Source organism: Streptomyces sp. NPDC017940 (assembly GCF_044328435.1).
GTDB lineage: Bacteria > Actinomycetota > Actinomycetes > Streptomycetales > Streptomycetaceae > Streptomyces.
The window spans coordinates 1-56,453 of sequence record NZ_JBIRHJ010000005.1; the positions used below are offsets into that span (position 1 = coordinate 1).

Below are 56,453 nucleotides of genomic sequence, written 5' to 3' on the forward strand. Positions count from 1 at the left end.
CGCTCCGGACCAGCACCCCGCTCCACCAACAAACGCGCCAGACGATTCGCCCGCGCATTCACCTCGGCATACGACAGCTCCACACCCTCGAACACAAGCGCCATCGCCTCAGGAGTCCGCGCCACCCGCTGCTCGAACGCCTCCGGCAGCGACACCCACGCAACCTCGACCTTCGTGGCGTTCCGAACCTCCAGCAGCTCACGCCGCTCGACATCCGACAGCACCTCCAGCCCACTCACGCGAACATTCGCATCAGCCACAACACCGGCCAGCACACGGCCGAACCGCTCCACCAACCCCTCGACCGTCCCCCGGTCGAACAGATCGACGGAGAACTCCAGGAACCCCGTCAGACCGGCGGGCACGCCGTCGCCGTGCTGCTCGGTGATGTTGAGGAGCAGGTCGAACTTCGCCGTCCGGGTGTCAAGTTGGTCGATCTTTGTGGTGAGGCCGGGGAGTTCGAAATGGGGCGCAGCGTTGTTCTGGAAGGCGAGCATCACCTGGAACAGCGGATGGGAGGCCATGGAGCGGACCGGGTTGAGGACCTCCACGAGGTGCTCGAACGGCACATCCTGGTGCGCGTACGCCGCCAGGTCCGTCTCACGCACCCGCTCCACCAGCTCACGGAACGTCGGGTCACCCGACAGGTCGGTCCGCAGCACCAGCGTGTTCACGAAGAACCCGACCAGGTCATCCAGCGCCTCATCCGTACGCCCCGCGATCGGCGTACCGATCGGGATGTCCGTCCCCACGCCCATCCGCGACAGCAGAGCAGCGAATGCGGCCTGCACCACCATGAAGAGGCTGGCGTCGCTCTCCTGGGCCAGGGCAGCCAGAGCCCGATGCGTCTCGGGGCCGATCCCGACCGGCACGCTCTCGCCCCGGTGGGAGGACAGGGCCGGGCGGGGCCGGTCCGCGGGCAGGTCGAGATGCTCCGGAATAGCCTCCAAAGCCTGTGCCCAATAGGCGAGTTGATGTGAGAGCCGACTCTTGGGGTCGTTCTCGTCGCCGAGAATGCGGTGCTGCCACAGGGTGTAGTCCGCGTACTGGACCGGCAGCGGCTTCCAGTCCGGGGACTTTCCCGCCACCCGCAGCTCGTACGCCGTCACCAGGTCCCGTGCGAGCGGGACCATCGACCAGCCGTCGCCCGCGATGTGGTGCATCACCAGGAGCAGCACGTGCTCGGTCGCGCTGAGGGTGAAGGCTGTTGCACGCAGTGGCAGTTCGAGGGTCAGGTCGAAGGTGTCGGCGGCGGCGCGGGTGAGCAGGTCCGGCAGGTCGTCGGCGGTCGCGGAGGCTGTGGCCAGGAGGTTGGCGGGGATCTCGTCGGGGTCCAGGACCTTCTGGTAGGGCGCTTCGTCCGGCCCTTCCGGGAAGACGGTGCGCAGCGACTCGTGCCGGACGACGACGTCGCGCAGCGCGGCAGCCAGCGCCTCGCGGTCCAGGTCGCCGGTGAGGCGTACAGCGAACGGCATGTTGTACGCGGTCGACGCCGGTCCTTCGAGGCGGTTGAGGAACCACAGCCGACGCTGCGCGAAGGAGAGCGGGAGCCAGTCGGGTCGCTGCGCGGGGACGAGGCCGACGCGGGTGGCCTGTTCGGCCGCGTCGACGCGCCGCGCGAGGCGGGCCACGGTGGGCGCCTCGAACAGGGCGCGTACCGGCAGTTCGACACCGAGTTCGGTATGGACCCGGCTGAGCAGCCGGATCGACGTCAGGGACTGGCCGCCGAGCTCGAAGAAGCTGTCGTCGATGCCGGGCATGTCGACGCCGAGGACCTCGGCGAACGCTCGGCAGAGGGTTTCCTCGCGTGGGGTGCGCGCGGTGCGCCGGGCCGTTGCTGCCGCGGGGGCCGGGAGCGGCAGCGCCGCGCGGTCCAGGGTGTGCCGGGCGGTGACGGGGAACGCATCGAGCACGACCACGGCCGTCGGCGCCTGTGCCTCGGGCAGGCGTTCGGCGGCGTGGAGCCGGATCGCCTCAGGGTCGGCTTCGGTCCCGGCCGGCGGCACGACATAGGCGGTGGTGACGGCGGTCCGGTCCCCGTCCTCGCGGACGACGGCCACCGCCTGACCGGCGTGCGGGTGAGCGGCGACGGCGGCGGCGACCTCCGTATGCCAATCGGCGACGCTTCCGAACTCCACTGCCCGGCCTACGAGCTCGAGGCTTCCGTCGGCACGCCAGCGCGCAAGGTCGCCGCTGCGGTACATCCGCTCCCCCCGCACGCCGTGCGGGTCGGCGACGAGGCGCTCGACGGTCGGCCCGGGACTGCCCGCGTAGCCGCGCGCCGACTGCTGCCCAGCCACGTACAGTTCACCGGTCGCGCCGACGGGTGCAAGGCGCAGCGAGGCGTCCAGGACGTACACCCGGGTTCCGGGTACGGGCCTGCCGATCGAGGCGCCACCGGGCTGAGCCGCGGTCTCGGCGTTCCCGGCCGTGGCGTGCACGGCGGTTTCCACCGGCGCGTACCCAGTGCACAGGGCGGCGCCGCCCAGTACGTCACCGAAGCGTGCGGCGACATGAGGCGCAAGGGATTCACCGTCGCAAACGACAGTGCGCAGGGAGGAGTATGTCTCCGTGCCCAGCTCGTCGAGGTGGGCGAGGAGGGCGGCCAGCACCGTCGGGGTGGTGTGCAGGGCCGTGATCTCCCGGGAGGCGATGTCCGCGGCCAGGTCGGCGGCGACGCTGGCCGCGTCGCGCGGGGCCGCCGCGCGGTCGGGGACGACGAGCGTCGCCCCGCCGCCCAGCGCCCAGTGGCACTCCCACAGCGGCGAGGTCCCCTGCAGGACGCGGTCGCCGGGGCCCTGCGGGTGGCGGGCCCGCAGCCAGGCGAGCTGGTTGGCGAGTGCCGCATACGTGGTGATCAGGCCCGTCGAGCGGCTCACCTGCGCGGGGTGTGAGGGCAGCAGCGGCGCGGTGCGGTCCGCGTCGGTGACGTCGGCGTCCGACCGGTCGGCCAGCGCCTCCTCGGTGCGGGGCTCGCCCAGGCTGATGCGGGGCCGGTTCGGGGCAACCGGCCCTGGCGCGTGTGCGGAGGTGAGCACGCACACCGCCCGCGCCGCCTCCAGGACGTCAGTGTACGCGTCGGTCCCCCCGTCGGCCTCCGGGTCCAGCACCAGGCACGCCGCCCCCGCCTTCGCTACCGCGAGCAGCGCCACGGGCCAGTCTGCGGACCGGTTCCTGACCACGGCGACGGTGCGCTCCGGGCCCACGCCGTGCTCGATGAGGAGCTGGGCGACCCGGTTGGCGCGGGCGTTCAGCTGCCCGTACGAGAGGACGGCGTCCTGCGCGAGCACTGCGGGCGCGTCCGGGGTGCGCTGCGCTAGCTCGGATATCCGCTCCACCGTCGCCGCGGTCCACTCCTGCGCGGCCGTGGCGTTCCAGGCTTCGAGGAGCAGCTTCCGTTCCTGGGCGGGCACCACGTCCAGCTCGCCGACGGCGCGGGCCGGCTCGGCCAGGGCCGCGGCCAGGGTGTGCTTGAACCGGGCGAGGTGCCAGGTGAGTTCGTCGGTGGTGTACAGGGTCTCGTTGCCGTCGAGGTGGATGACGAGCTGTTCGCCGCGTGCCGTGCCGTAGATGTCGAAGGCCAGGTCTTCGAGGGGGCCGTTGCCGAGGTTGAGAAGCTGGCCGGGGTGCCCGTCGAAAGTGAGGCCGTCCTGAAGGCCCATGATGTTGACCAGCGGCCCGAAGGAACCGGAGGTGTCGGGGGACGGCGCGAAGTGGCGCTGGAGGTCCTCTTGGCGGTACCGCTGGTGGCGCAGCGCCTCCTTAACCGCCTGGGTGGTGCGCCCGATGAGCTGCCCGAAGTCGTCGTCCGCGCGGACGACGAGCCGGAGCGGCACGACGTTCGCGGTCATGCCGGGGGTGCGGCGGGCAGTGAGGGTGACGCGGGCGGTGACGGGGAAGCCGAGCATGACGTGGTCGGCGCCCGTTATGCGGTGCGTGTATAGCGCGACGGCGGCCGTGAGGACCACGGACCAGTGGGTGCGGGCGGCGCGGGCGGCGGCGACGAGGTCGTCGTTGAGGTCCGCGGCGAGGCGGATGGTGGCGCGCAGCGAGGAACCGCGCGAGGTGGCGGTGCGACGCGACAGGCTGAACCGCGCGGGGCGGTCGGCCAGTTGGGCTACCCAGTACGCCCGGTCCTCGGCGAAGTCCGGTGAGGAGCGGTACTCCTTGTCCTCCTCCACGAGTCCAGCGAGGGTCCCGAACGTCGGGTCACCGCAGGGACGTTGTTCCGCGAAGGCGGTGTAGATCTGCGCGACACGACGGGTGAACAAGGAGGCGCCGTAGCCGTCGATGACGGCGTGGTGGGCACGCGTGTACCAGAGGTGGCGGTCAGGCGAGAGGCGGAACAGGGCCAGGTCGTAGAGCCGGTCGGCGAGCAGGTCGACGGACCGGGCGCGGTCCTCGCGCATCCAGCGCAGGGCGGTCTCGGCAGGATCGGGCTCCGCCGACACGTCGTGCCGCGTCAGGGCATCATGGGGGACGGGCATGGGTGTCTGCCACACGCCGTCGGCGTCCTCGGTGAAGCGGACGCGCAGGGCCTCGGCCTCGGTCAGGGCCGAGCCGACGGCGGCCCTGAAGAGGTCCGCGTCGACCGCGCCACGGATGTCGATGCACTGCGCGAGGCTGAAGTCCAGATCGGTGAGCCCCTGCTGGTGAGCGAACCAGACACCGTGCTGCGCGGCGGACAACGGTTGACGAGTGGCTTGTGCGTCAGACACCTGCTACCTGCCCCATGAGTTATGAACGACGGAAAAGGGAGGAACGGAAGGAAGGGGGGAAAGAGAAGCAAGCCAGGGCGGGCGCCGCCGCACGGGTGACCCGCCCTGGCTCGGTTTCTTTCCTCAGGCGTGCGTGTCCATTGCGTCCTGGAGGGATTTGGGCCGCATATCCGTCCAGTTCTTCTCGATGAAGTCGACACAGGTGTTCCGGTCCGTCTCGTCAAGCACAGTCCGCCAGCCCTTGGGAACCTCGATGAAACTGGGCCACAGCGAGTACTGTTCCTCCTCGTTCATGAGGACGAGGAACTTTCCCTCGGTGTCGTCAAAGGGGTTCGTCACACCACAACCTCGGTTTCGATAGTGGGGCCGGTGACGTGGAGAACGCGACCCCGCAGCTGGCTCGATAACGTTCACAAGCCCGAGGAGCCCACCTCATCACGGGCTTTCATCACTTCGATATCGTGTGGTCATTCCTGGATTCTCATGTGCGATCGAGGGTCTTCTCCGGGGCCTTCGGGAGCTATCCTTTAGCCTCCATCACACGAACTGCCGCGAGACCGAGGGGAGCATCAGTGAAGCTGCACGAACTTCTGGGAACATCAGATGGGTGCGCAGTACCCGATTCCTTTGCCCTGTACGAGATCGCGGTCGGCCACTCATCGGCCGCGTCCTCCGTCAAAGCAGCCATGAGCGCCGGAGAACTCCGCCTCGTGATACCCGCAGTCACTTTTGCGGTTTCCTGTGCCATGCGCACTTGTTGGGACGAATACTGCACGAAATCCCATCAGTCGGGCGTCGGTACGGCCGTGCAGGGGCTGCTCGGCCGCGGCGACGTCGAACTGCTGGAGCTGACCCCGCAGGACGCGGCGTCAGCAGGCAAGCTGTACGCCAGATCGGTGGACCGGCACATCGAGGGTCCGGAAGTCCTCGCGGCCTGCCACTCCTCGTACGCGGCGGGCGTGCGCAACGCACCACTGCTCTCCACAGGCCGCGCCTCGTACTGCTACGTGGCCACCCTGGGCGAGGCCGAACGGAGTCAGATCCGGTTGATCTGACGCTCGGTCGGATCCGGCCGCCCGGCCCTCAGCGCCTCGCGGCCGTACATCCCTTCCACCCAGTTCTCCTGGTAGACGGTGTCGAGATAGCGCTCACCCATGTCCGGTGAGATCGCAACGCAGATGAGTCCGGTGCGCCGGCCCTTCGCGTCGAGCCATTGCTCGGCGCCGCTGACCACTGTGCCGGTGGACCCACCGAAGACGAATCCGCCCCCGGCGAGGCGATGGCACATCCGCACCGTCTCCCGCTCCGGCACGAGGATCACCTCGTCGACGAACTCCTCGTCCAGCAGGGGCGGTCGGACACCGGAACCGAGTCCGGGAATCATACGTGGCCCCGGCGGATGCCCGAACGCCACGGAGCCCACGCTGTCCACGGCCACGATGCGTACGTTCGGGCGGTGTTCCCGGTACCAGCGCGCGCACCCCATCAGCGTGCCCGTGGTGCCCGCCCCGACGAACAGCACGTCGAGGTCCGGGAAGGCGCGGTCGACGGCCGGCGCGGTGTGCCGGTAGTGCGCTCGCCAATTGGCCGCGTTCTCATACTGGTTGAGCCACACGTACCGGTCGTCTGCCGCGCACAGGCCGCGCACGTAACGGATGCGGGCGGCGAGGAATCCGCCTTCGTCGTCGGGCTCGGTGACGGTGTGCACCGTGGCGCCGAGCACCGTCATGAGGCGCTTGGCCGCCAGGTTGCAGCGGGAGTCGGTGACGCAGACGAAGCGGTGGCCCTTGGCGGCGGCGATCACGCTGAGCGCGATGCCGAGGTTTCCCGACGAGGACTCGACCAGGACGGAGTTCGGCGCGATGAGGCCGTCCCGTTCGGCGGCCTCCACCATCTCCACGGCGGCCTTCTGCTTGATGGATCCGGTGAAGTTGAAGCCCTCGCACTTGAGGAACAGGGGCATTCCGAGCACGGTAGAGAGATCGACGTACAAGTCGTCCTGGTAGAACTCCTGGGGCGCCGAGATGACCGGCACGTGGCCTCCCCGCCTCAGCCGTAGCGTCGCATCTCGTGGAAGAAACCATCGACGACGTGCAGTTCGCCGGCCGCCGCGACCGTGTCGTAGATGTGCCTGCCGAGCACCAGGTCGAGCACCCCGAGGCCGAACGGCGAGAACACGACGGGCCGTTCGGTGCCCGGGTGCAGTGCGCCGGTCAGGACGTCGTGGAGCGTTCCGTCGACGAACTCCCGGTTGTCCACCCGCTGTTCGGCCAGGTGCACAGAGGTGTCGGCCTTGAGGCAGTGGTCGATGTCGTCGACGATGTTGGTGGCCGCGAGCACCACCTCCGGTGCCAGGTCACGCAGCGACAGATGCAGCACCAGCGGGTTGTGCGCGAACCAGCCGGGTTCGGTGACGTGCGGCGTCCCGGCCACCGTCGCGAAGACCACTAGGTCCGAGGAGCGGATCAGCGACTCGGCGTCGTCGTGCATCGTGACCGGCCCGGTCTCGTCGGCGCGGCGCAGATAGTCCCCGAACCCGGCGGCGTGCTCCGGGGAGAGGTCGTGCACGCCGATCTCATCGAACGACCATCCCGTGCCCGCCAGATACGTGTGAACGTAGCGGGCGATCAGGCCGACGCCGAAGAACCCGATCCGGGCGGGGCGGCCGCCGCGGGCCGCCGCGATCCGGTCCGCGGCGAGCGCCGCGGAGGCCGCGGTGCGCGCGGCGCTGATGATGGAGCTCTCCAGGCAGGCCAGCGGGTAGCCGGTGTCGTGGTCGTTGAGGATGAGGACCGCGGAGGCCCGGGGGATGCCTCGCTCGACGTTCGCCGGGAAGCTGGAGATCCACTTCAGGCCGTCGGTGGGGACGTCGCCGCCGACCGAGGCAGGCAGGGCGATGATGCGGGACGACGGCCGGTCGGGGAAGCGGAGAAAGTACGAGGGCGGGTTCACGGTCTGTCCTTCGCCGTGCCACCGGTAGGCGGCCTCGATGAGGTCGACCACCTCCCGGTGCCGGCCGTCGAGGACGTGCTGCACCTGGGTTCCGGAGATCACAGAGAACGACGGTGTAGCGTACTGCTCGGGCATGGAGAAGCTCCCTGAGGGTTCCTGGGGTGTCAGCTGGTAGTCGCAGGCCGCGCGTGGCCGGGCAGGCGCGTCGGGTCGCCGAAGAGCGCGACGACGTCGCGTTCGCCTTCGTAAGCCTCGCGGCTGTGCGCCATGCGCAGGTTGTCCATGACGAGCACGTCGCCGGTCTGCCACGGCTCGCGCGCGGTGGCCGCCGTGTACGTGGCGTTGATGGTCTCGATCACAAATTCCGGGATGGGCGTGCCGTCGCCGTACCGGGTGGTGAAGGGCAGCGCGTCCGGGCCGTACAGGGACAGCAGGTACTCCCTGACCGCCGGGTCCATCGTCAGCTCGTTGAGGAACGCGATCTGGTTGAACCAGAGGCGCTCCCCCGACGCAGGGTGCCGCACGACGGCCGACCTGCGCTGCACCGTGCGCAGCGAGCCGTCCGCCATCCACCGGTGGTCCAGGGCGCGCTCGCGGCAATACACCGACACCTGGTCGGCGTCCTTGGTGCCGAACGCCTGAGCCCAGCCGAGGCCGACGTCTCCGTAGTGCCGGGCGAGCAGCCAGCCGTCCCGTTCAAAGGGCTCGACCAGTTCGGCGGGCAGGGCGTCGAGGACGGCCCGCGCATCGGCCACACCGGTGGCGCCGCCGCTGCGGGGTGCCCGCAGGCAGCCGAAGAGGGCGATGGCGGGGACCTGAGCCGCGTAACTCAGCTCGTGGTGCATGCACATCGGCTCGTCGACCGGCCACAGCGACGCCGAGTACACGCCGTGCCCGAGGTCGTCGCGGGCGGCGAAGCTCTCGCGTTCGCGCATCGGCGTCACGTCTAGCGCGTGCGCCACGGCGGCCAGGTCGGCCGGGGCGGCCAGGCCGAGGCCGCGGACGAGGACCGCGCCGTGCCGGCCGAGCGCTTCGCGTACGTCCTTCGCAGGCACGTCGCGGCCGGGTGGTTCGAGAATCGGCGTGCGCCCCTCGTCGAGGACGAGGCGCGAGCCGTCGGGGAGTGTTTCGCCGTGCGCAGTGGTGTCGGTCATAGGGGGTCAGCCGTCCGTCCTCGTGCTGTCGGGCGCCGCGGCAGCGGCCTGGTGCGTCGCGGCCTTGCCGTCGAGGAGCGCCGCGAGGTCGGCGAGCCGCGGAGTGTCCCGCAGTTCCCGGGGGGAGAGCGCGCGGTCGAGCGCGATGGCCAGGCGGACGAGGGAGAGCGACGTGCCGCCGAGGCCGAAGAAGTCGGCGTCGCGTCCGATCCGCTCGGCGGGCACCTTGAGGACCTCGGCCCACAACGCCGCGAGCCGCCGCTCGACCGCCGTCCGCGGTGCCATGCCGACGGTGTCCCCGGTGCCCGGCTCGCCGGCGTCCGTGCCCCGTTCACCGGCGACGCGCGTCAGGGCCTTGCGGTCGGTCTTGCCGTTGCCGGTCAGCGGCAGCTCGGGCAGGCGGTGGAAGCGGCTCGGCACCATGTACGCGGGCAGAGTCTCGGCGAGCGCCGCCACGAGCGCGTCCGAGGTCAGTTCCGTGGAGCCGGTCCAGAAGGCCACGAGCCGGCCGGCGCCGCCGGTGCCGGTCACGACGACGGCGCTGTCGCGCACGCCGGGTATCGTCAGCAGTCGGTTCTCGATCTCACCAATCTCGATGCGGAAGCCTCGGATCTTGACCTGCGCGTCGCGGCGCCCGAGGAACTCCAGTCGTCCGCCGATCAGCCAGCGTCCGATGTCGCCGGAGCGGTACAGGCGCGCTCCTGGGACGTGCGGGTCGGAGACGAAGGCGGCACGGGTGCGCTCCTCGTCGTTGACATATCCGCGGCCCACGCACACACCGGAGAAGACGATCTCGCCGGGCGAACCGAGCGGGACGGGCCGCAGCGACTCGTCGACCACGTACACGCGTACGTTGGCGACGGGCCTGCCCAGGGGCACCGACGCAGCGTCAGGCACGCCCGTCATCACCTCGTGGTTTGTGTCGTCCGACGTCTCGGTGAGCCCGTACGCGTTGACCAGCGCCTTGTCCGGGAAGGCCGCGAACCAGCGCTCGGCAAGCTCCTTCTTGAGCGCCTCGCCGGTCGCCGACACACAGCGCAGCCGCGGCAGCGGGCGCGGTGCGTGGTCGAGTTCGGTGAGCATCGTCTCCAGATAGGAGGGCACCACCTGGAGGACCTCGACCCGCTCCTCGGCGAGGGTCTCGACAAGGAGCGCGACGTCCTCGACGGCCGACTGGTCAACGACGACGGTGCGCCCGCCGACCGTGAGGGCCGCCACGAGCTGCCACAGGGAGATGTCGAAGCACTGGGGTGCGGTCTGTGCCACGGCCGTGCCCGCCGTGATGCTGAGGTCGTCGATCTTGGCGAGGACGTGGTTGAGGAAGCCCGCGTGCTCGCACACGGCGCCCTTCGGAGTTCCGGTCGAGCCGGACGTGAAGTAGATGTACGCGCTCTGGTCCGCAGCCACCGGTACGCCAGGGTCGGCATCCGGACCGGCGCGGAGGGCGTCGAGATCGTCGACGCGTACGCCGGGCAGCCGTGCCGACGCCTCGTCGAGGCCGCGGGAGAGGCCGCGCCGGGTGAGCGCGTGGCGGCAGCCGCTGCGCTCCAGCATGTCGGTGACGCGGTCGGCGGGGAACTGCGGCTCCACGGGGAGGTAGACGCCGCCCGCCTTGAGGACGGCGAGGACGGCCGCCAGCCACTCCAGGTCGCGCTCGACTAACACAGCGACCACGTCCTCGGCGCGCAGCCCGGCGTCGAGGAGGGCGTGGGCGACCTGGTTGGCGCGCTGGTTGAGCCGACGGTACGTCCACGGTGTGCCGTTGTGAACGGCCGCGACGTCGTCGGGGCGCTGGCGCACCTGCTCCTCGAAGAGCTCGTGGACGCGCAGGTCGGGCAGTTCTCTGGCGGGACCGGCCAACCCCAGTGTCTGGTAGGTGACTTCGTCGGGAGTGAGGGGGCTCCACGCATGGTGGTCCGTGTCCGGTGCGCTGCTCAGCGCGTCCAGGGCGTTGAGCAGATACCCCGCGATCCGGCCGGCCTGGTCAGCGCCCACGGCCGCGGTGCGGTGGCGGAGCACGAGCGCCAGCTGGTCGCCGCCCGGGGATAGGCCCACCGCGAGGACGGTGTCCGGTGCGAGGTCCCCGGCCACAGGGGCGCGGCCGGGGACGAACAAAGCGTCGTAGAAGGGGCCGCTCCCGCCGGTCCGGCTATCTTCGGGGAAGTCGGGGAGGTGGCACAGGACGTCGGCCCGGGTCCGGGCCGTGTCGTCGAAGAGCCGGGCCCAGGTGCCGTCGTTGACGGACACCCGGCAGGGCACCGCGTCCCCGGCGTCGGCGGCCGACGGCGGCAGCAGGCCGATGACCACCACCTGGTCGGCAGTGACCTGCGCCAGGACCTTGACGCAGGCGGTGAGGACCGCGGTGTCCAGGGACGCCCCGGACCGCTCGCATAGGCGCCGCAGCGCGTGCGCGAGCGGCTCGGGAACCGCGGCCCGCCAGACGGCGGTCGCCTCCGGGCCGTCATGCGGCACGGGGTAGCCAACGGCTCCGACGGGGTCCGATGAGCGCTCCGGCCACCGGGGCAGCGCGGTGAAACCGCCGCCGGTGAGCACACGTTGCCAAAACGCCAGAGGCGCAGTCTCCACACCAGTACCTTCCGTGCGCGCAGCCACTCCTGCGGAACCGTCGCTTCCTTCACAAGACGCGCAAGACGCTAGATGCCGCCGTTATCAGTGGGATATCGACAGACCCGTACCCGTCAGATGCATCCCGGAGAGGCGGTTGAGCGCGGCCTGCCGGGTCTGGTCGGATTCCTCGGCCAGCGCCCGTTCGCAGGCGAAGGGCCGCACCAGCTCGTGGAAGGCGTAGCGCAGCGCCCCACTGGCATCCGTGCCGACCACGGTCAGCAGATGCATGTCGAAGAGCTGTTCCATCGCGTCCTCCGCCGCCACATGGTCGACGGCGAGCAGCACGGCTCCGGCGTGGGCCGTGAAGTCCGGCGCGTCCAGCAGGCCCAGCATGCGGCACATGCGGGCCGCCTCCTCGGGCAGGCTGCGATAGCCGCGCTCCAGGCCCTGCCGCACCTCCAAGCCGCCGGCGCTGAGTTCGTCGAGACGGCGGCTCCCCTTGGCCAGCCGGTGCACTAGATGCCGTACGGACCAGTGGGGTTTGGCGGCGAGCCGGCCGGCGGCCGCCCGCAGTGCGAGGGGCAGCCTGCCGCACAGGCGGCCCAACTCGTACACGGCCGAGGTGTCTTCGAGGACGCGCCGCTCACCGATGATCCGCGCCACGAGCTCCACCGCCTGCGCGTCCGGCAGCGGGCCGAGGTCGACGCGGACCGCGCCGATGCCCACGGCCATCGGGTCCTGCCGCCCACCGGTGGTCGCCACGACCCGCGAGGGGCCGCTGCCGGGCAGGAACGGCTGAATGTGCACCAGGCTGCAGGCATTGTCGAGGACCACCAGGACGCGCCGGTCGGCCAGCAGGCTGCGGTAGAGCGACACGCACTCATCGGGGCGGTCCGGGACCAGCTCCGCCGCGACACCGAGGACCCGCAGGAAGCGGCCGAGTAGCGCATGCACCGTGGCGGTCGGCTGTGTCCACTCGTACTGGGACAGGTCGGCGTAGAGCTGCCCGTCGAGGAAGTGCCGCGAGACGCGGTGCGCCCAGTACGCGACGAGGCTCGTCTTGCCGACTCCGGCGGCGCCGGCGACGATGCCCGCGCGTGGCCGGGTGGTGCTGGAGAGTGCTCCGTCGCCCGCGTCGGCCACCAGGGTGTCCAGGACGGCGAGTTCCGCCTCGCGTCCCAAAAACTCCGGTACAGCAGCGGGCAGTTCCGCCGGCAGGGCGCGCCGCCCGGGCCGGGGTTCGCCGTCGCCGCGGAGGGAGAGATCGGGAGCGTCCTGGAGGATGGCACGGTGCAGCTCGTGGATGGACGCGCTCGGCTCCATCCCGATTTCCTCGACGAACCGTCTGCGCCAGCTGCGGAAGCCCTCCGCTGCCTCCGCCCGGCGCCCGGAACGGTACTGTGCGAGCATGAGGGTGTGCCGCAGCTTCTCGTGCAGGGGCTGGTCGTCGGCCAACGCCGAGAGTTCGGGCAGCACCTCCTGGTGGCGGCCGAGCGCGAGCTCCGCGTCGAACAGTGCTTCGTAGGCGGCGAGGCGCTCCGCCTCTAAGCGCGTCGCCTCGTCCTCGACCACCTGCCCCGCGACACCAGACAGGGCGGGCCCGGTCCACAGGTCCAAGGCCTTCCGGTACAGCCCGACGCCCTCGTCAACGCGGCCCAGACGGATACTCTCGGTGGCCTCTGCGGAGACGGCAGCGAAGTCGCGGACGTCGAAGGTGCACGCGCTCGTCAGGATTCGGTATCCGGGGTGGGTGGTCTCTATGACCGGGTCGTCGAAGAGCGCCGCCCGGAATGCCTTGCGTAACGCCCCGACGCAGATGGCCACTTGGGTCCGGGCCGTGTTCGGCGGCCGGCCCCCCCACACCGCGTCCACGAGGCTGTCCACGGAGACGACACGGCCCCCTGCCAGCACGAGCATCGCGAAAATGGTGCGCTGGCGTGGGCCGGCTATCACAACAGGATGTCCGTTGACGGTCGCCGACAGGGCACCCAGAACCTTTATTGCGATCGTTTCGTGCGTGACTTCGTCCGCGGCCTGGTCCGCGGCATCGGAGGAAGCCATGCAATCACTCACCAAATCCACCCTGTTACCCCCGTCGCAAGTGGAACTACCTGGTCACTATAGGCACGCCGTTCATCCGGGACGGGGGTGGGTTTCGCCTATGTGCGGCAGCCCCTTCTGCGGGCCGTTCACCAGTGCACCCGAAGGGACTTGAGGCCGCGGGTCGCCGCGGCGGGCTTCCAGTCGAGACGGTCGATGTCTTCGGCGAGCGCGAGGTGCGGGAAGCGGTCGAGGGTCAAACGGATGACCGTTGCCAGCTGCAGTCGGGCCAGCGGGGCGCCAAGGCAGCGGTGCACTCCGCGACCGAAAGTGAGGTGGGGGTTTCCGGCGGGTTTTTCGGAATCGTCGCGGGTTCGGTTTGCGCCCATGAGGAATACCAGGACCGGTTCTCCCGGTGAAATGGTGACATCCGCCAACTGGACGGGGTCGGTGACTGCGCGACTGAAGCTGAGGGGCGCCGAGGGGTTGGTGCGTAGAAGTTCCTCGACCTCGGCCGGGACGAGACCGGGGTCGGCGCGCAGGGCGGCGGCGCGAGCGGGGTCGTGCAGCAGGCTGAGGAAGACGAGGGTGATCTGGTCGGCGGTGGAGTCGTAGCCGGCCATGAGGAGCGCCAGGGAGAGGGTGACGAGCTCACGGTTCGTCAGCTTCCCTTCCTCGTCAGCCGCTTGGATTAGGGCGCTGATGAGGTCGCCGCCGGGCTCCCGGCGTTTGCTGCCGATGAGTTTCGTCATGTAGTGGGTGATGAGGAACGCCCGGGTGCGGCTCTCGGCGCCCTCTCCTTCGAGGTCGAAGAGGACTGGCACCCACTCCCGGAAGCTCTCGCGGTCGGCCTCGGGGACGCCGAGCATGTGGCAGAGCACGCTGAGTGGGAGCGGTGCGGCAAGATCGGCGACCAGGTCCGCCGGCTGCCCGCCTGTGGCCATGGCGTCCAGGAGCTCGCTGGCGCGGGTCTCGATGAACGGGCCGAGAGCGCTGATACGGCGCTCGGTGAAGGCCCCCGCCACGATTCTGCGCAGCCGGGCGTGCTCCTTGCCGTCGAGGCTGACGATGGAGTCGGGTGACGGGTCGATGCTGGCCACCTTCGGCACGCCTGGCGCGACGGCGGCCGCGCGGCTGAACCGCGGGTCGGCGAGCACCTGGCGGGCGAGGTCGTAGTCGGAGACCGCCCAGACACCCACGCCGTTCGGCATGTGCATCCACTGGACGGGGGATGTGCCCTCGGGGTCACAGGGAATGGGAAGCGGGCCGACCGGCAGCCCGTCAAGCACATCTCTGGAATTCGACATCCCCGCACATCCCCCCATCGTGACACGTCGCTGGGCACGATGCACCCGCCATCTATCACTTCGTTTTCATTCATATATCGCCGGATGAAACCGGAACAACCCTGAACCCGGTCATGCCTGGTGAAAGGAGTCGGCAACCGATAACGCCGAATACTTCGACACATTGCCGCTTGCCACGACGGAGATCCGTGGCCTAGGGTCGCGATTACCGTGACCGGACCAGGTCTGAGGCGGCAGGATACGACCGAGCGAAATTTCATGGTTGCACTAAGACTCGTGCGCGAATTGTCGCAGCTGCCACATACCCGCGCCCATTTCCGCACACATCACGGAATGCTGGAGTTCCATCGAAATTCCAACCGGAACCCGCATGCACCGGAAATCGATGACGCGCATCCTGTCGGGCCATTCTCGGAAGGAACCCCCGATGTCCAGTACCCATGACGAGATCGTCCAGCGCCTTTCGGATGCGCTGGGCATCGAGAAATCGCTCATCACCCCCGACATCACCTTCGTCGAGCTGAAGATCGACTCGTTGGCGCTCGTCGAGTTCTCCGTGATCCTGGACGAGGAGTACGGCGTGCCGCCGCTGCAGCTGACGCCGGACAGCACCATCGGGGAGGCGGTGGCTCTCGTGGAGGCGGCGATGAGCAGCCGGACCGAGGCCTCCTCGTGAACGCCTCCTCAGCAGTGGCCGTGACCGGCCTCGGCCTGGTCTCCCCGCTCGGCATCGGCGTCGAGGCCAACTGGGCGGGGCTGCTGGCCGGCGCCTCGACCGCCGCCACCGACCCCCTTCTGGAAGGCCTGTCCGTCGACTTCTGCTGCGCCGTACCCGGCTTCGACGGGGACGCCCTGCTCGGCCGCGCGCTCTCCTGGCGCCTTGAGCCCTACGCGAAGATGGCGCTCGTCGCCGCCCGGCAGGCCGTGGCCGACGCAGGGCTCGCCCCGGAGTCCTGGGACGGGGCGCGGGTCGCGGTGATCCTTGGCGTGGGCGGCACCAGCACCCAGCACTGGGACAGACAGTCCAAGCACTTCGCCGCCGAGAATCACTCCCGTGTGTCGCCGCTGTTCATCTCCCGTTGCCTGACCGGCATCACGGCCGGCGAGATCAGCACGGACCTGGGCGCGTTCGGCCCCAGCCTGAGCGTCAGCACGGCCTGTGCCTCCGGCGCCACGGCCATTGGCCTCGGGCGGGATCTGCTGCGGGCCGGCAGTTGCGACATCGCCGTCGTCGGTGGCGCCGAGTCCGGCCGGGCGCGGATCGCCAGCATCGGCTTCAGCCGCATGGGCGCGCTGTCGACGCGCGGCGCGGCTCCCGCCGAGGCCTCCCGCCCGTTCGACGCGGAGCGGGACGGCTTCGTGCTCGGTGAGGGCGCGGGCATGCTCGTCCTGGAGCGGGCCGAGGACGCGCGGGCCCGCTCGGCGCGCGTCCGTGGCCATGTCGCCGGGTACGGCGCCTCCGCCGACGCCCACCATTACACGACGCCCGATCCCGAGGGCCGCGGCACGGAGCTCGCCACGCGCACGGCCCTCGCCGATGCCGGTCTGACGGCGGCCGACATCGGGCACATCAATGCCCACGGTACCGCGACGCCGCTCGGTGACGTCGCGGAGGCGGGCATGCTCGCCCGCGTGTTCCCGCACGCCCCGCCGGCGACGGCCACCAAGAGCCTGACGGGACACACCCTGGGCGCAGCCGGAGCCCTGGAGGCGGCCTTCACCCTGCTGACGCTGGCGAACCAACAGGTGCCGCCCACCGCCAACTTGGAGCGGGTGGACGATGCGGCAGCCGGGCTCGACCTGGTGGCCGACAAGCCCCGGGACGTGTTCACCACCAGTGCGCTCAGCACGTCCTTCGGCTTCGGCGGTCAGAACGCCGCCCTCGTCCTCACCTCCGCCTGACGCGCACCGGCCCCGCACGGCCCGCACCTCTTCCCTATGTCACTCAGGAGATTCGTGTCCATGGCCAGCACCGCGGCAGACACTGCCGCCACCTCGCTCGCCGACCTCACGTCCGCCTATGAGAAGGACGGTTGGTGCGAGCCGCCGTTCCGCTTCAGCGACGACGCCGTCGCGCTGTTGCAGGAGCGCGTGCTCTCCATCAGCCGTGAGCAGCGGCCCGAGGTCGTGCACGAGAAGGACAGCGGCATGGTTCGTGCCATCCACGGCTGCCACGCCTTCGACGAGGTGTGTGCGGCCCTCGTCCGCCTGCCCCGGCTGGTGGAACTCGCCGAGGAGCTCGCCGGCGGGCCCGTCTACGTCTATCAGTTCAAGATCAACCTCAAGCAGGCGCACGAGGGGGCGGCCTGGCCGTGGCACCAGGACTTCGCGTTCTGGCACGAGGAGGACGGCATGCCGAGCCCCGACGCCGTCAACATCGCCGTCTCCCTGGACGATGTCCACGAGGGCAACGGACCGCTCACCGCCATACCGGGCTCGCACCGGCTGGGTCTGCTCGACCTTCCCGAGGGCCGTACGGACGGCGCGGAGTCCGACTGGCGCTCGCATGTGTCGGCCGACCTCGCCTATACCGTGAAGGACGACCGGGCGCAGGCCCTGGCCGCCGAGAGCGGCCGCAAGGTTTTCACAGGGCCGCGCGGTTCCGTCCAGGTCTTCCACCCGAGCATCGTCCACTCATCGTCCAACAACCTGTCGGCAGACCGTCGGGCGCTGCTACTCATCACGTACAACGCCGTCGCCAACTCCCCCGCGCGCCCCACCCGCCCTACCTTCCTGGTCTCCCGGGACACCACACCGGTGGAGCGTCGCGCCGACGAGCGCCTCGACCTGGTGTCGTACTGAAGCGCCGAGCAGAATTGCGAGACATCCGCATGGCGACCGAACCGATCCGACCAGCCGAGAAGCAACCGCAGATCAACCTCGTGGACCCGGACCTCTACGCGACGGGCGACCCGTTCGTCCAGTGGCGCTGGCTCCGCGCCCACGAGCCCGTGTACTGGCACGAGCCGACCGACCTCCCCGGCTTCTGGGCCCTGACGACGTACGACGACGTTCGCACCGCCTACCGGGACGCAACTACGTTCAGCTCCGCCAAGGGCATTCTGCTACGCCCCGACAGCCACGGCGCCGACCCCGGCGGCGGGCGCACCCTCGCGCTGACCGACCCGCCTCGCCACAAGCAGCTGCGCGGACTCGTGGACGAGTGGTTCTCGGTCCGGTCGGTGCGCGCCATCGAGCGCGACATCCAGGAGGTGGCGCATCGTGTGGTGGGCGAGGCCCTCGAACGGGCCACCTGCGACTTCGTCACGGACATCGCCGCCCGCGTCCCGCTCTATGTGATCTGCAAGATGATGGGGATCCCCAGCGCCGACTGGGAACGGCTGTTCACTCTGACCAGCGACGCTTTCGGGGCCAGCGACCCACTGACGCAGCGCCTCGCGCACCTGGACATCCTCGGGTACTTCGACGCCCTGCGGGCGGACAAGGCGAAGAACCCCACGGACGACCTGGTGAGCGCCCTCGCAACAGCCGAGATCGACGGCGAGCCCCTCACCCCGGACGACGTGATCCTCAACTGCGACAACCTTCTCGTCGGCGGTACCGAGAACACTCGCATCGCCGCGTCCGGGGGCATGCTGGCGTTCTTGCACCACCCCGGCCAGTGGCATGCCCTCAGAGATGATCCAGCCCTGTTGCCCTCCGCGGTCGAGGAGGTGCTGCGCTGGACCTCGACCGCGACGCACATCATGCGCACCGCGACGCGGTCGGTGGAGATCCACGGACGACACATAGCCGCCAACGACCGCGTTACGCTCTGGCTGCCCTCAGCCAACCGCGACGAGTCGGTATTCCCCGATCCCGACCGCTTTGACATCCGGCGCAGCCCCAACCGCCACCTGGCACTGGGCTTCGGGGAGCACTTCTGCGTCGGCAGCATGCTCGCTCGCGTCGAACTACGCCACCTCTACAACGAGTTGCTTACCCAGTCAATCAACGTCGAGCTTGACGGCGAGCCGACCCTGCTGAGCTCCATCGTAGTCAATGGCCCTGAACAACTGCCCATCTGCTTGACCTCAACGTGACAGGAACACCACCGCCGCTGCCACCTTGCCCAACTTGACAACTGTTGATGGCGGAAGCGACGCCGACCCCCGTAGCCCTTTCACCAGACTTACCTTCCGGTCCCGGTCAAGCGGCTGCGGGAGAGCCCGCCCTCACTCCAACGGTGATCCGCGAAACGGATCAGCAAGGCGGATCCTTCTCCGGCATGCTGATCGATGTCGGCGGGGCGGGCCTCGATCACGCCGCCCTACACAAACCGCGAGCCCAAAAGGGAGGACGCACTCGTGGGCGACTGGATACGTCGCTTCCACCCCGCACCCAACGCTGGAATCCGTCTGCTCTGTTTCCCACACGCAGGAGGTTCGGCCAGCGTCTACCACACACTCTCGGCCGCCGTCGCCGGCAACATAGAGCCGCTAATCGTGCAGCACCCAGGTTTCCAGGAGCGGCTCGGAGAGCCATTTGCCGAGCGAGCCGAGGAGGTGGTCGCAGCCGTACTCGCCGCACTTCCGGCGCCTGGCGATGGAACGCCGACGATCCTGTTCGGGCATAGCATGGGCGCGCTCTTGGCATTCGAAACCGCGCGACGCCTGGCGGCCGAGGACGAGCGCCGGCCGCCCTGTTCATCTCCGGTCGGCGCGGCCCCTCACTCCCGCAGTGGCCCGCGAGAAGGAAACCAGTGGGCGAGAGGTCCGACGCCGACCTCATCACCTCAGTGCTGCCGGAACGGAACGGTGGACAGCGCGCCTGCTCCACGTCAAGGTCCGATCGCGCGGGCTCCCGCAAGGTTCAACCAGATCGACAACCGCTCGGACCACCGCTACGGACGGGGAGTCTGAAGGCACGCGTAGTTACCTACTGCCGTAGCAGGCAACATTTGGACCTGTTGTGACGTGATGCGCCGTTGCAGTGCTGTGCCGGGCGGCGCGTAACCGTCACCCTGCCCGACCGGCCGAACGAGTACGTGTACGCGAAATCAACGATGACGGAGACAGACGGCTGCTTCGGATCATCCGCCGGGGAACCGGGTCTGTAGTGACCCGGCGGTGTGCCCAGATGGTCCTGCTGTCCGCCCAGGGCATGCCGGTGGCGAAGATCGCCGAGGTCACCTTCACCAGCGCGGAGCGGATCCGGGATGTGATTCCACAATTTCGACGCCGACGGCCCCGACTCGCTGTATCCGAAGTACAAGGGCGGGCCGGCCCAAGCCCTTCACCCTGCCCGAAAGCCGCGGGATCAAGAAGATCGCGAAGTCCAAGCCGAACGGATACGACCTGCCTTTTCAACTTGGAGCCTGACTAAAACTGGCGGACTTCCTGGTTTCAGAGGAGATGGTCGACGACATCAGCCATGAGGGTCTGCGCGTCTGCTCCGCGGCGCCGACGCGAGCGCACCCCTCAGCACGAGCTGACACCCAGGCGGTCGGGCAAACGTTGCCTGCTACGGCAGCAGCTACCCGGCCCACGCAGTCATAGCAAAATCCCCTGTCGATCGCTACATTCCAAGACGATCACTAAACCTGCACCTCAGATCCTCTCCGGATCTCGAAGCTCCCCCTGAAACCCAGCTCAGAGATGCGCCACACCACAGCAAAAAATCCGGAAAAGATCACTAGATCCCCATGTCAGTGCATCATCCATCTAGTGATCGTCAGCAGATTTATCACCGTGCCGACGGAAATAGCCCTCCCTGTCCCGTCTATCGAACGCGTGCGTCATTTGGGCGGTTATCCTGCCGCCAAGCGGCTGCTTTCAGCCGCTCAGAACAGGGCACGCATCATGACGACGCCCCCCGCCACCGGGCAGCGGGCCGGACCCCTCCACCTTCAGCTACCCAAGCGACCAGGTCGGCCTCTATGCCGCCCGCCACCGCAAGACCCAGCAGTACGGGCCCGGCGGATCGCCGCTGTGCCAGTGGTGCGCCGCCCCGGTGATGGCGAAGTGGGGTCCCAGCGTGCGCTTCACCGACACCTGCGGACAGCAGTAGCGGGCCCCCCGGCCGGGGGGTGTGCGGCAGCTCGTGGCGTGGTGCGTCCCGCCGGTGACCGGGGCCGGGTGAGGGTGGCCGTATGGGGCGTGAGACGCCGATGGACCGGGAAGCCGCCGACCGGATCGGCGCCGCAGCCGAACAAGATCCGCAGAGTGCGACCGCCGTGTCCGGGTTCGACGAGCGCGCCGACGCAGCCGCAGAACGCAACGACCCGGGCAGCCACGACTACGACGACGACCAGGACGACGATCCGGACGACAACTGACCGCGGCGCCCGTGCCGTGGTCGCTCCCGGACCCGATGCTCGCGGCCTCGGTGAATGATCCGGAGCTCCCGGAGCGCTGGGCGGGAGAGGTCAAGTGGGACGGCTTCCGCGCGGTGCTGTCCGTCGACGGCGGGCAGGTGGTGCTGCGCTCACGGCGCGGCACCGTCCTGGCGCCCGCCTTTCCCGAGATCGTGAGCACCGCAGCCCGCCAGTTGCCGGACGCCACTGTGTTGGACGGCTTTATGCAGGCTGCCGGTGTGTCTCACGGCCTTGGCGTCTCCTGTTCTTCGGGGCGGGATCATCGGGGCAAGTGCCCCTCGGTCAGGTGGAAAAGGGGCTCAGCGCTTCGCGCTCGACTTCGGCGGTGGGCGGTCGGCCCTGGTGCGGTGCCCATGCAGCAGGGCTACGCCCAGCACGGCCCCGGCAGCTTGGCAGGCGGCCACCGCCAGGAGGAGGCTTCCCGGGCCGGCGGCCTGCCAGAGGCCCGCGAGGACGGCCCCGCCTGCGGCGAAGGTGCTCTTGATGCTTGCTCCCAGGGTGAAGACCTGAGTCCGGGCGCCTTGGGGCGCGTAGCGGTCGCGCCCGGCCAGCAGTGCGGCGAAGAGCGGGCCGGTGCACCACCCGGCCACGGCGAAGCCACCGGCTGCTGCGGTGGCACTGTCCATCCAGGGCACGGCGGCCAGCGGCACCCCCGTCGCCAACAGCATGGTGGCGACAGTCCTTTCGGGGCGCCGGGTACCCCACGGCCGCCAGGCGTAAGCCAGAGAACCGGTCAGCGAGCCGAGGGCCATAGCGGTCATCAGACCGCCTGCCGCCCAAGGTGCCCGGTAGTGGGTGGCGAGCAGCACGCAGACCACGGGCAGAGCACCGATCCCGAGCTGACCCACGCCGCTGGCCCATGTGAGCGAGCGCAGCGGCGGATCGCGGAACAGCAGCGCGGTGGTGGCGCCCAGACCGGCGTGGTGCGGTGCGGCGCGTGGTCCGGGGCGGGGCTTCAGCGGCAGGGCAAGGACCAGCAGGCCGCCTGCGGTGGCTGCGGCGCCCAGTGCCACGACGGCGGTGGCGGGCCCGGCAGCTGCCGCGAGGACGGAGGCGAGGGCCGGTCCGGTGATCCCCGCCAGGTTGTAGGAGACGGCGTCCAGGCTGAAGGCGCGTACCAGAGCCGTGGGCGGGAGCAGGTCGCCCAGCAGGCTGGTCAGGCCGCCCGTCAGCAGGGGAGTACAGCAGCCGGCCATGCCGGCCACAGCCAGGACGACCGGAGCGGGCGCCCGCCCGATCAGCCCTGCGATGACGGTCAGCCCCGTCCCGTAGCAGCCGAGGCAACCGGCGTGGAACAGCCGCCGGTGCCGGACCCTGTCGGCGAGGGCACCGGCCAACGGGGCGGCGACGATGCTGGGAACCAGCAGGGCGGCGACGAGGGCACCCCCGAAGCCGGCGCTGCCGGTGCGTTCCACGGCGAGCACTACCAGAGCGACCCGCGCCCCCTCGCAGGCGAGGCGGGCCAACACGGCCACCTGCATGTACTGCGCGAGCACCCATCTGTGCGTGGGTGAGCGCGTTCCTTGGTGCACGGGTGTCCGCGTACGCAACTGCGATCCTCCAGACCGGGTTCCGCGTCTCGGCCGACCCACGCGGCCGATCTTTTTACGTCATACCCTGAAGGTATGACGGCATGTACGTTCGGGAGCCCCGTTCATACTCGGGGGGTGAGCTTCGCCTTTGTCAGTGATCACCTGGCCCTCGATTTCGCCGCTACTGCGGCCTGGCGCACCACCCAATACACGGAACTGCTGGCCGAGCCGGAGGACTTCGCCCGGTGGGCCACCGCTGCTGAGGTGGTCGACCGGCTGGAGGTGGTGAGCCAGGCAGACCTGGTTACCGCCCGTACGCTGCGTGAGGCCATCTACCGCTTGGCACTCGCCGCCGCTACAGGAGAGCCGGGTGATGCGCAGGACGCCGCCGTGATCCGACAGGCCGCCGCACACACACCGGTCCGTCCCGCGCTCCAGGCCCTGGGACGGGTGGAACGCCGGGGGGAAGTGCAGGACGTGCTGGCCACTGTCGCGGCCAGTGCCAGCGACCTGCTCGGAGGCCCCGGCCGACTCCTCGTCCGGCACTGCACCGGTGAGCCATGCACACGCCTCTTCCTCGACCGCTCCAGGGCAGGCACCCGACGCTGGTGCTCGAAGCAGAGTTGCGGCAGCAGGATCAACGCCGCTGCCTACCGCCGCCGGGTTCGCCTGGATGGGCAGAGCACGAAAATGACAAGGGACAAGTACCCCGCGATGAGACAGGCGTAGCGGCTCACCTAGAGGGGGAGTTGATCGTGTGGGAGCCGGGCCGGATCGGTTCGAGCGGTTGCAGAACCGGCTGCACCGCCGCGGTGCCGGCGCACGGCAGGCCGCCATCGAATCGCCTGCCTACTTCCTCGCGTTCGACCTGTGGTGCCGGTCCGGGACCGGCACCGCCCACTGGCCCTACCTTCAGCGCAGAGACGCGCTCGAGGAACTGTTCCGGCAGCAGTGGTGACCGCGCCGTGGGCACTGTGTCCCTCGATCACCGACCCCGCGACCCGGCGACCCTGCGCGAGTGGCTGACGACCTGGGGCTGTCGGAGTGGAAGAGTGCGTCTTCAAGCGGCTTCAGCCCCCCTACCGCCCGGGGTGAGAGGGTGGCGCAAGTACAAGGTGTACGAGACCGGCGAGGCCATCGTCGGCGCCGTAACGGGCCCCTGTCCGCCCCGCGCACGCTGCTGCTCGGCCGCACCATGCGCACCGCACCCGCAGCTCACTCAGATGGGGGAGATCGCGGCGGAATCACCGACTAGGACTTGTCCGGCCGATCATGTCTGGAGCCAAATGGTGAGGGCTGCCACGGTCGCGGTGCCTGGATAGAGATAGTGGCGCTTGTCGCAGCGGGTAGCCACTGCCCGATGCTGTTTGAGCCTGTTAATGGCGCGCTCGACGGTGTTGCGCTTCTTGTACCGCTCTCCGTCGAAGGCTGGTGGCCGTCCGTCGCGCGAACCCTTGCGCTGGCGGGCGGCCTGGCTGTCAGTCTTCTCCGGGATCGAGTGCTGGATGCCCCGCCGTCGCAGGTAATTGCGGCATGGCCCGTTGCTGTACGCCTTGTCAGCCGCCAGGCTGTCTGGCTTTTTGCGGGGCCTTCCTGGCCCGGCGCGGGGGACACGGATCTACTCCAGGACGGGCATGAACTGGGTGCAGTCCGCCCGCTGCTCCGGCGTATCGATCAGGGACAGCGGGCGGCAGCGGCCATCCGCGCTCAGGTGAAGCTTGCTGGTGAACCCGCCCTTGGAGCAGCCCATGCCTTCACCTCTCGCACCACCTCCCCCAGGCGGGCGACCAGTCGATGTCGCCGCGGTGCAGGGACTCCAGAAACGCCCAGAGTTCCGGGCTCTCAGACTGCCCATCCATACCGCCACCCTGGCACACGGCATCGTGGGCCGACGATGCCCTCGACGAGCTACGGCGCCTGCCATGCTTCAGCAGCCGAGACCACGATCGGTTGACAGCTCCTTAGGAGCCGACCCTGAGTTCTCCTCAGGGGCGCTTCTCAACTGGCGCGCCCCCTAGCTGATGTCGTACTGAACTGCGGGCACGCGCCGGACAGTGCTGTTCGTGGACGGCGTCCATGGGGGGGCGACTGCCGTCCCACACCGATGAGCTGACGGCCAGGCATGTCCCGGAGCTGTCATCCTGCCCTGTCCTCAGCACACTGCGACCGCGACTTGGCATGGCCCGGTTGACGGACTTCGTCCGTTTGGCAGCACAGCGGCACTGCGACCTATTAGGGTGGCATCCGCATTCCATGAGGGGCGGGGCGTTGCGCGGAACAGGTCTGAAGCTGATAGTGGCGGCAAGCGGAACGGTTGCGCTGGGCTTATTCACCAACTGGGCGTCCGAGGAGTCTCCTGGCCGCTGGTGGTGGGCCGGAGCAGCAATGGCCGTAGCTATATTGTTGGGCTTTCTTGCCGCACCGGGGCTCATCCGGAAGCTCTTTCGCCGTCGCCCAGTGGACCTGCACGTCGCATACCCGGTCGTCAGGGCCGCACAGCGCGGCGGCGCCTGGTGGGCGCTACCGCTGCCACTGGACACTCAGGCGCTTGAAAAACTCAATCGGAATATCGATTTCAGCGATTCTGCTTCCGTCTCTCCGGATGTTCAGCTCACACGATGGGTGTACGCCAACCAAGGGGGGGACGTAGGTCGAAGTCACCGCCGTATCGTCATCCAAGGTGCGGGGCAGGCTGCCACGATCACGGGGATGCGAGCCAGGGTTCTGGCGCGATCAGCTGTCCTCAATGGCACCTTCATAGCCGCTGGACTCGGCGGCGGATTGGACCCCATCCAAGTCGACATGGACCTGGATAGCGACCATCCGGATGCCGCGTACTTTTCCTCTCAAGTCATCACGATCGCCGCGGACGAGACTGTGGTAGTCGATCTTTACGCTGAAGCGAGCCGATCAACGGTGACCTGGGATCTGGAAATCGACTTCGTTGTTTCAGGCAATCTGCGTACCATCACAGTGCCGTCGAAGAATTCATGCTTGCGTACCAGCGGAAAAGCAGGAGTCGACGTATGGTCGGACAATCCCGAGGGCTACAGCGCAAATGACCATTACGGCACCACGCTGTACGCGAACCGTCGAGAGATCGAGCCGTGGATCGATGAGCCCCAGGGCGGTTTCGCCCCCTGAACTGCCGACACCCATCGGCACTTGTCTCCTGTGCGGCCCAGCGGGCATCGAGCGGTGCGATGGCCGCAGGGCGCTTACCCGCACAAGCACCGTTACAGACCCGTCCGCATGATCGCCCGGACAGGCTCTAGTAGCGCACTGCCTGCTCGCCGGGCAATCGGCGTCACCGACAACGGCGAGTGACATCAAGCGGGAGCGTCCCGCCTCACCCCCTTAGTGGGGCTCAGCGCCTGGAGGACAGCACCGGAGTGCTGGCGATTCCGTCCCGGCCCGGACGCCGTGCCGACGGCAGGCACGGCGCGGCGCGGCGGGCGCGACGGGCCCAGCCGCCGCGCAACAATCCCCGGCCGCGGCCGTACCGCCCATCCCGCCCTTCCCTTACTCCTGCACTCCAGCCCAGCCACGGGACATGGGCAGAGCAGAGCAGTAGCAACGGGGATGTCAGCGATCCGACTACGGCAAAATCGGGTGGTGTCCTGCGCGGACGCGGAGGCGGCCCGTTGGGCGCGCAGCAGTAGGCGCAACCCTTGGCGCAACCTCCAGCGCAACAGCCAATGGAAGAGTCCTTCTCCTCCCGCCAGGAGTCGAACGTCTTGCCGGTGGGCAGGTTGGCCGACTTCCGGTGGCTTCGTCGGGTGGCCGCCTCCCGGCTCTTGATCTCATCCTCCAGCAGGAATCCTCAACACTTCCGCCGGGTCCCAGCGTTGCGAGCGGGCGGTGGCCAGCACGTCCGGGACGGCCTTGCGGCGATAGGGAAACGGCATCCGCTTCAGCACCCTGCTCCAACTCGGCCGGGATCGGCGGCGCGAACGGGTGAGGCGGGAACGGGTGAGGGCGGCGGGACATCCTGCGCCCCGCGGGGCTGGGGCACGAACCGGAACATCCGTCCAAGACATCGGCGTGCGCAGACAGCCACAGTGGGCTCATGAGCAGCCTCATCATCCAGAACGCCTTCCAGGCGTTCGCCAGCTACGACCCCGGCCGGATCTCCGCGGTCCTCACCGAGGACGCCGAATGGCTCTCGCCCCCCGGCAACGCCGTTGCCGTAGCGTCCGGGACGACCCATCACATGATCGGCAGGGAGGCGATCACGCGATTCTTCGCCGAGAGTTTCCCCCGCCTCTTCGCACGCGAGGTCGACGTCACCTTCCACGGCATCCACGGCGACAGCGAGCGGGGGCTCGCGGAGGCGACCCTGACAGCGACGCTCGCCGACGGGAGCCCGTACAACAACGACTACTGCTTCGTCCTGGAGTTCCGCAACGGGCTGGTCCACCGGGTCCGCGAATACGCGGACACCGCTCGCGGCCACCGCATGCTCTTCGGCGAGATCCCCCGGCAGCCACTGGCGGGGCCGCGGTGAAGCCGCCCAGCCCTGAGAGGCCGCTCCGTACAGGACGCCCTCCCTGCTCCGGCCCCACCCAGGCACGGGCCGCACCCTGCGCGCCGGACTGACGGCATCCACTCGAACGTGGCCATCCGTGAACGCCGGAGCACCGTCTCCGGACCACCGGGCAGCAACCCCACCCGGCAGCGGGGGCCTGCCTTGTGCCAGCGGCAGAACACCGGCCCGACCGGGCTCGACGGTCACTACCGTCAAGGCTCATGACGACGGTCACCCCGCGCACGATCGCCTACGCAGCCGACGGCCTGACGACGCGCCGACACCGAAGGCCGCTACGACAGCGCGGAGCCCGGACGGCGCTCCGGTGTCGAGTGGGCGCTGCTGTGGATCGAGAACACCGCCGCCCAGCTGACCGAGAGCAGGCCGGACGCGGGTGCCGGAGGCCGGGGTCAGGGCGTGTCGCCGGAGCAGTGGAAGCGGCACACCACACCCGGGCCGCCCGATAGGCGCGGGTCGTCGGGGCGCGGGTCGTACAGCGCCCGGCCTCCGGGCCACCGTCCCAGCTCGGTCATCAGGGCGACGCCGTCGTCTGTCTCTTCTGGCTGCCAGCCCGTGATGTCGACCAGCAGCCCGTCCAGCGGCCCGCCGACCAGTGCGGCGTACGTCTGGTGCGGCAGCGGGCCCGGGCTGGGGGCGTCGTGGTCACGGCCGTACACCCGGCCGCGCAGCAGTTGCTCGTCATCGGCGTTCATCCGGCCAACCTCCCAGCCACCATCGACAGCGGAAGGCCGGCCGCTCCCGTCCTGCGGGAGGGGCCCGAGGTGGGCTCCCGCAGGACGGGCGTCAGGCGCAGGGCAGCCGGTCGCGGGCGGGCCAGCCGATGCGCACCCCGCGGCGGATCAGCGCGGTGGTGCTGTCGACCTGGCGGGCGGGCGGCTGCTCCTGGGTGAAGCGGCGCAGCGCCCGGTGTACGCCGTCGCGCAGCTGGCCGTGGTCAGTGTGGGGGCCTGCTCGTGCAGTTCGGCGAGGAGCTGTCCGGCGCGGGCCGCCCGTTCCCCTCCCGCAAGTCCGGCTCGCTCCCCCGGCGTCAGATCACGGCGGATCGCCCGGTGCAGCGTCGTCAGCGACGGTGCGTTGGCAGGCGGAGACTGCCTGGCCGCACGCAGGAGCAATTCACGGTGGACCGCCCGCACGTTCCCCTTCCACAGCGCCAACAGTCCACGGACCTCGGGCGTGACCGTGAACCTTGCATCGACCCAGGAGCGTGCGCCGGGGTTGGCGGCCGCGGTCTCATCGCTCTGAGCGGTGGCCAGTGGGCGCCACACCGTGCGCTCCGACACTCCTAGCGCCTTCGCGGCCACCCGTACATGGACTGCTGTCAGCTTCTTCCCTGCCCGCAGTGCGAGCAGCCGCGCACGGCCGGACCGCATCGACCACCAGCACCCGCGCCTCCCCCAGAGCCCCCGCCACCACGGCGTCGGCCCGCGCCGACGTGTGCGGGAAGCGGCCAGGCAGTGGCAGAGCGTCGAACACCGCCCGCCTCATGCCGGCCACCGACGGACGCACCGGCACCGGCACCCGCACCCGCACCCACGTCACCTTCCAGCCCGGGGGCACTTCACCAAGCGCCATCCGCACGGCGGGGGTCTTGCCCCGGCCCGGGTCGCCGAACACACATACTGCGCCCTCCGTCGCCCTCGCCTGCCCGACCGCCTCAACCACCGCCCGCACCGACGACGTCCGCACCAACTGCGCGCCCGCCGGCAACGCCACACCCACCGGCGCGCCGCTCTCCCCCACCGGCAAGCTCCCGGTCGCCTCTGCTACGAGACGCGATGGCGGTGGCGCAGGCGACTTCGCCGCGCCCCCCTCACACGGCCCGGCCAGGGCGAGGTCAGCCACTGCCTGCCGCGTTTGCCGCTCATCCCGCTCCCGCCGCACCGTCGTCATTGGTTACATGATGGGCCCTTCGGTTCCTCGATCGGCCAGAACGGCTACCGAACGTAATCGCGCAAGCCGAGCAGGCGGCAGCGGTCCCTCTCCCGAACCGGGGGTGTAGCGGGCTCCACCTACCAGGTGTAGCCCGCACTTATGACAAGGGATCACCCGTGAAGTACCGTCTCAATCCATGGACCTGAAGGCAAGAGCACTCCACGGCCTACGATCCACGCGGTATTTGCTGGGAGGTCTCGCTACCGCCTTGCCTTCGCTGGCCGGTTACTCTTTGTTGCCGCTTGTCTGCCTCTCGTTGGTCTTCGCGCCGATCCTGCCGTGGGCGGTGCAGCCGTTGCGCGCCTTGACCGATGCCGAACGCCGACGTGCCGAACGCGTTCTCGGCCGCTCCGTGCGCCGTCCCTACCCGACGCCCGAAGGCAATGCCTACCAGCGGACGCTGCAACTGCTGCGGTTCCCGGGTACCCGCAAGGACGCGGCATGGATGCTGGTTCACGGCACCGTGGGGATCGTCCTTCCCGTCCTCGTCCTGGGAGTGCTGCTCAGTCTGCTGCTGACGATCTCCATCCCGCTGTGGTGGTGGACCCTGCCCGGCGGAACCCTCACCCTCCTTGCGGCCCCCCTCACCACCTGGATGCAGGCGATCGTCCTGTCTGCGGTGTGTGCCTGGCTCTTCGCTGCCCTCTTCCTGTGGCTGGCCCCCGCCGCGGTGAGGCTGGAGACTTGGATCGCGGAGATCATGCTCGGCACGTGGACCGGCGCCGGCCGGCGGATCGAGGAACTGACCGCCTCGCGCGCGGGAGCCCTCCAGGCCCACGAGGCGGAACTCCGTCGGATCGAGCGCGACCTCCACGACGGCACCCAGGCACAACTCGTGGCGGTGGCCATGCGACTGGCCCTGGCCGACCGCCGATTCGACAAGGACCCCCAGAGTTCCAGGAGAATGGTGCTCGATGCCAGGACCACCGTGGACGAAGCACTTGTCCAACTGCGCACCGTCATCCGAGGCATCCACCCGCCGATCCTTTCCGACCGGGGACTGAACGGAGCCATCCGCTCCCTGGCCGCAGGCCGGCCGGTCCCCACCACCCTGGATCTGCCCGAGACCGACCGCCGTCCCCCCGCCGCCGTCGAGGCGGCCGCCTACTTCGTCGTCGCCGAGGCGCTGACCAACATCGCCCGGCACAGCGACGCGAGCCGTGCTCAGGTGTCGCTCCGGTACGACGGCCCCACGCTGCGCGTCGTCGTGCGGGACGACGGGTGCGGCGGGGCCGCACCCGGCTTCGCCGGGGGCAGCGGACTCGCCGGGGTACGCCGACGGGTCGCCGCCCTGGACGGTACGACGAGGATCGACAGCCCTGTCGGTTCCGGAACGACGATTGAGGTGGTACTGCCGTGCGGATCGTGATCGCGGAGGACAACGTCCTTCTCCGCGAGGGCCTGATTCTGCTTCTGGAGGACGTGGGGCACGAGATCGTGGCCGTCGTGGGAAGCGGGCCCGAAATTGTCCCGACCCTGCTGGAACACCGGCCGGACATCGCCGTCCTGGACGTCCGGCTGCCCCCCGGATTCCGCGACGAGGGACTGCGTGCCGCCATCGAGGCCCGGAAACTCGTTCCCGGCCTGCCGCTCCTGGTGCTCTCCCAGTATGTCGAGGAGAGCTACGCCGCCGAACTGCTCGGACAGGGCGCCTCGGGGATCGGCTACCTGCTCAAGGACCGTGTGGGGCATATCGAAGAATTCCAGGACGCGCTGGAGCGCGTTGCTGCGGGTGGAACGGCGCTGGACCCCGAGGTCGTCTCCCAGTTGATGAGCCGCCGGGACCCGCTCGACGCGCTGTCCCCCCGGGAACGGGAGGTTCTCGGGCTGATGGCGCAGGGCCTGGACAATCCCACGATCGCCACGACCCTGTGCATCACCGAACGTTCCGTCAGCAAGCACATCGGCAGCATCCTCGCCAAGCTGAACCTGCCGCCGAGCGACAGCGGTCACCGCCGGGTCCTCGCGGTGCTTGCCTACCTGAACGCCTGACCTGCGTTCCCGACGCTCGTCCCGTGCGGCGATGTGTCCGGCGCCGCACGGGTGTAGCGGGCTACACCTCAGGTTAGGGGGGACAGCCCGATGTGCCGACCGGGGGCGCGGGGAGAAGGTGAACGGCGTAAGAGATCCCACCCCCGCCGCCCACCGGACCGCCGGGCGCACAACAGGAGGAACCCCTGATGAAGCCCGTGCTCTGGCTGCTGCTCTTCGTCTCCGCGGCGGCGGCTGTCTACGTCAGCACCTTCGCCCACTACACCGGCACCATGAGGGTCCTGGCCGGAGTCGGTACCGGCGTCGTCTTCGTCGGATCGGCGCTGGGACTGTGGCTGACCAGCGACAAGAAGTGACCCGTAGCGGCGACAGCACCTGAGGAGGGGGTGTCCGGCAGCGAGCCGGACACCCCCTCATCGTGAGCGGACTGCACCACCTCAGGAGGCGTAGTCCGCACCACTCCCGAACGGAAGCCATCTCTGCCGTTCCGAAAAGACACCGTTCACAGGCTCTTTTATGCGAATACAGGGCCTTCCTTCCCCCGCCTCTATGGAGAAGCAACTGATGCGCTCGCTCACTCGAAACACTCGACGGCACGCGGTGATCGCGGTATCGGCAGCCTGCCTGCTCGTTCCCCTGACGGCCTGCACACCGGACAACGGACCGCGACCGGCCGCTTCCGCCGCCTCGGCCGGCGGAGCCCCGTACGCTCCGAAGAACAACGGGAAGCGCGACGGACGATTGGACGAGCGGCTTGACCGCGCCACGATCCTAGAACTCCAGCAGGACATGCAGGGCAAGCGGCTGACGTCCAGAGAACTGACCCAGGCATACCTTGACCGGATCCATCGCCTCAACCCCCGCCTCAATGCCGTCGTCACCGTGAACCCAGACGCACTGGACCTTGCACGCAAGAGCGACGCGCTGCGCCGCACCGGTGAAGTGCGGGGGCCACTGGAAGGCATCCCCGTTCTCATCAAGGACAACATCGACACCGCGGACCGCCAACCCACCACCGCCGGCTCCACGGCCCTGTTGCACTCCAAGCCGGCACAGGACGCCTTCCTGGTAAAGAAACTGCGCGACGCGGGTGCGGTGGTCCTGGGCAAGACCAACATGTCGCAATGGGCCAACTTCAGGTCCCCCGAGCAGACGGCCGGCTGGAGTGCCACCGGCGGCCAGACCCGTAACCCTTACGTACTCGACCGGAGCCCCTGCGGATCGTCCAGCGGCTCAGCAGTCGCCGCCGCAGCCGCCCTGGCCGCTGTGACCATAGGCTCGGAGACCGACGGCTCCATCGTGTGCCCCGCGAGCGTCACCTCCACCGTCGGCATCAAGCCCACCCTCGGCATGATCAGCCGCAGCGGCATGATCCCTATCACCAGCCGCCACGACACCGCCGGCCCGATCGCCCGCAACACGACGGACGCCGCCCTGGCGCTCTGGGCCGTCCACGGATCGGACACCGCCGACACGGCCACCTCCGGCGCCGACACCGCCCTCCCCTCCGACTACCGCAAGGTGCTCGACCCAAACGCCCTGCGCGGCAAGCGCATCGGCGTGTGGCGCAAGGGACACATCGGCATCGACGCGGACGTGGACCGTGCCTTCGGCACTGCTGTCAAGCGGCTCCGAGCGGTCGGCGCAACCGTCGTCGAGGGCGCAGACGTAGCCGACTCCCGAGACATGATGCAGAAGGACATGCTTCCCGCCGTGCTGACCGAGTTCAAGCACGACCTCAACGCCTACCTGGCCGCCACCCCGGGCCCCCACCCCAGGAACCTCACCGAACTCATCGCGTTCAACAAGCGGAACTCCACCGTCGAGATGCCGAAGTTCGGCCAAGAATTCTTCGAGATGGCCGACAAGACCGACGGAGATGTCAACGCCCCCGTCTACCGTCAGCACCGCAGCGCCGCGACTCGACACGCCCGTCAGGCCATCGACGGCGTTCTCACCGAGCACCGGCTCGATGCCATCGTCACCCCGACCGACCTCCCCGCTTCTCCCGTCGAGGCGCTCGACCCCACCCCCTTCGAAAGCTCCACCCGCAACTCCTCAGTGGCCGGCTACCCCCACATCACCGTGCCCGCCGGCTACGCAAGGGACACGCTGCCGCTGGGCATCTCTTTCCTCGGAACGCGCTACAGCGACGCGAACCTGCTCAGCTACGCGTACGCCTTCGAGAAGACCACCCCGATCCGCAAGGCACCCACCTACCTCCCCACCCTGCCCGGCCGGTCCTAGGCCGTGTGTCGAAAGTGGATCTCGGGTTGTGAATGATCACGGTTCATGGGGCGGGGGAGATCTCACGGACGAGCAGTGGGCGGTGCTGGAGCCGTTGTTGCCGAAGGGCGCGAAGGCGGGCCGGCCGCCCGTCTGGCGCCGTCGGGGCGTCCAACGCCGTGGTGGTACCGCACCCCGCCCGTCGCGGTCAGCCTGACCGCGCTGTCCGTGGGCGGCATCGCGCTCTACCTCACCGTCGAGGTTCTGGTCGTGTCACTCGGGGCCGGCCTGCCCGCCGCCGGGTCGGCAAGATACCCCCTGGGCCCGGCTTCTTCCGCGCCCCGCCCACCGTCCGAGTGATTCGCCGACCGGGGAACCCTGATTTGCCACTCGCCGGTGCCATGCTCGCCAGGTGCCGCTTCGTTCCTTACGAGCAGAAAGACCCCCCGTGCATCTCCCCCTTCTCCTCCGCGTCGTGACCGCCGGCTGCGCCGCCGCGGTCCTGCTGTCGCCCGGACCGTCTGCCGTCGCGACATCGGCCCCCGTGCTGCCGGTGGAATGCACCGGTACCTCCAAGATCGATTCCAACGGGCTCAAGGAGCGGCCTGCACCGCAGACCTACCGGGGAACGCGGAACTACGTCTGCTCCGGGGGTGACCTCCTTGCTCCGGCCGCGGTCGAGTCGGTGGTCGAAGGAACGGCCAACAGCAGCTGCACCAAGCTGAGCGCCACCACCCGCGAGACATTGACCTGGCCCGACGGGACGACCAGCGAGATCGAGATTCCCATCGAGGTGGCCATCGAGCCGGGCGCGGTCGATGTCCGTGTGACCGGCACCGTCACGAAGGGCAAATACGCCGGTGCCGGTGCCACCAGCACGATCCCGATGCCCCCTTGCGGCCCGCCCGCCAAGGTCGAGGGCCCGGCCGCCATGACCATCACGCCCTCCCCGCCGCTCATCTGAGTCCGAGAGCGGAAACTCACCACGCGCAGGAAGAGTGCCCCCATGCCCGACCGGCAGCTCACCGAAGCCCCGAAGGCGCGCGTCTTCGCCATGCTGGACATGGACGGAGACGGAGTCGCCTCCCGGCACGACTACTTCGTCCGGATCGAACGGACGGTGAAGGCATTCGGGCGCGCCGACGACGACCCGCTCGTCCTCGCCGCCTACGCCAGAGGGGAGCGGGCCTGGGCGGCCATGGACGCCGATGGCGACGGCATCATGACGTTCGACGAGTACGCGGCCTGGGTGGACGCTGAGAAGTTCGACACCATCTGCAAGTACGCGCTGAGCGCGCTGTTCGACCTTGCCGACACGGACCAGGACAACCACCTGAACCGGTCAGAGTTCACGCTGCTGCGCGAAGCACTGGGCAATCAGGTCGGCAAGTCCGATACCGCCTTTGCCGCGCTGGACGCCGACAACGACGGCCGTGTCGGCCGGGACGAATACCTGGCAGCGATCCGTGCCTACGTCACGGGTGAAGGGTCGCCGATGGGCGAAGCCCTGTACTAAAGGGGGCACCCTTCCGATCACCGGCTCGCTGGCCCGGCGGTGCGCCTGCTGGTCGTCCTGGCGCACCGGGTGCGCCGTATCGGCATCGTCCGGTGTGGCGCGCCGGGCCGCGCGGGCGGCGCGGGTGCGGGCGGCATCGCCCGCCTTGGTAAACACGTCCTGGAGGTGGCGCAGCCGGTCGGCCGTGATGTCGAGGGCTTCCACGTCCGTGCGGGATTCCCGCAGGGACCACAGCGCCGTCATGTCGATCGCCTCGCCGGGCGCGGCCTCCAGCTCCCGGTCGTCGTGCTCGAGGTCGGCCACCTCAGGTGCGAGCAGTTGCTCGGGCATCGCCGCCTGCTGGTGGGCGACGACGTCGTACACCCCCTCCCCGCGGTGGTAGTAGCGTTACGCAGCTTCTCGCGGACCACCGTGCTGGCGAGGACGGCCCGCTCGTACGGGAGCGGGATGCGGGGGATCTCCCACTCCCCCGCGTCCTGGTCCGGGGGCCGGGGTGCAGCCGGCTCGCCGGGATCGGCCGGGGGTTGCCGGTCCGGGTCGGGCACGGGGGCCGGAGGTCGGCGGCGGGCGGGGAGGTGGTCGGACAGGGCCCACCGGGCGGTGTAGAGGCGGTAGCCGGCCTCCAGGCCGCGGACTGTCTTCGGTTCGCTGATGTCCAGGCAGTGGCAGTGGGTGGGAATGGCGGCGGCCACCACCTGGTCGTCCAGGCCGGGGTCGCGGCGGCGGCCGCGCAGGACCAGGGTGAGGTGGCGGCGGGCTTCGGCGAGCAGGTGACGGCGGTGGAAGCGACCGCCGTCGTTCATCACGAACACCGTCGCGGTGACGGCAACGGCCGCCAGGGCGACGTCGACCACGGCCGCGACCTGGGCCCGGATCGCGGCGGCCGCGGCGCGGGCGTGCTCGAGGGAGGAGTTGACGACGTCGGCGGCGATCTTGGAGGTGAGGGTCGCGCTCACCTTCCACCAAGTACGCAGCTGCGCCAGCGGCTGGGTCTTCCGCTTGGGCGGGCGGGTCTTGCGGGCGGCGATCTGGTTCATCTTGGCGCGGGCCCGCTCGGAGACCACGGGCAGGGGCCGCGGCTCTCGCCGTCGTCGTCGACGGCGGTGACGTACTCGTGCTCCAGCTCGGTCAGGCAGGCGGCGATCTGGTCGCTGCGTCGGGCGGTCCAGCGGATCAGCTCGTGCGGTATCCCGGCGATCTCCATCACCGGCCTGCGCCCCGGGGTGACGGTGCGCGGCTCGGTCGCCAGGCCCAGCTCCTCGCAGACCTCCGTGGCCACCAGCTCGTTGTACAACGCGGAGGCGGCAACCGTGTTCTCGTGCAGGGCCGTGGTGTGGATCGAGCCCCACTTCCCGTCCAGGCGCTGCCCCTTCACCGACAGCAGCAAATGGCCATGCAGCCACGGCCGCCCGGAGCGCGCCTCGTAGTGGCGGAAGCGGGCTGCGATCAGACCGCCGGGCGGCCGCTCGCGGTAGATGCCGTCCTTGCCGTACCGGACCACCGCGACCTCGTCCTCGATCCACTCCAGTACCCGCTCGATCGCGTACTCGTGCGCGGCCTCGATCACCCGCCGCGTCTCCTCACCCCCGAACGCCCACAGAAGGTAGATCGTCGGCTGCGGCCGGAACACGAAGTCGACCCCGGTCACCGTCACCCGGCGTCCGAGGGCGCCGGCCCTGAACGCCTTCTTCGGGGAGCCGCCCGCGGCGAGCCGGTCGGCCTCGATCCGGTCCGCGTACGGATGGCGGCGCCGCTCACCGAACAGGTTCCGCAGCTGCGCCTCGGTGACCTCCTCACCCTGCGTCAGCCCGAGCACGGCAAGTCCCCAGCCCCTCCAGCGCCCGACCGGGACCCGGCCTGCTCCTGGGCGGCGTGCAGCTGCGTGCGCGCCGGGCTGCGGCCGTCACCGACGACGGTCTCGCGGAGGTAGTAGGGGTACATCTGACCGGCCCGGACGATCCTGATATCGACTGCCATGCAGACCACGCCACACGACTCTGACCTGTAAGAAAAGGCCGATCCGTCCGGCGTCCCGCCAGGCGGGCGCAGCGGCCGAACTTTCTTCACCGGGGCCCGCCGGGCGGGACGCGGCGCCGGGCCGGACGCGGATGTCATCGCTCTCCGGCAGCACGTACTCCCCCGACCCGAACAACACCAGCAAGCACCGCTGAGCATCACCACGCGCACTCGCTTTGTCGTGCTGCCCGGAGGGGAACCCGTGCCCACCTCCGAGACCCGCCCCCGTTTCACGGCCGACCTCCAGCACCTCACCCCCACCCAACGCCGGCGCTTCCGCCGCGTCGTCCTGGACGCCTTCGTCCCCCATCTGCACACCGGCCGCCAGTTCCGCTCCGGCTTACGGATCAAGGGGGTGCGCTGCGCGCCGGACGTCTACGAACTCACCTGGGCACCGGGCGGCCGCGCGACATGGTCGTAAGGCGGGAAGATAGTCGCCGGGCTCCCCCACATCGTGTGGCACCGGATCGGTACCCACAGCATCCTGGACCGGCCCCTAGCCGAAGGCCGTTTTACGGGCGCGGGTCGCCAGTTGGTTGGCTGATCGTTCCGAGCATCAGGAGGGGACACCGCGTAGCAGCGAACGGGACCGTGACCGAACCGGAGCACCTGAAGTCGTTGATCATCAGCACCGCGTCCGCGCTGTGGGAGGCATCCCGATCCATAAGCGGACGATCTTGACAGGGCACAACGACTGTGGGAAGACGGCGACCCTTGATGCGCTCGCGTTCTTGCTCGGCGAGCGAGCCATGGACGACGGTGACATCTCGGTTTTTGCCGTCGGAGAGCTAGGCAGGCTGGCGGCGACGCCGCGGCAACGCGCAGCAGGGCCGCGGCCGCAGTACGACGCGGCCGCGGGCGGGCGGCTGGGTGTTGAGACTGGTCAGGACCAGATGGACAGGCGGGCGGTGGTGGGGGTGACGTCGCAGAAGTAGCTGACCGCCTGGCCTTGGGCCACGTAGGCCTTGCCTGCCGCGTCGCAGGCGGCGGCGCTCGGGTACATGCCGACATAGGTGAACCCGGCGGCCTGGGCGGACGGGGCGAGCAGCAGGGCGGCTGCGGCCAGCAGTCCGGTCAGGCTCAGGGCCGAAATCGTTTTGCGCATGGGTGTGTTGCTGCCTTCCTGCTTCGGTGGCGAGCGCTCCGGTCGTGATGATCCGGTGCTTGGGGAGCAGCTTCCTGCACAGCTGGACCTGAGGGCAATGGTCTGGACCAAAGCAATTTGGCTGGAAGTCACTGGAGCAGCTCCTGGCCGGACGGGTGGTCCGCAGTCCGCCAGCTGGGGCCGGGTGGCGGGTTACCAATTGCGGGCTGCGGGTCGCGGGTTGCGCCGTGCCACGACCTGGTACTCATGCGGCGTCATCGTGCTTCCCGGGTGCTCAGGTGGGCAGGCCGGGGAGGACCTGGCCATCGGTGATCTGGGGACGGGCGGTCAGGGCGTGACCGTCGCAAACCGCGTAGCGGTCGCCGTTGTCGGCCTGGACAGTGTGAGTGACCGGCTCAGCGCAGGCCGCGTCCAGCCGGTCGTACGGCCAGACGTTGAAGCAGATGAAGTCCATACACCGGGAGTTGAAGCCTCGGTGGGCCGCGCGCTGGATTTGAGGGTGCCGCCGCACTCGGGGCACACGCCCCGCGGCACGGGGTGTACCGGCTCGGGTCGGCGGCGGTGCTTAACAGGGCCTGGGCGTAGAGCGCGGTGGAGGCGCTGTCGATGCTCAACCCGGCGGTTCTTCCGCACCCGTCGGCCCGCCCGGGGCCGATCCCGGCAGTTACGTTCCGTACGGGTGTGCGCGCTCGGCAGCATGATCAGCACTGTCACGCTCCATCCCGGATTTTATGTCCCTGAAGGGGGTCTCATCGCTCTCCGGGCCCTGGGAAAACGGATTTAACGGGCGTAAATCGAGGGTGGCTGACAGTTTTCGGGGGCGGCGTGACATCCGTGTCACGTTCACGCTCCGTCAGCGTGGCACGGGTTCCGGGCTGTCCTCTGACAGTGAGCCTGGACTGGTTGTCGGTGATGTCGGGCCGGCAGGTATGGGAGGACGCGTCGCTGACCATGATGGTCTGGAGCATCTCGGCCTAGCTGTTGCATCGTCACCCGGTGTGGGGGATACGGAGGGTGGCGGACGCGTCGTGGCCGCCGCGACGGCGCTGGCGTCCATGCCCTTCGCCCGGCCCGTACGACGCGGTGCCCGATGCGGGCAGGGCCCGGAATCTGTCCACAGGTGATCTCCATGACCGCGCTGCACGGACCGGCCATCGCCGGACCTCCGCTGCGGCTGCACCGTCGGGCACGGCGTCTCAGGGGTGCGGCTCCAGCACCTCCAAGGCGCCGGTCTGGGTGTCGTAGCTGCGCAGGGTGGTGAGCCGTGCCGACAGCGGCGGCGCCGGCAGCAGATCGGGGAGCCGCCGGTCAGTGAAGGCACCGGCCCGCCGGGTCCGGCCGAGAGTGATGTGCGGGCTCCAGCGCCCAGGTTCGTGGAAAGGGTTGAGGGCCCTGGGGTGGCTGTCCGAGGCCACCGCCTCCCACACCCGGCGGTGTAGATCGGCCAGCGCGGAGTCGAGGTCCAGCGCCCAGGCCAACACCGAGGTGGGCCGCTCGAAACGGACCACGCCAGTGAACCGCACCATCAGCGGCAGGACGGCGGCGACCCCTGCGAGCTCCCAGCGGATCGGGGCAGTCAACTCCGGGCATGCCGCCAGAGTGAGGTGCGGGCAGTTGGTCGGTGACCGGTGGCCCGCCTGGCTGGGCAGCCCCGCATCCGCGAGTCGCCGCCAAGCCTCCCAAACCGCTAGCTCTGCCGCCTCATCCAACAGGAGCTCGACCGTGCGCACCACCGCACCCTACCGGCGAACGCCTGCGGTTCCGCCATCGGCCGGGTCGCCAGGCCGGGGTCGACCGGGCCCCGCGGACTGGCGGGCCAGGCGGGCATGCTGGCGCAGTTGGCCGACCGGTTTGATCTCAAAGATGCCAGCCTGTTCCCAGCGGCCGAAGTAGTGACAGACCGTGTTCCAGTGCGGGTAGTCGTGCGGCAGGTAGCGCCATGGGATGCTGGTGCGGGCCACGTAGAACACGGCGTCCAGGAGGTCGCGCAGGTCATGGCGGGGTGGGTGTCAGATGTTGAGCTCTCGTCGGACGATGCCCTTCCGCCAACTGGTCAGCAGCGGTTCGACAGAGTCCAGCAGGCATCTGACAGGTCACTGGGGTAGCGGCGGCATTCGCTCATGCCTCCGGAGTAGCCCGGGCCCGAGCCACCAGTCAGGGCGTGGGCCTGTCGAGCAGGGGCATGCAAGCCCAGTGAGCGCACTTTATGACGAAACAGGAGCAGACCGAGCGCGACGACCGGATCTCGGCCTCACTTGCCACGTGAGCGACACGCGCCGCACTCAACTCATCCAGCACACACCAGAATTCACCCTCCCCAAATCCTGCACGAGGCAGCAAAGCGCCCTCTCAGTAGGTGTTGTGCAACTCGCCGCCTTCGACTGCGTCCGGCGGCCCGGGAACGAGTAATCTTTGTTCCGGAACAGGGGGTGCATGCCGCAGGGACTTGATGGACTGGGGTGATGAAGGTCCTGTCGCCTCGTGTCCTGCGGGCTCTTGAACGGTTCAACACCGCTTATCCCTGGGATCACAACGCCCACTACCATCGCTGGATCCTGCGGCAGTTGCCGAGGTGATCGTCGGTCTGTCTCGCGCCCAGACTCCCGTGGACTACCTGCTCGGTGTTGTCACCATTCCGGCCAACGCTGCCACGGGTTGGCTGAAGAACAAGGGACGTCCCTCGCCGCGGCCCGTCTCCATGACGGCCCCTACTCACTCAGCAGACATGGCTTTTGGCGACATCGTCCGTGAAGCCAGAGACGTCCTCCCTGGCGCACGCCTGCGACGACGGCTGTTCTGGCGCTATACGCTCGTATGGAATCAGCCCTGAGTGGCCCGCGGCTTCCTCGACCAAGTGTCGGTGCGGGGGCTCTTGCGGGTGCAACGCCGGGTCATCAAGGTGATGAGTGCCCCCGGTCTGCCGGTGCCCGAAGACGCCTGAGGTGACGGTTATGGACTTCGTCCACGTCTTCATCGTCTGCACGGCGGGCATCGTCGTCATGGGCCTCCGCATCCGCAACAGGAAACGGCGCGCAGTTGTGGACGACACCGACCTCGCCATCCTGGCGGCATTCGTTGTGTACGGCGTGTGCAACAAGGAATGGGAGCCTCCCGTGTTGCTTGGCATGGCCTTGTTGCTGTGCCTCGGCGCTGCGTGGGCCGCGGGCGCCTTCGAGAGGTTCGCTCAGAAGAGGCGGAAGCAGCAGTCCCGGTAACTCCCGGGGCCCTCTCGCGCCGGCGGGACTGGGCGGGCCCGGCCGTGGGAGTCCGGCTGCATGTCTCTGGGTGCCGTTGCCCTCCACGCGTTCTTCACCGCCGACCCGGTGGCCCGGGCAGGCTGTGGTCCACGACGCTGAGACCCCCCTGCGGGAAGCACCGGCCCGGTACCGTCGGCTTCGTCAAGGCGGACCAGTCGTGCAAATGCTGCGCCGAGCCGGTCCCGCCGATGGCGGCGGCCGGGAGCACGAGCGGCTGCCCGGCACCGTCGGTGGAAGTTGCCGCCTCGCGCGCGGCAGGGCCGCCCGGCGTTGCAGCGCCGGGCGGCCCTGTGTGTGCGGTGTCCGGACCAGTGGACGTCCGCCGGGCAGCGGCCCGCGGAGGGGCTGGCTGCCGTTTCCAGTGTGGTGGATTCCCCCCGGGCTGGGTTTCCCTCGCCGTTGCGGAACTGATTTCGCAACACCGCAATGGTCATGACCTGCGCGAATACGACCGCCGCCCGGGCATGCCTCATAGAGGCGGAGCTTCCGTTTGCCGGGAGCAAGAGGCAGGGCCGGTCCGGAACTGCCGGGTTTCGCGGCCCTGAAATGCCGCTTACGGCTGCGCTTCGTTGCGGCAACGCAGTTGACTCTGGTGATGGGGGCCGGGGGTGCCCGAACCTGATGGTGACGCCAGGGCACAAGGGGCCGGGGTTTGCAGACCTCAGTCGTGCGTTCGCCTGCCCGGCGTCACCACTGTGCTTGTCCGGACCAGAGGAGTCGTCGTGAGCAATACCCAGCGCAGGGCCGCCAACGCGGCCCGGTGCGTCATGATCCCGTCCCTGTGGCGGCTGTGCGTGCTTGTCGTGATCGAGGTCGTCGTGGTCGTCCTGGTGGTGGCCGGCTACGACGTGCAGACCGCTCTGGCCTGCGCGACCGGAGCCGCTCTGGCCACCGCAGGCGTCATCGGCCAGCTGCCCGCCACGGCCGGTCCGAACCGGGGGGCCTGATGGCTCCCCGCCGGCTCGATCCGCACAAAAGCCCCCGCGAGGCCATCGCCTGGGCCCTGGCCCGGCTGCGGGAAGCATCGATGAAGCCCCCGAACGCCATCGCCGCCGAGACCAACTACAACATGAGCACCGTGTCCAGGGTGACCGCCAGTCAGGCCACCGTGTCCGCGGACGCGGTGGGCGCCTATGTGCGCTCCTGCGGCCAGCCGCCCGAGGAATGGGTGAAGCTGTACCGGCTCGCGAAAAGCGTCGAGAGCGCCGAAGAGACTGAGCGGTTCGCCGTGGCCCTCCACGCACTCTGCAACGCAGCCCTGCCGCCGGAGCATACCCAGCGGCTGGGCGGCGCACAGGCCCTGGTCGCTTCCTGGACCGTCGCGGACACCGGCCTGCCGCAGGGCACCGTGCAGCCGCAACCGGAACAGGAACACGAACAAGAACAGGAACAGGCCCCACCCGGCACACCCGTGTCCACCGCATCCGTGCCCAGTGAGCCGGAAGACCCGTCTTCCGAAACCGGTGGAACCCCTTCCGCGCGGAAGCGGAGTGAAGGGGCTGCTCCGGCGGAGCGTGGTGTGCCGCAGCGGGCAAGGCTCCGTGGGGCTCGCCGGCGCACGGTGGTGACGGGTGGAGTCATCAGTCTCGCCCTCGTCGCCGGCATCACCGTCTGGGCCACCCAGTACCAGGCCACCGGTGACGACTCCCGCTCTCCCGCCGCCGCGGCTTCAGGCTCGAGCGCCGCCGACGTCCCGGGGGACGCATCCCTGGAGCGGCTCCGCGAAGCGCAGAGGGGAAAGGGGCACCCGTGGACTGTCGGCGTGAAGGACAACCAGCCGGGGCTGAGCGAGAAGAAAGGAGGGAAGTGGGTAGGTGCAGAGATCGAGTACGCCAAAGTCATCACCAAGGCGTTGAAAATCAAAGGAACTCCCGAATTCGTCGCCATGGGGACGAACGAGCGGGAAAAGCAGCTCGATGAGGGACTCGTCGACATGTTCGTCGGTACCTACGGAATCTCGGAGGAAAGAGAACGAGGAACCGACAGAGCGCACCCTGCTGTGCTGTTCGCCGGACCGTACTTCACCACGCTCCAGAGGATCATGCTGGAACGGTTCGGAGAGACCGGTGACGCAAGGATCCAAGGCAGACGTGAAACGGTGTACTCGGACAGCGACCTCCCCGATGACACCCGCGTATGCGTAGTGAAAGGGTCATCCGGGGAGAAGTTCTGGAAAGACAAGCGTCCGGAGGTGACGACACGCAGCGACTACAGTTTATGCATCAAAGATCTTCCCGAGGGTATCGACGCAGTACTGTCGGACTCTGTCATCCTGCAAGAATACAAGAAAGCAAAGAGAGCGGACCATCTCGTGATCTCCCGCGACAGCTTCGGCGACACGGAAGAATACGGGATCGGACTGGCGAAGAACAGCAAGGGCCTGCAACGGGAAGTCTGCAAAGCGATAGAGAAAACCCTCGACAGGAGAGACGAGATCTTCAAGCACCTGTCCGAGCGGCACCTGCCCGGGGCCGACGAACTGACCGCGTGCCGGTCCCGGCCCTGACATCGAGCAAAAGAACGGCCGTCGCCGCCGCCGCGCCCGCTGCTCCTGAGGGCTTCCGGCTCCGATCACCGATCGATGGGGAATCCGAGTACTGCGGTGCCGACGTCGCAGTTGCGGCGTCGGCCTGCGCACCGTCCAGCGGCCCGGCGGCAGGCCGGACCCGTTCACCTGACCGACGATGATGGAGGCGCTGCCCGGGCCCGGGTCGTTGCCGCCGTTGGTGTTGACCGTGCCCAGCAACGCGCATCCGTTGCCGGCGGCCAGGATCGGGCGGGCGACGCGGCGGGCGTGACGCTCGCGCTGTCCCAACTGTCCTCCGTCCTCCGCCTGCTGCGTGCGGGCCGAGGGCGGAGTTCGACTCGCTGGCTCTGCTGGAACTCGCCGTCGTACTGGAAGAGGAATACGGGGTCAGCCTCCTCGACGCGCCCGAACAGCCGGAACACGGCGACGTTGGCCGAGGTCGCCACCTGGCTGGCCACTTTGCGGAGGTCCGACACCGTGGTGGAGCCACGTGAGCGGGCGGCTATGGATCACGCCGCCATATGACCCCGGCCACGGAGGGCCCCCGGGCGGTGAGGGCCGGTGGTGGCAGGGCGATGTTCCGCACCGGCGTGCGCCTACACCTTCGTGTGAATTCCCGGTCCCCGGGTGCCGGGCGATGAGTGATGCGGAGACCCGGTGCACCCTGCGGTACGTCGTCTGCGGCCGCGTGCGGGGCCTTGCTCCTGCTCTCGTAGGGCCGTGGGGAGGGCCCGCTACGTTGGCCCGGTCGGTGTTCCGCTGAGCGGAATTGACGTGGCGTCGGGCTGCGGCAGCTGTCCAGGGTGTATGGCGTGCCGGGCTGCGTGGCCCGGGCCGAGGGAGGAATGCTGGTGTCCTGGAAACCTCTGCTGCACTTCGACTTCGACAACCATGCCGCGCTCGATGAGACCGGGCACGGATACCACGGGCGGGTGGAGCTGCCCGCCGCCGACCGGTGGGTGGACAAGCCGGCCGACGGGATCGGCACCGCGATCCGTTACGACCATCCCGAGTCCAAGGTCGTGGTGGCCCAGCGGCCCGGGTTCGCGAACTGGCGCGGGCTGCGGGTCCGCGCGTACTTCAAGGCGGACGATGTGGGGCCGCGGCGGCTGAACCTGGTGGAGGGTGACGGCTCGTTCGCCTTGTTCACCGAGGAGGACGGGGTCCTCAGCGGCACGGTGAACGACGGTTCCCCACACTGGTGGGGTGTGTCCAGCGCGCCGGGGCGGCTGCGTTCGGGCCAATGGCACCTGGCGGAGCTGCTCTACGACGCGGGGCAGGTGCTCACGCTCAGCGTGGACGGGCAACTGCTCGGCGCGCGTACGACCGCGGGTCTTCCCGTCCGGCCGGTCGGTGAGAACGGCATCCGGATCGGATACTGGCCCGGCGGTGATGCTCGGTACACCTTCAGCGGCCTGATGGGCCCGGTGTGGGTCGACACCCTCGACGAGCGCGAGGAACTGAGCACCGTGCTGGCCCGGCTGCTGTGCGAGGGCACGGACGGCACCAGCCGTCTGGAATCGTGGAACGCCGCTCTGTCCAGCGAGCTGAGCGAAGCGGAGAAGCAGGCGGTACGGGGCTTCGGCGCCGCGGCGGTGGCGGCGGCCAAGCGCCTGGGCTCGGTGGTCGTGGGCCAGTCCGCCGACCCCGCGGCCACGCTGGATGCGCTGATGCCGCTGGCGGACAAGCTCGCGAAGCTCTCTCGCGACGACGAGAACCGGGGCGCCGACCTGCTGCGTGACCCCCAGCTCGCGCCGCTGCTGAACCAGTTCCTGGCCAAGGCCTGCCAGGACAGCCCGGCGGCGGCCGCCATGTTCCAGTTCGAGGCGCTGCGTCTGATCGCCGCCGACCCCCTTCCCGCCGAGCGCTGGGCCGAGATCCGCCGTGCCCACCCCGAGTGGTGCACGGCAGGCTTTCCGCCCGTGTTCCCGCCACAGGAACCCGGCACGCCCGGGCAGCCGGGCCCGCCCGCCTGGCTGGAGGAGTGGCTGCGCCGTTGGTGCGCCCGGCACGGACAGGGCCCGGGCGGGCCCGGCACCCCGTGCGGCCCCGGCACCCCCTGCGGGCCCGGCGCCCCGTGCGGCTGCCGCCCCCGGCCGGGGGGCCACAGCGCCCCCGGCCCCGCCGCAGGTTCCTGCACCACCCACATCCACCTCCACTGCACCTGCAAGGACCAGGGAGACCGGCCATGACCACCCGTCTCGACACCGTCCGCGCCTACGTCATCGAGCGGTTCTTCGAGTTGCTGACCGCCAACCCCCACTTCGCCGGCCTCACCGAACCGGCCGAACTCTTCCACCCCGACGGGAGGTTCGACGTCCCCGCCACCCCGGCCGGGTTCGTCCGCATCCCGACAGTGGCCGGCCTGCGCTCCAGGATCGAGGCCACCACCGACCCCGAGAAGAAGGAGCAGCTGCGGCGGTTCCTCGAAGTCCTCCAGGACACCCTCCACTCCCTTTTCGGGCTGCTCGGCTACGACACCGGCGACCTCGCGCAGAGCGTCCTTCGGGTCGCCGCCCGCTGCGCTCCGGTGGTGCGCCACCCCGACCGGCAGACGTACTGGCCGGTGGACATCGCCCGCTACCTCGGCTTCGACGACGGCGTGCTGCGCGGGCAGTTCCACGGGCCGAGCGGTACCCGTGCCATCGGCGCGGACGCCTTCCGGGTCCTGTTCGACAACCCCGACGTCTGGCAGGCGTCCGCCGCCCAGGACGAGCCCGAGGGCGGGCGGATCCCGTTCGTCGCCACCATCGGCATCGACAGCGGCGTACGGCCCTACCCCCACTCACCCCTCACCGCGGGCCGGCTCAACCTGCCCGCGAGCGATGCCCGGCTCACCCCCGGCCGGCTGCCGCCGACGCTCTTTTGCGAAGTGAAGTCACCGGAGGCGGCCTCCCGGACCAACCGGCACTACAACACGACAGCGGCCCGCGGCGGCCGCTTCGCCGAGCTGCGGCACAACCGGGTGCACGCCGACCCCACCCGCGACGTGCTGTTCCCGCGCAACGGCGGTGAACCGCTGATGTTCGTCTATCACGCCTTCTACCCGGCCGACGACGGTGCGCGACGCTTGACCGACGGCTCGGGCAACAACCGCGAGTTCCATCACCTCGCCATCGGCCTGCTCATGTCCCGCTTCCCCGACGGCGGCGGTGAGGGCCTGCGGGGGCGCACCTCCGAGCGTCTCAGCGGGCTGCTGTTCGTCAGTACGAGCCCGACCACGGCCAAGGTGGTGCCGCTGTCCCACCCCCAGCTCCGGTTCGTCGACGATGCGGGCCGGCCGAACCCGGACGGTCTGCATCCGGTGCTCTACGCCAATCAGCTCGCCGTCCAGGGGCTGGGAGTCTCCTCCACCCAGATCGACACCCAGCAGATCGCCGAGGGCGGCAAGGACGCCGTCGACTACGAGCCCGAGGACTGGGAGTGGTGGGTGGGTCTGGGCTCCGCGGCCGCGGTGGGTGCCCTCATCGGCTCGCCCGCGGGGCCGGTGGGGGCGGCGGTCGGCGCGGCCGTCGCGGTCCTGGTCTTCCTCATCGCCTGGCTGCTGAAGAAGCTCTTCGGCGGCGACAAGGACCGCGAACAGGAGTGGACCGAACAAGAGCCCTGGCCGGGTGACACCGCGACGGGCACCCAGTACCAAAAGCCCGCCTCCCAGGACATCGGCCCGCCCGGCGTCGTCTCCCAGACCGGCGGCGCCACCCCCGGACGCAGCTACACACTGCGCAACATCCCGCACTTCACCGGCGACAACCTCTACGGGCTCGCCTTCAGCGGCGCCGACACCTTCCGCGTCATCGACGACGCCGACCGGCGCGAGACCCTGGCCTGGCGGGCTTTCGAGGGCGGCGTCGGCTACCAGTTCACCCGCCCCGTCCCGGGCCGCTGCGATGTCTCGGGCACCTCACTGCGCAACTACTTCGAGCTCTTCACCGCCAAGTACCAGGAACTGGCAGCAGCACGGGACCAAGTGGTCTACTTCGGCACCACCTGAACACGCGCCATCACCGCCCCCCTCCCCCGGGGGACCATCAGTCACCGGATCCGCCGTCGGCCGGACCGGGGGACGGCCGGGTGCCGGGCGGGTGCCCGGTGGGTGCCCGGTGGGTGCCGGGTGGGTCCGTCGGAGGGAACGGGACTTTGGTCCCGTGTGGAGTGATCGTGCAGGGATATCTGTATGTCGCCGGTCGCCCGCACAAAGCGGCCGGCGGGCAGCCCCGGCGCCACGCCGTCGGCCCCTGACACCAACACCTTCAGCACAGCAAAGGACGCACACCGTGGGCATCATCGCCTGGATCCTCATCGGCCTCATCGCGGGCGCCATCGCCAAGGCACTCACCCCCGGCAAGGACCCGGGCGGCTGCCTCGTCACGATGCTCATCGGCATCGTCGGTGGTCTGCTCGGCGGCTGGCTCGGCAAGGTGATCTTCGGCGTGCACTCCATCAACGGCTTCTTCCACCTCTCGACGTGGATCGCCGCGATCGTCGGCTCGGTGCTCGTGCTCCTGCTGTACCGCCTCTTCACCGGGCAGCGTTCGCGCTGACCGCTCCCGGCGCTCCGCGTCCCTCCGTTCCGTAGCCGGAAGCCGGCCTGGTGTGTGGCCAGGCCGGCTTCCGCTGTCGCGGGCGGAGCCGCCCCGGCCCTGCGGCACTCCCCGGCGCCCGGGCCAGGCGGGTCGCCCCATGGCTGGGAGAGGTCGCCGGAAAGCCGCCTGTTCCACCCAGCGGAACAGGCGCTGGACGGCTGCCCCGGCCTGCGTCACTGTCATGGCCTCATCGTTCGCGCACGCCTCATGTGGAGGGTCAGTCGCATGCGCAAGAGATCAGGCAAAGGGTACGGGCGACGCTTCGGTCGGCTGGTGAGGGCTCTCCGGGCGAGTCTGGTGGCCTCTGCGACGGTCGCGGCACTGCTGGTGGCGGTGCCCGGCACCGCGACGGCCGCGCCCGAGCAGGGGGTCGGCCACTTCGGCTCCTCGATCGCCTCGGCCCGCAATCCCGACGGCCGACTGGAGCTGTTCGGCGTCAACGGCGCCGGGGACATGTTCCACCGCTGGCAGACCTCTCCCGGTCGCAACTGGTCCGGCTGGGCCGGCTTCGGGGGTCCCTTCGTCGCCGTCGCCGCCGAGACCAACGCCGACGGGCGGGTGGAGGTCTTCGCCGTCGACAGCGGCGGGGGCGTGTACCACCGCTGGCAGCAGCGGCCCGGCGCCGACTGGTCCGGGTGGGAGAGGTTCCTCGACGGTGCGCTCACGTCAGTTGCCGTGGCCCGCAACGCGGACGGCCGGCTGGAGCTGTTCGGCACCGACAGGACCCAGGGCGTGTGGCACCGCTGGCAGCAGCGCCCCGGCGCCGACTGGTCCGGCTGGGACAAGTTCGACGGCGGGTTGTCCCAGGTGGGCGCTGAGACCAACGCCGACGGGCGGGTCGAGCTGTTCGGCGTCGACAGGACCGAGGGGGTGTGGCACCGCTGGCAGCAGCGGCCCGGCGGCGACTGGTCCGGCTGGGACAAGTTCGACGGCGCGCTCACAACCGTCGCCTCGGCCCGTAACGCGGACGGACGGCTGGAGCTGTTCGGCACCGATCACACCGACGGGGTGTGGAACCGCTGGCAGACCACGCCCAACGGCGCGTTCGACAGGTGGGTGAAACTCGACGGCGGACTGACCCAGGTCGCGGCCGAGGCCAATGCTGACGGGCGGGTGGAGCTGTTCGGCGTCGACAAGACCGGGGGCGTGTGGCACCGCTCGCAGCGCGTGCCTGGCGGCCAGTATGCCGCCTGGGAGAAGTTCGACGGGGTACTGAGGCCCTGACCTCACTGTTCTCCGTTCATGTCGCCTCGTGTCAGGGGCGCACACCGCACAGGTCGGCCGGGCGGCCGTCCTGTGCGGCTTCGACGTCGGTGCCCCGCCGTGAACTCCCGGTCTGCGCGGGCGGTCACGCCGTGGCGCGCAACCCCGCCAGGAGCCGGTCGAGCGCCTGCTCCGCGGCGTGCGGGTCCCCGCCACGAGCCGTCCGGAACGCGGTCTCGTCCATCGCGCCCGAGAGCAACCGGGCCAGGGGTCCACCGGCTGATCGGCGACGATCCCGGCCGCGGCGAGCGCGGTCAGGGCCTGGGCCTGGTACGTCAGCCTGCGCCGCCCCGACGCCCCGCAGTACGAGCTGGCCCAGTACGCCGCCCACTACCGCGACACCTGATCCCGTACAGCACCTAAGAGCCGTGGGGCCGCTACCGCCGCCGCGGCCCTTGCGCCGCGGGGCGCCCGGTCCCCGCGTGGCAGGCACTCCCGCTCGCGGACGTCTGCCGGTGCCGTGCCGGTGTGCGCCACGGTCCGCCAGGCGGCGCCACGTTGACCGCCGACGGGTCGCCCTTCTACTTCTGGGTGGGTGGTTCGTACGAGATTGGGTTTTCGACCATATGCACCTCATTGGAAACTTTTGCGATTTCGCAGTGATGTTGCAGAACAGTCATGGAGGATGGGCGCCTCAGGCAACCCAAAGGACGCTGGGGAGTGTTGGTGGTAAAGAACCTGGCCGACGCCAGTGGAGACGATCACGGTAGCGAGGGCGCGACGGCGGGGCGCGGCAGTGTGCGTTTTCTGCACAGCGAGGCCGCTCCGTCGGCGCAGCGGCTCCGGCTGGGTCTGCACCTGCGGGAGCTGCGGCTGAGGGCCGGTCTGAAGCAGGGAGAGGTGGCGCGGCGGCTGGGGGCGTCGGAGTCGAAGGTCAGCCGTATCGAGACGGGGACGTTCAAGGCCAAGCCCGCCTTCCTGGAGGCGCTCTTCGACGCGTACGTGGTCCATGACGCGGCAGAGCGTGCGCGGTTGCGGGAGATCGCGGGGGAGGTGAATGAGGCTGCCTGGTGGCAGCCGTGGAAAGGCGTGTCGCAGCCCTATTTGCAGGCTCTGGTGAGCTGCGAGGACCTGGCGGTGCGGGTGAAGTCCTACGAGCCGCAGTGTCTGCACGGCCTGTTGCAGACCTCCGCCTACGGGCAGGCGCTGATCCGGCGCGGTCGCGGTGGCCCGGAGGCGCACGAGGAGCTGTGGAAGTTCAGGGCCGAGCGGCAGCGGCGGTTCACCGAGGACACGGGGAAGTCGTTCATCGGCGTGGTGGACGAATCGGCCCTGCGGCGGACCGTGGAGTCCTCGGCGGTCATGCGGGAGCAGATCGAGCACCTGCTGGAGCTAATGGACGACGCCCGCTTCCAGCTGCGTCTTGCGGAGCAGTTCAACCCGCGTGTGCACAGCGAGATCGGGCCCTTGACCATCTTCGACTTCGCCGAGCCGATCATGCCCTCGGTCGCCTGTGCGGAGCTCTTCGACGGCTCCGTGGTCTACCAGGACGCCGAGATGGTGGATCGGCGGATCGTGAAGTTCGACGCCCTGCGGGTGGCCTCGCTCGCCCCCGATGCCACCCGCCGCAAGCTGCAACAGCTGCGTACGTTGTACAAGTGACGCCGGGCCGACGGTTCTCGGGGTCCGGGCCGCTGCCTGGTCGGGGGGCGCCGGTCAGGGCTTGCGGGCGACGGCGGCGTACAGGGAGACGAGCCGGTCGCTCAGGACCGCGGGGCCGCTGCCGGGCTCGGGGCGCCACTGGTGGGCCAGGACCAGGCCGGGCTCGAGGAGTTCGAGGCCCTCGAAGAACGGCAGGACTTCGTCCCGTGAGCGCACCTGGGCCGGCGTGCCGCGCGCCGTGTAGGTGTCGGTGATCTTCTGCCAGGCCTCGGGGTCGAAGTCGCCGGTGCAGTGGGTGAGGCTGAGGTAGGAGCCAGAAGGCAGCTGGTCGAGGAACTCCGCCACGATCCTGGCGGGCTCCAGGGCGTCGGGGACGAAGTGCAGCAGGGCGTGCAGGCTCAGTGCCACCGGCTGGTCGAGGTCCAGGACGTCCTGTTCGCGCACTGCGACCAGCAGCCGGGCGGGGTCGGTGGCGTCGGCGTGGACGTAGGCGGTGCGGCCCTGTGGGCTGCCTGCCAGGAGGGCGTCGGCGTACACCAGGACGATGGGGTCGTTGTCGGCGTAGACGACGCGTGCCTCGGGCGTGATCTCCTGGACGATGTCGTGCAGGTTGGGGGCCGTGGGGATGCCGGTGCCGACGTCGATGAACTGTCGTACCCCTGCCCGGGCGAGGTGGCGCATGGCGCGGTGCATGTAGGCGCGGTTGACCCGGGCGACGGTCTCTATCGCCGGGAAGGCCGCGATGACCTGCTCGGCGGCTTCCCGGTCGACCGCGTAGTTCGTCTTCCCGCCCAAGTAGTAGTCGTACATGCGGGCACTGTGTGCCTGGTCCTGGCGTAATTCGGTGCTGCCGTTCTCGTCCTGCTCCGGCACTGGGCGCCTCCCCCCTCGCTCCCCCGCCTCTTCGTGACGTCCTGACCGTGTCGGGGCGGCGGACCGACGTCCTGTCCTGGCCCTGTCGGGGCGGGCGGCGGACGTCCTGACCGTGTCAGGGCGGGGCTGGCGTCCTGACCGTGTCGGGGCGGACTGCACTTGCAGTTCCTCTATCCATACTGACTGGTCACTTCCGCTGTCCAGCCTCGAACCGCTTTCTCGACAAACCGCTTATGGCCGCATCTGCCGGGTCCCTGAGGCACTCTGCGGACCTGTCACCCGCTCCCTGCGGGCGGGGCAGGTCGCGGGTGGCGGGTGGCGGCGGGTCGGTCGGTGTGCCCGGCGGGCGGGTCTACAGGCGGCCTCGCAGCAGCGCGTCGGTGAACCGTGCTGCCGCCCCGGCCCGGACCGAGATGACGGGCCCGTCGGTGATCTTGGAGTCGCGTAAGAGGACGTGGCCGCCGTCGGGGCGGGCGATCTCCACGCAGGCGCCCTCGGAGAGGCTGTGGGAGCTCTTGCGCCAGGCAGGGCCGGCGGACGGTGCGGTCGTCGCGGGTACGTGGGCTTGGTTCTTCACCGGAAGACCTCCATGGGTGGCAAGTCACCGAAATGCAATTGCATTTCGGTCTGTTCCGTCAGGTTCACCCCCGCAGGCCGGACCCATGCCGCCGCGGCCGACAACGTCTCGATTTCAACTGATGGGCGCGGCATGCAAGTGCAGTCGGCGAGCAGATCGATTCTTCCGACATTCCGACTGCGCCCGGGAAGTCTCACGCACGTGCATAGCCCACTCGCACATGCCACCGTTTCCCCGCCTCTTTGCGGGGTGGTCCGAGGCTCTCAGCAGGAGCATTGGCGGCGCGCGAGCCCGCGCACTGCCACGCGGACAAATCGAACGGTGCGCTCCGCATAGCCGCGGCCGCCGGGGCGCCGGGGCCGCAAACAAGCCATGAGAGTCCGCTCGGGGCTCCTCAACCGCGCCCGAACAGGCGTGAGTTCGCCCTAGCGTTCCCTTGCCCGGCCTTTGTCCCGGGCAGCACAAGGACCCCAGCTCAGCGATTGGCGTCAACGGCTGGGGCCCAAGTCACGCCCCGCACGTAGAAGGAGAGCGCAATGGCCCCCTCCCCCTGGCCGCGCCGCCGCAAACCGCGTCACGCCCGCCCCCGTACACTCCGGTTCACCCGCCCGTGCCCCTGGTGCGTCCACGGCACCCTCGATGCCGCCGCAACCGGCACAGGCCAGCTCCTGATCGTCCAGCCGCCCGCGCACTGGCAGCCGGTCCTCCTCGCCGTCTGCCTGCTCCTCGTGCACGGTGCTCTTCGCCCCTGCCCCCACACGGCCGCCGACCCGGCCGCCCCGCACGAACAGATCTCCGACCGGTGATGCCAGGGGACAGCGGCGCCTCCCGCGACCTCGCGGCCGGCGGCGACCAGGCCCACTTCGCCCGCCTGCTGCACCACGTCCGCCACTACGCGGGCGTGACCACCAGCCACATAGCCCACACCACCGGAGCCGACCCCGGCCACATCCACGACGTCCTGGCCGGACGCTGCTTCCCCAGCCGCACGTTCGCCCTTCGCTACGCCCGGGCCTGCGGGGCCGACCCGCAGATCCTCCTCATGGCCTGGCAGCGCGAACACGACCGCCGAGCCCACTGACGCCCCGTCCGGTGCGGCGCCGGCCGCGCCGGGGCCACCGGCGGACGGCTACGCGACGCCGTCCACCAGGGGGCCGCGCGGCTGGAGGTCCCCGCCCAGGCCCCGCATCGCCAGTGCCGCCATGCGCCTGAGCTGCCTGAGCTGCGTGCGCTGCGTGAGCTGCGTGCGCGAAGGCCGAGCGCAACTCGATGGCGCCCGGAGGCGGAAGTGAGGAAGGATCACCCGCATGGTTTCGACAGTGCAGAACGTGGCGATCGATTGTGCGGATGCCTACGAGCTGGCCCGGTTCTGGAGCGAGGTGACCGACCGGCCACTGCATCCGCAGGACGCACCGGGTGACCGCGAGACGCAGGTGCTGCTGGCGGAGGGCCCGGTGCTGCACTTCAACCAGGTGCCGGAACCCAAGAAGACCAAGAACCGGCTCCACCTGTGTCTGCGCCCCGAGACATCGCGCGAACAGGAGGTGCAACGGCTGCTCGGCCTCGGTGCCACCCTAGTCACCGATCACCGCAATCCCGATGGCTCTGGCTGGGCAGTCCTCGCCGACCCCGAAGGCAACGAATTCTGCGTCCTTCGCAGCGAGTCCGACCGGGCCGCGAGAGCCTCGAGGAGTTCCTGAAGCCCGCGCGCCAGCCTGGCAAGCCCGTGCGCCAGCCTCGCCGGTTTCGTGAGAGCGCTGGTCACGGCCACTCGCTGACCGCCGCCACAAGGCGGGTCGCCTCGCGGCGGGTCGCGAGCTCGTCGTGCCGTGCGGCCACGGTGGGGTGTCTTGTGAGGTGACGGATACCTGCCGCGCTCGACGGTGTGGCGGGCCATGTGGTTGACCGCGCTCCGCTGCGCGCTATGGTCCGGACTAATGAGGGAAGGATTGTCATGTCCGCGAAAAAATACTTGGCGGTTGCTTTCGTCCTGGGCCTCGCGCCGTTCATGGTCGTAAGCCTCCCGGCAGACCCCGCCCATGCACACGGCTGGGTGACCTCGCCCGCGAGCCGGCAGGACCAGTGCTTCAACGGGAGCGTGGAGTGCGGCCCCATCAAGTGGGAGCCCGACGCGGTGGAGGGGCCCAAGGGCCTCAAGAGCTGTAGCGGCGGCAACGCCCAGTTCGCCGACCTGAACGACGACGGAAAGGGCTGGGCCGTCCACAGCATTACCAAGTCGGCCACGTTCACCTGGCAGTTGACCGCGCAGCACAGCACGACCACCTGGCAGTACTTCGTAGGCTCGCAGAAGGTCGCCGAGTTCAACCAGGGCGGGGCCCAGCCGCCCCAGTTCGTCCGCCACAAGGTCGATTTCGGCGGCATCCGCGGCCCGCAGAAGGTTCTGGCGGTATGGAACATCGCCGACACGGCGAACGCGTTCTATGCCTGCGTCGACGTCAACATCCGGGGCTAGTTGATGTTCGGTGGTTCCTGCTCAGCGCTCAACACCGTTCTGAACGGGTGTCCGACCGTTCCGATCACGATCACGGTCGAGTCCGCACGCCGAACCGGTGCCGTCCAGCACACGCGAAGTCCCCCGCACCACTGCGGTGCGGGGGGGCTACGTGCAGGCCGCTAGACGATGCGCTCTGCGAGCCTTGCCGACTGCTTCTCCGCGTTCTTGGTGTGCCACCACTCGAACAGGCGGATACGGAAATCCGAGGCGACAGCTCGCACCAGGTGGTGAGGGGGTGTTCCGTTGAACAGCGCCATCGCCGACCGGTCGCCGTCCAATCGCACGCGCCATCGCTGGCGGTAGGCCGTGAGTTCCAGGACGAGAGTGAAGCTGCGGCCGCGTTCCACCACATCCAGGGCGGTCACGTGCAATTCGGCCTGGCTGTCGTCCAGTTGCCCCATGAGGTGCGGGACGAGTAGTTCCCGCACCTGTTCGGCTGTCGCCATGACCCTTTCCTCCCGGCAGGTAGCGCGCGAGACCCGAGGGCCTGTACGCGGTGATGACCCCTTGCGGCTCGATCCGGCGATCAGCGCTGTAGGCACCGGGAGTTGTGATGACCTTGAACAGCGTCCCAGGAGGAAAGCGGCGATCTTGCGCTTGCAGATCTTCTCTCAGCCGCCAGCAGCATAGCCAGGCATGGCACCAGCACCCCCGCCAGCTCGGTGGCCGCCGGGCAGGCTCCCGGCCCTCCCGGCCGCCCCGCCGAAATCATCCATGGCTTGGTCTAGACCAGACGGGGTACGCTTCAACCGTCACGCATGACGGCCCCACCCTCGTGTGTGACATTGCTTGTCATGTGCATGATTGTCCGTTTCGTGCGGACAAGAACCCACCCCCACAGAGGAGTTGTCATGAAAAGCAAGAAGACGCTCGCCGTCGTCATCGGAGCAGGGATCGCCCCGCTCCTGGCAGTGAGCCTGCCCGCCAGCAGCGCGAGCGCGCACGGCTACATATCCTCGCCGCCCAGCCGGCAGGCCCAGTGTGCCTCCGGCGTCGTCTCGTGCGGCGCCATCAAGTACGAGCCGCAGAGCGTCGAGGGCCCCAAGGGCCTGACCAGTTGCAGTGGCGGCAACGCCGCGTTCGCCGAGCTCAACAACGACAGCAAGGGTTGGAGGGTCACCCCGGTCAGCAGGACCACCAACTTCAACTGGCGGCTGACCGCCCGCCACGCCACCAGCACCTGGCAGTACTACGCGGGCGGCCGCAAGATCGCAGAGTTCAACGACGGCGGGGCGCGGCCCGGCGAGACCGTCACCCACCAGGTGAACTTCGGCAGCCTCTCCGGCAAGCAGAAGGTCCTGGCGGTGTGGAACATCGCCGACACCCCGAACGC

53 protein-coding genes and 5 pseudogenes (1 of these 58 running past the window's edge) are annotated in these 56,453 nt (G+C 69.5%); 35 read left to right on the plus strand and 23 right to left on the minus strand.

The window, feature by feature from the left end:
* Together ACH4DX_RS18095 and ACH4DX_RS18100 are read right to left on the minus strand one after the other, a co-directional pair.
* Positions 1-4,688 (minus strand): condensation domain-containing protein (locus ACH4DX_RS18095; RefSeq protein WP_398155831.1); only part of this gene is annotated, 4,688 nt, incomplete at its 3' end.
* A 153-nt stretch (positions 4,689-4,841) separates the two neighbouring features.
* Complete coding sequence (locus ACH4DX_RS18100; RefSeq protein WP_398155832.1) at positions 4,842-5,057, minus strand: MbtH family protein; 216 nt, start codon at positions 5,055-5,057, stop codon at positions 4,842-4,844.
* A gap of 407 nt (positions 5,058-5,464) precedes the next feature.
* Here ACH4DX_RS18100 and ACH4DX_RS18105 point away from each other — a divergent pair, with 407 nt between their 5' ends.
* Positions 5,465-5,773 carry a hypothetical protein gene (locus ACH4DX_RS18105; protein ID WP_398155833.1) on the plus strand — a complete coding sequence of 103 codons (309 nt, stop codon included), beginning with the start codon at positions 5,465-5,467 and terminating at the stop codon, positions 5,771-5,773.
* On the opposite strand, the gene sbnA is transcribed toward ACH4DX_RS18105, so the two are convergent.
* From sbnA to ACH4DX_RS18135, 6 genes are all read right to left on the minus strand, one after another.
* On the minus strand, positions 5,755-6,753 hold the full coding sequence (gene sbnA, locus ACH4DX_RS18110; RefSeq protein ID WP_398155834.1) for a 2,3-diaminopropionate biosynthesis protein SbnA: 999 nt from the start codon (positions 6,751-6,753) through the stop codon (positions 5,755-5,757). The two genes, ACH4DX_RS18105 and sbnA, sit on opposite strands and share 19 nt — an antisense overlap.
* A 14-nt stretch (positions 6,754-6,767) precedes the next feature.
* On the minus strand, positions 6,768-7,805 hold the full coding sequence (sbnB, locus tag ACH4DX_RS18115; protein WP_398155835.1) for a 2,3-diaminopropionate biosynthesis protein SbnB: 1,038 nt from the start codon (positions 7,803-7,805) through the stop codon (positions 6,768-6,770).
* Between the two features lie 29 nt (positions 7,806-7,834).
* Positions 7,835-8,824 (minus strand): TauD/TfdA family dioxygenase, encoded by a 990-nt coding sequence (locus ACH4DX_RS18120; RefSeq protein ID WP_398155836.1) that lies wholly within the window; start codon positions 8,822-8,824, stop codon positions 7,835-7,837.
* Between the two features lie 6 nt (positions 8,825-8,830).
* Positions 8,831-11,410, minus strand: a complete 2,580-nt coding sequence (locus tag ACH4DX_RS18125) for an amino acid adenylation domain-containing protein (RefSeq protein ID WP_398155837.1) — start codon at positions 11,408-11,410, stop codon at positions 8,831-8,833.
* A gap of 84 nt (positions 11,411-11,494) precedes the next feature.
* Positions 11,495-13,453, minus strand: a complete 1,959-nt coding sequence (locus tag ACH4DX_RS18130) for a BTAD domain-containing putative transcriptional regulator (protein ID WP_398155838.1) — start codon at positions 13,451-13,453, stop codon at positions 11,495-11,497.
* A 128-nt stretch (positions 13,454-13,581) separates the two neighbouring features.
* Positions 13,582-14,649 (minus strand): cytochrome P450, encoded by a 1,068-nt coding sequence (locus ACH4DX_RS18135; RefSeq protein WP_398155839.1) that lies wholly within the window; start codon positions 14,647-14,649, stop codon positions 13,582-13,584.
* A gap of 517 nt (positions 14,650-15,166) precedes the next feature.
* On the opposite strand from ACH4DX_RS18135, the gene ACH4DX_RS18140 reads away from it, so the two are divergent.
* The 8 genes and pseudogenes from ACH4DX_RS18140 to ACH4DX_RS18175 form a co-directional block, all read left to right on the plus strand.
* Complete coding sequence (locus ACH4DX_RS18140; RefSeq protein WP_256111854.1) at positions 15,167-15,415, plus strand: acyl carrier protein; 249 nt, start codon at positions 15,167-15,169, stop codon at positions 15,413-15,415.
* On the plus strand, positions 15,412-16,641 hold the full coding sequence (locus ACH4DX_RS18145; RefSeq protein WP_398155840.1) for a beta-ketoacyl-[acyl-carrier-protein] synthase family protein: 1,230 nt from the start codon (positions 15,412-15,414) through the stop codon (positions 16,639-16,641). The genes ACH4DX_RS18140 and ACH4DX_RS18145 overlap by 4 nt, the downstream gene beginning before the upstream one ends.
* Before the next feature lie 60 nt (positions 16,642-16,701).
* Positions 16,702-17,541 carry a phytanoyl-CoA dioxygenase family protein gene (locus tag ACH4DX_RS18150; protein WP_398155841.1) on the plus strand — a complete coding sequence of 280 codons (840 nt, stop codon included), beginning with the start codon at positions 16,702-16,704 and terminating at the stop codon, positions 17,539-17,541.
* Between the two features lie 29 nt (positions 17,542-17,570).
* Positions 17,571-18,782 carry a cytochrome P450 gene (locus tag ACH4DX_RS18155; RefSeq protein ID WP_398155842.1) on the plus strand — a complete coding sequence of 404 codons (1,212 nt, stop codon included), beginning with the start codon at positions 17,571-17,573 and terminating at the stop codon, positions 18,780-18,782.
* Between the two features lie 195 nt (positions 18,783-18,977).
* Entirely contained in the window at positions 18,978-19,601 is a 624-nt protein-coding gene (locus ACH4DX_RS18160) for a thioesterase II family protein (protein WP_398155843.1), read from the plus strand.
* Between the two features lie 160 nt (positions 19,602-19,761).
* Positions 19,762-20,129: pseudogene (locus ACH4DX_RS18165) on the plus strand (transposase); the annotation flags it as partial.
* A gap of 701 nt (positions 20,130-20,830) precedes the next feature.
* Entirely contained in the window at positions 20,831-21,016 is a 186-nt protein-coding gene (locus ACH4DX_RS18170) for a hypothetical protein (RefSeq protein ID WP_398155844.1), read from the plus strand.
* Positions 21,017-21,051: 35 nt separating this feature from the next.
* Positions 21,052-21,243, plus strand: a pseudogene (locus ACH4DX_RS18175) (ATP-dependent DNA ligase); the annotation flags it as partial.
* Between the two features lie 111 nt (positions 21,244-21,354).
* Here the strand turns inward: ACH4DX_RS18175 and ACH4DX_RS18180 are convergent.
* Positions 21,355-22,551: an MFS transporter gene (locus tag ACH4DX_RS18180; protein ID WP_398155845.1), complete on the minus strand. Its 1,197-nt coding sequence runs from the start codon at positions 22,549-22,551 to the stop codon at positions 21,355-21,357.
* Between the two features lie 171 nt (positions 22,552-22,722).
* Between ACH4DX_RS18180 and ACH4DX_RS18185 the strand changes: the two genes are divergently transcribed.
* Together ACH4DX_RS18185 and ACH4DX_RS18190 are read left to right on the plus strand one after the other, a co-directional pair.
* On the plus strand, positions 22,723-23,316 hold the full coding sequence (locus ACH4DX_RS18185; protein WP_398155846.1) for a CGNR zinc finger domain-containing protein: 594 nt from the start codon (positions 22,723-22,725) through the stop codon (positions 23,314-23,316).
* Positions 23,317-23,344: 28 nt separating this feature from the next.
* Entirely contained in the window at positions 23,345-23,545 is a 201-nt protein-coding gene (locus ACH4DX_RS18190; RefSeq protein ID WP_398155847.1) for a hypothetical protein, read from the plus strand.
* 312 nt (positions 23,546-23,857) lie between these two features.
* On the opposite strand, the gene ACH4DX_RS18195 is transcribed toward ACH4DX_RS18190, so the two are convergent.
* Positions 23,858-24,205: a transposase gene (locus ACH4DX_RS18195; protein WP_398156215.1), complete on the minus strand. Its 348-nt coding sequence runs from the start codon at positions 24,203-24,205 to the stop codon at positions 23,858-23,860.
* Positions 24,206-24,337, minus strand: a complete 132-nt coding sequence (locus ACH4DX_RS18200; protein ID WP_398155848.1) for a hypothetical protein — start codon at positions 24,335-24,337, stop codon at positions 24,206-24,208.
* A gap of 437 nt (positions 24,338-24,774) precedes the next feature.
* On the opposite strand from ACH4DX_RS18200, the gene ACH4DX_RS18205 reads away from it, so the two are divergent.
* Both ACH4DX_RS18205 and ACH4DX_RS18210 read left to right on the plus strand, forming a co-directional pair.
* The gene (locus ACH4DX_RS18205; protein ID WP_398155849.1) at positions 24,775-25,731 is read left to right on the plus strand and encodes a hypothetical protein; all 957 of its coding nucleotides are present in this window, start codon (positions 24,775-24,777) and stop codon (positions 25,729-25,731) included.
* A 925-nt stretch (positions 25,732-26,656) separates the two neighbouring features.
* Complete coding sequence (locus ACH4DX_RS18210) at positions 26,657-27,094, plus strand: nuclear transport factor 2 family protein (RefSeq protein ID WP_398155850.1); 438 nt, start codon at positions 26,657-26,659, stop codon at positions 27,092-27,094.
* Positions 27,095-27,525: 431 nt separating this feature from the next.
* Here ACH4DX_RS18210 and ACH4DX_RS18215 read toward each other — a convergent pair whose 3' ends face one another.
* Together ACH4DX_RS18215 and ACH4DX_RS18220 are read right to left on the minus strand one after the other, a co-directional pair.
* Positions 27,526-27,828 carry a hypothetical protein gene (locus ACH4DX_RS18215; RefSeq protein WP_398155851.1) on the minus strand — a complete coding sequence of 101 codons (303 nt, stop codon included), beginning with the start codon at positions 27,826-27,828 and terminating at the stop codon, positions 27,526-27,528.
* A gap of 147 nt (positions 27,829-27,975) precedes the next feature.
* Entirely contained in the window at positions 27,976-28,506 is a 531-nt protein-coding gene (locus tag ACH4DX_RS18220) for a hypothetical protein (protein ID WP_398155852.1), read from the minus strand.
* Positions 28,507-29,204: 698 nt separating this feature from the next.
* On the opposite strand from ACH4DX_RS18220, the gene ACH4DX_RS18225 reads away from it, so the two are divergent.
* The 7 genes and pseudogenes from ACH4DX_RS18225 (at position 29,205) to ACH4DX_RS18255 (ending at position 34,802) form a co-directional block, all read left to right on the plus strand.
* Entirely contained in the window at positions 29,205-30,437 is a 1,233-nt protein-coding gene (locus ACH4DX_RS18225; RefSeq protein WP_398155853.1) for a sensor histidine kinase, read from the plus strand.
* Positions 30,425-31,060, plus strand: coding sequence for a LuxR C-terminal-related transcriptional regulator (locus ACH4DX_RS18230; protein ID WP_398155854.1), 636 nt, complete (start codon positions 30,425-30,427; stop codon positions 31,058-31,060). The genes ACH4DX_RS18225 and ACH4DX_RS18230 overlap by 13 nt, the downstream gene beginning before the upstream one ends.
* 188 nt (positions 31,061-31,248) lie before the next feature.
* On the plus strand, positions 31,249-31,416 hold the full coding sequence (locus ACH4DX_RS18235; RefSeq protein ID WP_398123341.1) for a hypothetical protein: 168 nt from the start codon (positions 31,249-31,251) through the stop codon (positions 31,414-31,416).
* Positions 31,417-31,609: 193 nt separating this feature from the next.
* Entirely contained in the window at positions 31,610-33,307 is a 1,698-nt protein-coding gene (locus tag ACH4DX_RS18240) for an amidase (protein WP_398155855.1), read from the plus strand.
* Positions 33,308-33,335: 28 nt separating this feature from the next.
* A pseudogene (locus ACH4DX_RS18245) lies at positions 33,336-33,485 on the plus strand (transposase); the annotation flags it as partial.
* A 276-nt stretch (positions 33,486-33,761) separates the two neighbouring features.
* Positions 33,762-34,250: a hypothetical protein gene (locus tag ACH4DX_RS18250; protein ID WP_398155856.1), complete on the plus strand. Its 489-nt coding sequence runs from the start codon at positions 33,762-33,764 to the stop codon at positions 34,248-34,250.
* A gap of 42 nt (positions 34,251-34,292) precedes the next feature.
* Complete coding sequence (locus ACH4DX_RS18255) at positions 34,293-34,802, plus strand: EF-hand domain-containing protein (protein ID WP_398155857.1); 510 nt, start codon at positions 34,293-34,295, stop codon at positions 34,800-34,802.
* A gap of 239 nt (positions 34,803-35,041) precedes the next feature.
* Here ACH4DX_RS18255 and ACH4DX_RS18260 read toward each other — a convergent pair whose 3' ends face one another.
* Genes ACH4DX_RS18260 through ACH4DX_RS18270 form a run of 3 tightly spaced genes read right to left on the minus strand, consistent with a single transcriptional unit; the run spans position 35,042 to position 36,779 of the window.
* On the minus strand, positions 35,042-35,866 hold the full coding sequence (locus tag ACH4DX_RS18260; RefSeq protein WP_398155858.1) for a hypothetical protein: 825 nt from the start codon (positions 35,864-35,866) through the stop codon (positions 35,042-35,044).
* Positions 35,836-36,618: a MobF family relaxase gene (gene mobF, locus ACH4DX_RS18265; RefSeq protein WP_398155859.1), complete on the minus strand. Its 783-nt coding sequence runs from the start codon at positions 36,616-36,618 to the stop codon at positions 35,836-35,838. The genes ACH4DX_RS18260 and mobF overlap by 31 nt, the downstream gene beginning before the upstream one ends.
* On the minus strand, positions 36,606-36,779 hold the full coding sequence (locus ACH4DX_RS18270) for a hypothetical protein (RefSeq protein ID WP_398155860.1): 174 nt from the start codon (positions 36,777-36,779) through the stop codon (positions 36,606-36,608). The genes mobF and ACH4DX_RS18270 overlap by 13 nt, the downstream gene beginning before the upstream one ends.
* Positions 36,780-37,020: 241 nt before the next feature.
* Here ACH4DX_RS18270 and ACH4DX_RS18275 point away from each other — a divergent pair, with 241 nt between their 5' ends.
* Positions 37,021-37,239 (plus strand): hypothetical protein, encoded by a 219-nt coding sequence (locus tag ACH4DX_RS18275; RefSeq protein WP_398155861.1) that lies wholly within the window; start codon positions 37,021-37,023, stop codon positions 37,237-37,239.
* Positions 37,240-37,701: 462 nt separating this feature from the next.
* Here the strand turns inward: ACH4DX_RS18275 and ACH4DX_RS18280 are convergent, their stop codons facing one another.
* The 4 genes and pseudogenes from ACH4DX_RS18280 to ACH4DX_RS18295 form a co-directional block, all read right to left on the minus strand.
* The gene (locus ACH4DX_RS18280) at positions 37,702-37,923 is read right to left on the minus strand and encodes a hypothetical protein (protein WP_398123349.1); all 222 of its coding nucleotides are present in this window, start codon (positions 37,921-37,923) and stop codon (positions 37,702-37,704) included.
* 274 nt (positions 37,924-38,197) lie between these two features.
* Positions 38,198-38,377, minus strand: coding sequence for a hypothetical protein (locus ACH4DX_RS18285; RefSeq protein WP_398155862.1), 180 nt, complete (start codon positions 38,375-38,377; stop codon positions 38,198-38,200).
* A 742-nt stretch (positions 38,378-39,119) separates the two neighbouring features.
* On the minus strand, positions 39,120-39,653 hold the full coding sequence (locus ACH4DX_RS18290) for a 2'-5' RNA ligase family protein (protein WP_398155863.1): 534 nt from the start codon (positions 39,651-39,653) through the stop codon (positions 39,120-39,122).
* A gap of 126 nt (positions 39,654-39,779) precedes the next feature.
* Positions 39,780-40,045, minus strand: a pseudogene (locus tag ACH4DX_RS18295) (transposase); the annotation flags it as partial.
* A 340-nt stretch (positions 40,046-40,385) separates the two neighbouring features.
* Here ACH4DX_RS18295 and ACH4DX_RS18300 point away from each other — a divergent pair.
* The 9 genes and pseudogenes from ACH4DX_RS18300 (at position 40,386) to ACH4DX_RS18340 (ending at position 51,155) form a co-directional block, all read left to right on the plus strand.
* Positions 40,386-40,753: pseudogene (locus tag ACH4DX_RS18300) on the plus strand (hypothetical protein).
* A 121-nt stretch (positions 40,754-40,874) separates the two neighbouring features.
* Positions 40,875-41,138, plus strand: coding sequence for a hypothetical protein (locus ACH4DX_RS18305; RefSeq protein WP_398155864.1), 264 nt, complete (start codon positions 40,875-40,877; stop codon positions 41,136-41,138).
* A 764-nt stretch (positions 41,139-41,902) separates the two neighbouring features.
* Positions 41,903-42,127: a hypothetical protein gene (locus ACH4DX_RS18310; protein ID WP_398155865.1), complete on the plus strand. Its 225-nt coding sequence runs from the start codon at positions 41,903-41,905 to the stop codon at positions 42,125-42,127.
* Positions 42,127-43,686 (plus strand): transporter substrate-binding domain-containing protein, encoded by a 1,560-nt coding sequence (locus ACH4DX_RS18315; RefSeq protein ID WP_398155866.1) that lies wholly within the window; start codon positions 42,127-42,129, stop codon positions 43,684-43,686. Before ACH4DX_RS18310 ends, ACH4DX_RS18315 begins: the two co-directional genes overlap by 1 nt.
* Positions 43,687-44,558: 872 nt before the next feature.
* The gene (locus tag ACH4DX_RS18320; protein WP_398155867.1) at positions 44,559-45,899 is read left to right on the plus strand and encodes a hypothetical protein; all 1,341 of its coding nucleotides are present in this window, start codon (positions 44,559-44,561) and stop codon (positions 45,897-45,899) included.
* Positions 45,896-47,698 (plus strand): hypothetical protein, encoded by a 1,803-nt coding sequence (locus ACH4DX_RS18325; RefSeq protein ID WP_398155868.1) that lies wholly within the window; start codon positions 45,896-45,898, stop codon positions 47,696-47,698. Before ACH4DX_RS18320 ends, ACH4DX_RS18325 begins: the two co-directional genes overlap by 4 nt.
* 283 nt (positions 47,699-47,981) lie before the next feature.
* Complete coding sequence (locus ACH4DX_RS18330) at positions 47,982-48,248, plus strand: GlsB/YeaQ/YmgE family stress response membrane protein (RefSeq protein WP_398123363.1); 267 nt, start codon at positions 47,982-47,984, stop codon at positions 48,246-48,248.
* A 339-nt stretch (positions 48,249-48,587) separates the two neighbouring features.
* Positions 48,588-49,514, plus strand: coding sequence for an amidase (locus ACH4DX_RS18335; protein ID WP_398123364.1), 927 nt, complete (start codon positions 48,588-48,590; stop codon positions 49,512-49,514).
* Positions 49,515-50,213: 699 nt separating this feature from the next.
* Positions 50,214-51,155, plus strand: coding sequence for a helix-turn-helix domain-containing protein (locus ACH4DX_RS18340; RefSeq protein WP_398155869.1), 942 nt, complete (start codon positions 50,214-50,216; stop codon positions 51,153-51,155).
* Positions 51,156-51,209: 54 nt separating this feature from the next.
* Here ACH4DX_RS18340 and ACH4DX_RS18345 read toward each other — a convergent pair whose 3' ends face one another.
* Both ACH4DX_RS18345 and ACH4DX_RS18350 read right to left on the minus strand, forming a co-directional pair.
* Positions 51,210-52,028 (minus strand): SAM-dependent methyltransferase, encoded by an 819-nt coding sequence (locus ACH4DX_RS18345; protein WP_398155870.1) that lies wholly within the window; start codon positions 52,026-52,028, stop codon positions 51,210-51,212.
* Between the two features lie 352 nt (positions 52,029-52,380).
* Positions 52,381-52,605, minus strand: a complete 225-nt coding sequence (locus ACH4DX_RS18350) for a DUF397 domain-containing protein (RefSeq protein WP_398155871.1) — start codon at positions 52,603-52,605, stop codon at positions 52,381-52,383.
* A gap of 536 nt (positions 52,606-53,141) precedes the next feature.
* On the opposite strand from ACH4DX_RS18350, the gene ACH4DX_RS18355 reads away from it, so the two are divergent.
* From ACH4DX_RS18355 to ACH4DX_RS18370, 4 genes are all read left to right on the plus strand, one after another.
* Positions 53,142-53,411: a hypothetical protein gene (locus ACH4DX_RS18355; protein ID WP_398155872.1), complete on the plus strand. Its 270-nt coding sequence runs from the start codon at positions 53,142-53,144 to the stop codon at positions 53,409-53,411.
* Complete coding sequence (locus ACH4DX_RS18360) at positions 53,411-53,686, plus strand: helix-turn-helix domain-containing protein (RefSeq protein ID WP_398123369.1); 276 nt, start codon at positions 53,411-53,413, stop codon at positions 53,684-53,686. Before ACH4DX_RS18355 ends, ACH4DX_RS18360 begins: the two co-directional genes overlap by 1 nt.
* 226 nt (positions 53,687-53,912) lie before the next feature.
* Positions 53,913-54,305, plus strand: coding sequence for a VOC family protein (locus ACH4DX_RS18365; protein ID WP_398155873.1), 393 nt, complete (start codon positions 53,913-53,915; stop codon positions 54,303-54,305).
* Positions 54,306-54,559: 254 nt separating this feature from the next.
* Positions 54,560-55,078 (plus strand): lytic polysaccharide monooxygenase auxiliary activity family 9 protein, encoded by a 519-nt coding sequence (locus tag ACH4DX_RS18370; protein ID WP_398155874.1) that lies wholly within the window; start codon positions 54,560-54,562, stop codon positions 55,076-55,078.
* Between the two features lie 161 nt (positions 55,079-55,239).
* On the opposite strand, the gene ACH4DX_RS18375 is transcribed toward ACH4DX_RS18370, so the two are convergent.
* Positions 55,240-55,566 carry a hypothetical protein gene (locus ACH4DX_RS18375; RefSeq protein ID WP_398155875.1) on the minus strand — a complete coding sequence of 109 codons (327 nt, stop codon included), beginning with the start codon at positions 55,564-55,566 and terminating at the stop codon, positions 55,240-55,242.
* Between the two features lie 405 nt (positions 55,567-55,971).
* On the opposite strand from ACH4DX_RS18375, the gene ACH4DX_RS18380 reads away from it, so the two are divergent.
* Positions 55,972-56,453, plus strand: the 5' portion of a protein-coding gene (locus ACH4DX_RS18380; RefSeq protein ID WP_398155876.1) for a lytic polysaccharide monooxygenase auxiliary activity family 9 protein. The gene runs 34 nt beyond the window's last position; 482 of the gene's 516 nt are visible here — the first part of the coding sequence; its start codon is at positions 55,972-55,974; the stop codon falls past the right edge of the window.

What these genes read in the sequence shown, in the direction of transcription:
- ACH4DX_RS18105 (WP_398155833.1), top strand. Translation starts at nt 5,465, where the DNA reads ATGCGCACTTGTTGGGACGAATACTGCACGAAATCCCATCAGTCGGGC.
- ACH4DX_RS18135 (WP_398155839.1), bottom strand. Translation starts at nt 14,649, where the DNA reads ATGCACATGCCGAACGGCGTGGGTGTCTGGGCGGTCTCCGACTACGAC.
- ACH4DX_RS18355 (WP_398155872.1), top strand. Translation starts at nt 53,142, where the DNA reads ATGGCCCCCTCCCCCTGGCCGCGCCGCCGCAAACCGCGTCACGCCCGC.
- ACH4DX_RS18215 (WP_398155851.1), bottom strand. Translation starts at nt 27,828, where the DNA reads ATGAACGCCGATGACGAGCAACTGCTGCGCGGCCGGGTGTACGGCCGT.
- ACH4DX_RS18235 (WP_398123341.1), top strand. Translation starts at nt 31,249, where the DNA reads ATGAAGCCCGTGCTCTGGCTGCTGCTCTTCGTCTCCGCGGCGGCGGCT.
- ACH4DX_RS18280 (WP_398123349.1), bottom strand. Translation starts at nt 37,923, where the DNA reads ATGCGCAAAACGATTTCGGCCCTGAGCCTGACCGGACTGCTGGCCGCA.
- ACH4DX_RS18210 (WP_398155850.1), top strand. Translation starts at nt 26,657, where the DNA reads ATGAGCAGCCTCATCATCCAGAACGCCTTCCAGGCGTTCGCCAGCTAC.
- ACH4DX_RS18120 (WP_398155836.1), bottom strand. Translation starts at nt 8,824, where the DNA reads ATGACCGACACCACTGCGCACGGCGAAACACTCCCCGACGGCTCGCGC.
- ACH4DX_RS18130 (WP_398155838.1), bottom strand. Translation starts at nt 13,453, where the DNA reads ATGGCTTCCTCCGATGCCGCGGACCAGGCCGCGGACGAAGTCACGCAC.
- ACH4DX_RS18140 (WP_256111854.1), top strand. Translation starts at nt 15,167, where the DNA reads ATGTCCAGTACCCATGACGAGATCGTCCAGCGCCTTTCGGATGCGCTG.
- ACH4DX_RS18150 (WP_398155841.1), top strand. Translation starts at nt 16,702, where the DNA reads ATGGCCAGCACCGCGGCAGACACTGCCGCCACCTCGCTCGCCGACCTC.
- ACH4DX_RS18365 (WP_398155873.1), top strand. Translation starts at nt 53,913, where the DNA reads ATGGTTTCGACAGTGCAGAACGTGGCGATCGATTGTGCGGATGCCTAC.
- ACH4DX_RS18375 (WP_398155875.1), bottom strand. Translation starts at nt 55,566, where the DNA reads ATGGCGACAGCCGAACAGGTGCGGGAACTACTCGTCCCGCACCTCATG.
- ACH4DX_RS18225 (WP_398155853.1), top strand. Translation starts at nt 29,205, where the DNA reads ATGGACCTGAAGGCAAGAGCACTCCACGGCCTACGATCCACGCGGTAT.
- ACH4DX_RS18220 (WP_398155852.1), bottom strand. Translation starts at nt 28,506, where the DNA reads ATGCGGTCCGGCCGTGCGCGGCTGCTCGCACTGCGGGCAGGGAAGAAG.
- sbnB (WP_398155835.1), bottom strand. Translation starts at nt 7,805, where the DNA reads ATGCCCGAGCAGTACGCTACACCGTCGTTCTCTGTGATCTCCGGAACC.
- ACH4DX_RS18325 (WP_398155868.1), top strand. Translation starts at nt 45,896, where the DNA reads ATGACCACCCGTCTCGACACCGTCCGCGCCTACGTCATCGAGCGGTTC.
- ACH4DX_RS18270 (WP_398155860.1), bottom strand. Translation starts at nt 36,779, where the DNA reads ATGGCAGTCGATATCAGGATCGTCCGGGCCGGTCAGATGTACCCCTAC.
- ACH4DX_RS18255 (WP_398155857.1), top strand. Translation starts at nt 34,293, where the DNA reads ATGCCCGACCGGCAGCTCACCGAAGCCCCGAAGGCGCGCGTCTTCGCC.
- ACH4DX_RS18315 (WP_398155866.1), top strand. Translation starts at nt 42,127, where the DNA reads ATGGCTCCCCGCCGGCTCGATCCGCACAAAAGCCCCCGCGAGGCCATC.
- ACH4DX_RS18360 (WP_398123369.1), top strand. Translation starts at nt 53,411, where the DNA reads ATGCCAGGGGACAGCGGCGCCTCCCGCGACCTCGCGGCCGGCGGCGAC.
- ACH4DX_RS18170 (WP_398155844.1), top strand. Translation starts at nt 20,831, where the DNA reads ATGGGGCGTGAGACGCCGATGGACCGGGAAGCCGCCGACCGGATCGGC.
- ACH4DX_RS18155 (WP_398155842.1), top strand. Translation starts at nt 17,571, where the DNA reads ATGGCGACCGAACCGATCCGACCAGCCGAGAAGCAACCGCAGATCAAC.
- ACH4DX_RS18160 (WP_398155843.1), top strand. Translation starts at nt 18,978, where the DNA reads ATGTCGGCGGGGCGGGCCTCGATCACGCCGCCCTACACAAACCGCGAG.
- ACH4DX_RS18285 (WP_398155862.1), bottom strand. Translation starts at nt 38,377, where the DNA reads ATGGACTTCATCTGCTTCAACGTCTGGCCGTACGACCGGCTGGACGCG.
- ACH4DX_RS18370 (WP_398155874.1), top strand. Translation starts at nt 54,560, where the DNA reads ATGTCCGCGAAAAAATACTTGGCGGTTGCTTTCGTCCTGGGCCTCGCG.
- ACH4DX_RS18240 (WP_398155855.1), top strand. Translation starts at nt 31,610, where the DNA reads ATGGAGAAGCAACTGATGCGCTCGCTCACTCGAAACACTCGACGGCAC.
- ACH4DX_RS18200 (WP_398155848.1), bottom strand. Translation starts at nt 24,337, where the DNA reads ATGGGCTGCTCCAAGGGCGGGTTCACCAGCAAGCTTCACCTGAGCGCG.
- ACH4DX_RS18305 (WP_398155864.1), top strand. Translation starts at nt 40,875, where the DNA reads ATGGACTTCGTCCACGTCTTCATCGTCTGCACGGCGGGCATCGTCGTC.